The organism is Niveispirillum sp., from assembly GCF_017996735.1.
In the GTDB taxonomy this organism is placed as follows: domain Bacteria; phylum Pseudomonadota; class Alphaproteobacteria; order Azospirillales; family Azospirillaceae; genus Niveispirillum.
In genome coordinates, this window is sequence record NZ_JAGOGJ010000030.1 from 1 (window position 1) to 57671 (window position 57671).

Genomic DNA, 57671 nt, shown 5'->3' on the forward strand with positions numbered 1-57671 from the left:
TTTCGGCACTGATCAGCCGGAACCAGCGCATCCAGCCTTCATAGGTCTCCTGGAAAATGATCGGGGAGTGGGACGACGCCATCCCCGTGACAAGCGGCATGATCAATTCTCCCAGGTGACGAAGGCGACGCCGGCCGCCGCATGGTGGATGGGCATGTAATCATGGACACGGGCAGGACAGCCGGCCTGATCCAGGGCAGCAGCGGCGGCCGTCCACAGCCGGACCTCGGTCGTGCCGGCCAGCAGATTGCGCGACGGCACATCCCACACCCGGACAAGATCCGCCGACCGGCCCCGTTGCAGGCGCGCCAGCACCCATTTGTCAAAGACATCATCAACCCAGCCGGCCATGTCGCCCTGCGGATCACCGGAAAGCCCGCCGCTGACCAGTAGGCCCAGACGCTTGTCGGTCAATGTCGCTGCCCGCGCCAGCGCCTGGCCCAGCCGGTGGATGCGGACCCCGGTCATGACGGGGGCGACATGGCAATTGATGCTGATCGGGACGATGGGCAGCTCGCCCGCCAGCCGCGTGGCCGCCTCGATCAGGGCCGGCGTCGCCCCCTGGCCGGGATGGCCCACGGGTTTGAAGGCGCGGCGCGCCTCCGCGATGTCGAAACCGTCCCGGACCAGTTCTTCCGCCAGGATATCGCCGACCGTCTCCTCGCACGCGAACACGTGCCGCTGCGGCGCCTCGCCCAGCGCTGCGATGGCCGGGTCGCCCCACACCTCTCCCCCCACCTGCACATGGATCTGGGGAACATGGGAACTGTCGAACTGGCTGCCGCGATCGGCGGTGATCAGGATCAACGCGTCCAGCCCGGCCCCGGCGATGGCCTGGCGTAAAGCCGAGAACCCTTGCGAAATCCGGGCCTCGTACCCGTCGAGCACCGAAGCATCCTCGGTCCCGGAACGTTTGGGCTGGATTGCATCCTTCCGCAGAAAGCGGAAGACCGCCTCCCACTGCGCGCGCGGGCGGTAAAGAAGCGGCGAATAGCCGACGCCAGCCCCCATGATGATTGGCATCTCGTCTCCCCTGCATCTTGCATGATTTTGAAGGGGTCCGGCTGCTGGCGGACCCGCGGTCCCTACCCGGTCAAAGGTTCGATCGACCGGGCTTGACAATAAATATTCTGCTAGCATAACTTATGTCAGCGGTGCAACACGGATTCCGACATCGCGTGCGGCACCGATTGCCCAGGAAAGGACAAATAATGAATCACGACACCTTAGGGAGCGGCCTGGTCGATACCAGGGCCGGGCTGGTGGATCGCGCCATCTTCTCCGATCAGCAGATCTACGAGAAGGAGATGGAAACGGTCTTCAGGAAGTCCTGGCTTTTCGTCGGTCATGAAAGCCAGATCCCCAATAATGGCGATTACTTCCTGTCGCAGGCCGGGCGGGAACCGGTTGTGGTCACACGCGACCAGTCGGGCGAGGTCAATGTCCTTCTGAACCTCTGCACCCATCGCGGCATGCCGGTCTGCCGGTATGACAAGGGCAACGCCAAGCGCTTCACCTGCCCCTATCATGGTTGGACCTTCTCCAATAATGGTGAGCTTTCGGGCGTCCCGCTGAACACGGAAGGCTATGGTGGCAAGCTGGAACGCTCGCGCTGGGGCCTGATCCGGGCACGGGTGGCGCGCTACTACGGCTCCATCTGGGCGACGTTCGACGAGGCAGCCCCCTCTTTCGAGGCCTTCCTGGGCGATATGGGTTGGTGGCTGCGCGAATTCATGATGGGCCCGGATGGCGAGGATGACGGGTTGGAGGTGATCGACGGCATCCTGAAATGCGAGATACCCAGCAACTGGAAATTCGGCGCCGAAAACGCGGCCGGTGATCTCTACCATGATGTCAGCCATAAATCCGTACAGCGGGTCGGTCTGGCGCTGACGGGCCTGCGCGGCCGCCACACCTGGGACGCCGACAAGAACAAGTTCCGCATGCTGAACATCACCTTCCCGGCCGGCGGCCACGCCGTGCGTGGAAACCTGTATGAACACGCGATGCGCGAATATTTCTCGCAATGGGGCGCCAATCCGGAGGTTGATGAATATTTCCGCGACGCCCATTACGCCCGCCAGAAGCGGGTTGGGGAGCGGGAGCGGCTGTTGAACCGGGGCGGCGTGGTCTTCCCGAACTTCGTCTATAACGCCGCCAACCGGACATCGGTCACCACCTGGATCCCGCGCGCACCGGGCCGGACGGAGGTCTGGAAATGGGTTTTCGTGCCGAAGAACGCGCCGCAGGTAGTCAAGGATGTAATGCGCAACTACCTGCTGCGCTATACCGGCCCGGCCGGCATGGTGGAACAGGATGATTTCGAGAATTGGGGATCGGCCCAGGTGGGTGCCGAAAGCGTCCTGGCCCGGCGCCTGCCCATGAATTACCAGCTCCGCCTGGGCGGCGAGGCGAAATGGGCCTGGCCCGAACCCTGGATCGGCGCCGGCGCCCTGGTCGATGAGGGTGTTTCCGAACATGCCCAGCGCATTTTTTATGACCGCTGGTCGGAGATGATGACGGGCCAGCCCCGGCCTTTCCGCCGGGAGGCAGCCGCAGAATGACGACCGAGACGCAAGAAGCCATCGCCCTGCCCTTCCACCCCGAACTGAAGGTCCGTGTGGAGGATTTCCTGGCCTATGAAGCCGAACTGCTGGACGAGCGCCAGTTCGACCGCTGGCTGGACCTGCTGGATGACGACATCCACTACTGGATGCCGCTGGTGCGGAATTTCGAATTCAACCGGCCGCAGGACGAATATAGCCGTGCGCATCTGGATGCGGCCTGGTTCGATGAGGGCAAGCAGACCTTGTTGCAGCGCATCCGCCAGATTCAGGGCGGCGACCATTGGGCGGAAGAGCCCCTCTCACGCTCCACCCACATGACCACCAATATCCGCGTCGCCGCCGTGACGGAAACGCAAATCACCGTCAAGTGCCGCTTCCTGCTCTATGTGAACCGGCGGGAGGAAGAGGTGCGGCTGTTCGTCGGCAAGCGCACCGACATCCTGCGGCCGGTTGGCGACGGTTTCCGCATCCTGAAACGATCCATCTTCCTGGATCAGAGCAAGATGCTGTTCAAGAACCTGACGACGTTCTTTTAAGGAAGCATAGGTCAGGTCGAGCCGCAGGCGAGCCCTGGCCTATGGTCAATTTCTTTCAAGTCTCGACAGGGGAACCCCCATGACATCCACCAGTGCCGACGGATTCCGGCGGCGCCTGCGGGATCGCGCGCGTCTTGCAGGCAGCTTTATCAAGACGCCAAGCGGTCACGCGACTGAAATCCTGGGCGATCTCGGCTTTGACTTCGTCCTCATCGATGAGGAACATGGTCCCTTCGACCGCGCCGCCATCGACCTGCTGATGCTGGCAGCCCGGGCCGGCGGGATCGCCGGGCTGGTGCGGGTTTCCAGTCCCGCTTCGATCCTCGCCGCCCTCGACATGGGGGCGGCGGGCGTGGTCGTGCCGCATGTGAATTCGAGCGAACAGGCCAAGGCTGCCGTCGCCGCCGCGCGCTACGCCGGCGGCAGCCGGGGGTTCTCACCCTCGCCAAGGGCCGGGCGGTACGGGGCGCTGGGTCTGGCCGACCATGTCGCCCGGGCCGACGCGACCGCATCCGTGACCATCATGATCGAACATCCCGACGCACTCCGGAACCTGGAGGCCATCGTCGCCGTCCAGGGCGTGGATGCGCTGTTCCTGGGGCTGGGCGACCTTGCCGTCGCCATGGGAGAGAGTTCTGCCGAAGCGCCTGCCCTGCGGCGCGCGGCGGCAGAGATTTGCCGGACCGCGCAACGCCACGGTCGGGCCCTGATGGCGACGGCCCCAAATGTCGAGGCGGGGGCCTGGCTTTTTGATCTTGGTGTCAGCGCCCTGGTCATCGGTTCCGATCAGGGGTTCCTGCGCAAAGCCGCCACCCAGCAGCTCCACGCTTTTCAATCCCTGCCCCGACAGGAGGTGGCACCATGAGTTCCACAGACGGAACCTTCGGCGACAACCGCCGGCTCACACTCGGCACCCATTGCCGCCCCGCCAGCTTCGTGCAGTTCTGCGCCGGCCCCCCGCAAATCCTGGAGGCGGACGGAACTCCGACCTGGATTGCGCGGGGCGCGAATTTTGTCGTCGCGGTCAGCCGCGTGGCGGAAGATGCACAGGTCGTCCAGCCGGATATTCCCGATGAATCGATGCTGCTGCTGTCACCGGCGGTCCCGGTAACGGTCGACACGGGCGCCGTGACCCGGGGGATCGGGGAAGAGGCGCTGGCCATTCTTCCCCCCGGTACCACCCGCATCACGGCGCATGGCCCCGGCCTGATCGTGCGCATCCTTTCCGGCAACGCCACCTTCCTGCGCGACCGTGCGGCAAACGCCGCTGCCTATGCCGGGGATGTTCCGGATGTCGCCCCGCTGGAAAGCTGGCCCGCACCGCCGGACGGGTTCGGCCTGCGCGTCTACCGCTTGCGTGATCACATGGAAGATGTCGGGTTCGGCCGCATCTTCCGGTCTACCAACCTGATGGTGAATATTTTCCAGCCATCGACAGCCGCGCGGGACCCGGCACGGCTGAGCCCGCATGATCACGCCGATTTCGAACAGGGGTCGTTGACCCTGGATGGCGATTTCACTCATCACCTGCGCACGCCCTGGGGGGCAGACCGGAGCCAGTGGCGTGCGGATGAACATCTGGATTGTGCGGGCTGCTCCCTGGTCGTCATCCCGCCCCGGATGATCCACACGACAGGCTGGCACGGCGCCGATGCCCGGCTGGTCGATATCTTCGCACCACCCCGCGATGATTTCGCGCTGAAGGCGCGATGGGTACGCAACGCCAACGATTATCCGCTGCCACCCCGCCTGCTGCCGGGTGGGGCACCGGACGGGCGGATGGCGTGAAGTCCGCACCCCGGAACCGCTGGAGGAAGCGCGCGGCGATATGCTACCTTGCCCCTTGCAACAGGGTGGTGGATAGCCTGGTCCGGGGCTTTGAAGTGTATTGAACTCCAATGAAATGAACAGGATGTTCGGGGGCAGGCCCCGACGCGACAGGTTATCCGTCAGACAAAGGACTCGGGGAAATTCATGGCCGCTCAAAAGAAAGCCGAGAAGGGCGGAAATTTCCGCGAACCTCATGATTACAAGGAACTGGAAACGATACTCGACCCTTTGTTCAAGGGCGAGATCGACTACCTTATCCGCATGATCCGGATGCGGGAGATTTATGCCATCGAACTGATGCTGGAGCCGGTGGGCCTCACCTTGAGCGCCTGGTATCCGCTGACCGTCCTGCGGGTGGAGGATGGCATGTCGCAGCGCGAACTGGGCACCCGCCTGAACCTCAAGGATGCCGCCATCGGCAAGGCCATCGACGCCCTGGAGCGGGCGGGCCTGGTGATCCGGGAGAAGGACCCCGACGACCGGCGCAAGGCGCTTGTCTGCCTGACTGACGAGGGCAAGAAGATCGCCCGGTCGGTGGAAAAGATGCGCAAGAAATTCCAGTCGGCTGTCATCGACGGCTTCTCCGAACAGGAAAAGAACCTGTTCCGGGATCTGCTGGAACGGTCCTATGAAAATATCGGCAAGCTCATCGCATCGCAGAGCTGAACCGGCGGAGCTGAACCGGCAGCGGTGAAACCGGCCTGAGAAACGGGCCGGTCACCGCCGTTTCGCCGGATCAATCCTCCGGCGCAATGGTGATGGTCAGCCCTTCCAGCGCCGGCGTATAGCGCAACTGGCAGGAAAGGCGTGAGGCATCGGTGCGGTACGCACTGCTGTCCAGCAGGTCGTTCTCGTCCGGCCCGACCGGCGGCAGGCCAACGGCGGCACTACCGTCAACATAGACATGGCAGGTGGCGCAGGAACAGCAGCCGCCGCACAGGGCCTGCAGGTCATCGAACCCCTGCTCCCGCAGGATTTCCATCACACTCATGCCGGGCTCGGCGGTGACGGTCCGTTCGGTTCCATTCCGGTCGATCACAGTCAGGGTCATCATTCCTCCTCTGGATTTGGTCTTGGATACAGGTGCTCAATCGGCAAACTCCGCCACCAGCAGCTTGAGCGGCCGGGTGTCGTCCACCAGCAATTCCTCCGGTATGGCCATGCCGGCGGCCACCAGGGCGCGGCCCTGGACATAATCGGCGACCTTGTTCACGCAATCGATAGCCACGACACGCCCACGCTTCAGATAGACGATGCTGAAGGCGCGCTTCGCGGGATCACCGCGCAGCAGGGCCGTGTCATGGCCGGCCGAAAGCCCGACGGTCTGCAGCTTCAGATCATACTGGTTCGACCAGAACCAGGGCACGGCGTGATAGGGGGCGGGCGCACCGATGATCGACCTGACCGCCACCAGGGCCTGGTCATTGGCGTTCTGCACGGATTCAAGCCGGATGGGCGCACCGTCCGCGAACGGGTTGCCATGCGCGGCGCAGTCACCCACGGCATAGATGTCGGGCAGGCTGGTCCGGCTATATTCATCGACATCGACGCCGTTGCTGCCCACGGCACCCGCCGCCAGCAGCGGTTCGACGGCGGGAATGATGCCGATGCCGACGATCACCATGCCGCAATCGATCACCTGGCCATCGGCCAGTTCCACGCCGCACACCCTGCCGTCACGCCCCTTGATGCCGGCGACCACGGCACCCAGCCGCATATCGACGCCATGGGCGCGATGCTCCGCCTCATAGAAGCGCGAAAGCGGTTCTCCCGCGACCCTGGCCAGCACCCGTGGCAGGGCTTCCAGCACCGTGACCTGCTTGCCCGCCTTGACCAGCGCCGCGGCCGCCTCCAGCCCGATATAACCGCCGCCGATCACCACGGCGCACGTCACGCCGTCCAGTTCCGCCATCAGCCCGTCGGCATCGGCCCGGTTACGCACCGTATGGATGCCCGCCAGATCGTACCCAGGACAGCTCAGCCGTCTGGGCCGTCCACCCGTGGCCCAAATCAGGGTGCCATAGCCGATTGCCGCCCCGGCGGCAGTGGTCACGCGATGCGCCGTGGGATCAACGGTCGTCACGCGGGCGCCCAGGATCATCTCGATCCCCCTGTCCGCCCAATAGGTCACGGGCTTGATCAGGATGCGCTCGAACGGCTTTTCCCGCGCCAGATATTCCTTGGAAAGCGGCGGCCGTTCATAGGGCGGGTCAGGCTCTTCCGATATCACCGCCACGGTGCCGGTGAAATTATTCTGGCGAAGGGATGCGGCCGCCTGCGCCCCGCCATGCCCGCCACCGACGATTACCACGTCGTAATGCTGGTCCATGGTATCACCTAGCTCCGCAGGAAGGCGGAGCCCCAACTGTTGAGGGTCCGTTCCTCATGCACCCAGGTCTTGACGGGGCGCGACCCTACCACCTGTTCCAGTTCCGTGGAGAATTCCAGCCAGTTGCCGTCGGGATCGTTGATGAACAGGAACAGGTTGTTGCCGGGGCCATGCCGGCCCGGCCCCCAGCGCAGCTTGATATGGCGCGCGGCGAAACGGTCGGCCCAGTCCCGGATATCTGTCCAGGTCGTGACGTCATAGCAAAGATGGTCCAGACGCTTGCGGGGCGCCCGGAACACCGCCAGACTGTGATGTTCCTCTCCGCAGCGCAGGAAGGCGGACGTCAGATCCTGCCCCTCATCCCTGACATAGTCGGAGGGGGTGAAACCGACAATGTCGCAATAGAAGCGGACCATCGCCGGCGCTTCGTCACTGGCGAAGACGATATGCTGCAACCGAGCAGCCCCGGCCATGTCGATTTCCTCAGCGGGATCGGCCACACCGAACAGCAGCACATTGCCGTCCGGATCGCTGAACCGGATGGCCGCACCAGACAATGCCTGTGACCGCGCCTCCACAACACTGATACCGGCTGATGCCAACCGCCCACGCAGATCCGAAAGGGCTTGCGCATACGGCACGGCAAAGATCGTATGGTCGACGTTATTGGCCGCACCGGGACCGATCATCAGCCGGCGCGCACCCAGCCGCCCCGTCCAGTGCCCATCCAGCCATTGCCCCTCATAGCCCAGCGCATCCTGATAGAAGCCGGCCAGTGCCTGCGGGTCGGGGGATGTCAGGGCGACCGCGGCCAAGTGAGCCCGCAGCAGCGGCGCGGCCGCCCCCGGCAATGCGACCGTAACCATCTCTCGATCATCGATTTGCATATCGCTCTCCCGTGGCGGCCACCCTTCCATCGGGCGGCGCGTTTTCCTTCATGGCGCCTTCGGCACCAGGTATGCTTGACACGATAATGCTTTGCTAGCATAACTTATTAGATCATTGCAATAGGGCGCGATATCGGCACCGCGCACCGCAGAAATCCGGGAGGTTCATGTGCGTTACGTTACATTCTCCGCCGGCGGGAAAGCTCGCTGGGGATGGGTCGATGGCGACCGGGTCCGGGCGCTGGACCATCTCCACCCCACGCTGAAGGCCGCGATCGAAGCGGGGGCGCTGACGGCGGACGGGCTGCGCACCACGGACGGCGCGGCGTTCGCGCTGGCCGACATCACCTTCCTGCCGCTGATCCCGAATCCGGGAAAGATCTTGTGCATCGGCCTCAATTATGAAGATCACCGCCGCGAAACGGGGCGCGCCGTGGTCGGGAACCCCACGATCTTCACCCGCTTCGCCGACAGTCAGACCGGCCATCTTTCCGCGATATTACGCCCACGCGAATCCGCGATGCTGGATTACGAGGGGGAACTGGCCATCGTGATCGGCAAGGGCGGCCGCCGCATTCCGGGGGCCACCGCCCTTGACCATGTCGCCGGGTATAGCTGCTACAATGACGGATCGGTCCGCGACTGGCAGGCCCACACCATCCAGTTCACGCCGGGCAAGAATTTTCCGGGCACCGGCGCCTTTGGTCCCTGGCTGGTGACGCCTGACATGTTCGGCCCGCCAGGGGAACAGACGATCCAGACGCGGCTCAACGGCACCGTCATGCAGCGCGCCACCCTGGCCGACATGATCTTCCCCATCGGAAGGCTGATCGAATATTGCTCGACCTTCACCCTGCTGGCTCCCGGCGACGTCATCGTGACCGGCACGCCGGGCGGCGTGGGCGTCAAGCGCAACCCGCAGGTCTTCATGCAGCCCGGCGACCGGGTCGAGGTGGAGATCGACGGCATCGGCATCCTGACCAACAACATCGCCCAGGAAGGCGCGGAATAAGCCGGTGACTGCCGGCCCGGCGCCTGAAGGCATCAAGAAATGAAAAGGGAAGAAGCATGTTCCTCAAGAATTGCTGGTACGTCGCGGCCTGGCCGCATGAGTTGCCAATCGGTCATTTCCTGGCGCGCCGTATCCTTGACCAACCAGTGCTGCTCTACCGCACCGGCACGGGCGATCCCGCGGCCCTGCTGGATCGCTGCCCGCACCGGCTGGTGCCGCTGTCGGCCGGGCGTCGCACAGGGGATATCATCCGCTGCGGCTATCACGGCATGGCCTTCAAGCCGGACGGAACCTGCGTCCACATTCCCGGCCAGGACAGTATCCCGCCCAATGCGAATGCCACCGCCTTTCCATTGGTGGAACGGTTCGGTCTGGTCTGGATCTGGATGGGTGACAAGGCTCTGGCCGATGCCGATCTGGTGCCCGACCTGCCCTGGCTAACCCTGCCGCACTGGACAAGTTCGACCGGCTATACGCATGTAATGGGTGATTACCGGCTCCTGTCCGACAATCTTCTCGACCTCAGCCACGAGACCTATATCCACCAGGCGACGATCGGCAATGGCGAGGAGGAAAGCATCGCCGACTATCCCGTGCGCGTGACCGTGGACGGCAAGGTGATCCGGGCGCACCGGGAGATGCCGGACATCACCCCCCCACCCTTCTTCAAGCTTCTTGCCGGCGGCGGCGACGACCGGATCGACCGATGGCAGACTGCCATCTGGACGGCGCCGGCGGTCAACATGACCGATGTCGGCGTGCGGCCCGTCGGCGCCGGCCTGGACAAGACGCTGGTGTCGCGTGTCCTGCATCTTCTGACGCCGGAGACGGAGCGCTCGACCCATTATTTCTGGGCCCACAACCGGAACTTCCGGCTGGACGACGCGGAACTGACGGACAGGATCATCGCCGCCCATCAGCGGACCTTCGATGAGGACAAGGATATCGTGGAACGCCAGCAGAAGGAACTGGACGATAGCGGCCTGTCGGTGCCGAAATTCGCCCTGCGCGTCGATGACGCTCCCTTGCGCGCACGCCGGCTTCTGGCCACCCTGATCCGTCAGGAAGGCGAAGCTGGCAGCGCCGCATCCACGCTGGCCAGGGGACAGCACCTGATCCCCGATCCCGAGGCGCTGACGCCCATGGCGTTTTGATCGGGTCCGCCCCTTGAGTTTCGAGGTCGCTTATGCATTTGCCAAAGAAACCGCCCATCGATCGTGGAACCGTCACATCCACCGACGGGACCGTGCTTTCCTATCAGCGCCTGGGCGATGGCGCGCCGCTGGTCGTCTGCCATGGTTCCTTCGCGACGGCGCGGGACTGGCTGCCATTTGCCGAACGAATGGCGCAAACGCGGACCGTCTTCCTCTATGACCGGCGGGGACGGGGCGGCAGCCCCGCCGCACCCGATTTCGCCGTCGACGCGGAACTGGCCGATCTGGCCGCCATGATTGGTCTGGCGGGGCCGGGAACGGCATTGCTGGGGCACAGCTTCGGCGGCGGCTGCGCATTGGCGCTGGCGGCCCGCATCGGCTTTTCCGGCCCCCTGATCGTCTATGAACCACGCCATTCCACGCGCGGACCGGTCAGCCGCGGGCATATTCCTGATATCCGCCGCCTGCTGTCCGTCGGGGACGTGGATGGTGCAACGGAGTACGCCCTGGCCCATGTCGTGGGCCTGTCGGCAGCGGCCGTCGCCGGACTGCTCGGCGGGCCGCTATGGGCACGCTTCCGTCAGACCATCGGCGCCTTTCCCAACGAATTGCGCCTGCTTGATGATCTTGCCTGGCAGCCCGGTGACCTGAACGCCATCGCCGGCCCCTGCACCCTGCTGACCGGCGGGAACAGCCTCGTGTTGCCCGATGCCTCATCGCCGGATATCGCACTCCGCACGCTGCTGCCCGCGATACGGGCACGCGCCATTCCCGGTCAGGGGCACTTCGCCTATTCCGCCGCACCGGCGCTGCTGGCCGATATTGTCGATGCCTGCCTGACCGGATGAACGGTTCCAGCATAATTTATGCTATAATCACATTAACGGCCCGAGAGGGGTCGATGACACAAAACGGGAGGAAATTTTGCCGATCAACAGGCGCAACCTGATGGCCGGAGCCGGTTCCCTGGCCGCCGCCGTCCTGACCGGACCGACGGCCGGGGCCGCGCCCACCCCGCCGGTGGAAAAGCTGCGCAGTCTGGTGAAGGGCCCCGTGTTCACGCGGTCGGATGCAGGATACCCGGCCGCACGGCGCGGCCAGGGCACCACCCCCGTGGAAGACCGCTTCCCCGCCCTTGTCGTGCAGCCCGATGATGCAGCCGACATTGCCCATGCCCTCGAATTCGCGCAGCGGCAGGACATGGACATCTCGATACGGTCGGGCGGCCACGATCTGTTGGGCGCTTCGACCACCCGCACGGGCCTGCTGATCGATCTGTCGCGCCTGACCGGCATCGATCTGGACCCGGCCAGCCGGATCGCCCGTGTCGGCGCCGGCACGCGGGCCGGGGCGTTAACGAATGCCGGCGCACCGCATGGCCTTGTCCCCTCGCTGGGCATGAATCCCAATGTCGGTGTCGGCGGCCTGACGCTGGGTGGGGGCATGGGATGGGTCAGCGGCGTCTACGGCGCCACCGTGGATAATCTTCTGTCCGTCGATCTGGTGACGGCCGATGGACAGGTGCTTCAGGCTGATGCCAGCCGCAACGCCGATCTTTTCTGGGCGTTGCGGGGCGGAGGCGGCAATTTCGGCGTCGCCACGGCCTTCACCTACAATCTGCACGCCCTTCCGCAGGTCCTGGCCGGCGATATCGGGTTCAAGGCCGATCCCGTCCGGTTTCTCCGCTTCCTGCGCGATTTCCTGGCGCAAAGCCCAGACGCGCTGGAGGTGGGGACCCTGTTCACCCTGGGGCCGGACCCGACCACCATCGTGCGGCTCTGCTGGTCTGGGGAACCCGCCGAAGGGGAACTGGTCCTGCGGACGTTACGGGCATTTGGCCCCGCAATCCTGGACACGATCAGGCCGCAAGCCTTTGCGGCCTTCGCCGGCAGTGCGACGCACTTCGACAACATGTTCCTGCGCGGCGGCGAATTCGACGGGATTACCGATCCGGTCATCGATGCCTTCGCGGCGATCATCGCCAAAGGCGGGCCGAAAGGCTGCCTGATCGGCCTTCTGCACTATCTGCATGGGGCCCTGTGCCGCGTCCCCGCTGACAGCACCCCGTTCATCCGGGAACCTGGGCACATCCTTTACAACATCGTCGCTCCATGGCAGGGCGCCGATCCTCAGCAGGACAGGATCGACTGGGCCGTGGCGACATCGCAGGCGCTGAAGACAGTAAACAGCCGAAAAACCTATATCAACTATCTCAGTTACGAAGGCGATCAGCCTGTGCGCGATGCGTTCGGCCCGCATTTCGAACGGTTGCAGGCCGTGAAGCGGCGCTACGACCCCCGCAACATCTTTCACAACAACCGGAACATCCGGGTCTGACCGACGGCGCGGCCCCCTGCCCCCCCGCACGATGACGATGATGATGACGCAAGGAGAGACCCGATGAAGGTCCTGGAAACACCGACACCCGAGAGCGGCCCCGCACGGACAATCCTGATCAATGGTGAATTCAAACCGTCGCGATCCCAGGCGACATTCCCCAGCATCAACCCCGCGACAGCGGCAACCATCGGCGATGTCAGCGCCGGGGATGCCGATGATGTGGATGATGCCGTGCGCGCCGCGCGCCAAGCCTTCGAGGACAGGCGCTGGCTGAAAATGCCCGCCCCGCAGCGCGCCCGTATCCTGCATGCCATCGCGGACCGGATCGAAGCGGAACTGGAACAACTGGCACGCAACGAGGTGTTGGAAAATGGCATGCCGCTGCCCGTCGCCCGCGCCACCATCGGCAATGGCGCGCAGGCGTTCCGCTATTTCGCGGGCTGGGTCGGCAAGATCCATGGCCAGACGGGCGAGATGGCCCAAGGCGACCCATTCTTCGGCTACACGCTGAAGGAGCCCATGGGCGTGGCGGCGCTGATCGTTCCCTGGAACGGCCCCTTCATGATGGCCTGCCACAAGGTGGCTCCCGCTCTGGCCGCCGGTTGCACCGCCATCCTGAAGCCGGCGGAGGATACGTCCCTGAACAGTCTGCGTCTGGCGGCCATCGCGCTGGAAGTGGGGGTTCCGCCGGGCGTGCTGAATGTCGTGACGGGCCTGGGCAGTGTGGTCGGCGCGGCGCTGGCCGCTCATGATGATGTCGACAAGGTCAGCTTCACCGGATCGACCGCCGTCGGCCGCCAGATCGTGCAGGCGGCGGCCGGCAACTTCAAGCGACTGTCCCTGGAATTGGGCGGCAAGTCGCCGGTCATCGTGCTGGAGGATGCAGACCTGGACAAGGCGGTTCCCGCCGTGCTGGCCGGAATCATGACCAATTCCGGCCAGGCCTGCGTCGCGGGCTCCCGGCTTTACGCCCACCGGCGGATCTATGACCGGCTCATTCACGCCGTCTCGGATGCCGCATCAAAGATGGTGGTCGGCAACGGGCTGGACGATGGCACACAGATGGGGCCGGTGATCTCCCGCAAGCAACTCGACCGGATCCTGGGCTATATCGAGAGCGGAATTGCTCAGGGTGCGGAACTCACCACGGGCGGCAGGCGCCGGGACGGCGATGGCTTTTTTGTCGAACCGACAATCCTTTCCCATGCCCCGGCGGACGCCAACGTGATGCGGGAGGAGATTTTCGGCCCGGTCCTTTCCGCCATGCCTTTCGATGACCTGGACTGGGTGATCAAACAGGCCAATGCGACACGCTATGGGCTGGCCGGTGCGGTCTATACGCGCTCCCTGGAGGCGGCCCACACGATTGCCCGATCTGTGCGGTCAGGCAACTTCTGGATCAACTGCCACAGCGTGCAGGATTTTTGGCTGCCCTTCGGCGGCTACAAGGAATCTGGCTGGGGCCGGGAACGCGGCGCCATGGGACTGGATGCCTTCATGGAAACGAAATCCGTCGTCGCGCGTCTCTATTAGAGCGGAGATTTTTTGACTTGAATCGAGTGGTTGAGGCGTGAGTCCGTCTTACCTATCGAAGGTTGCTTCGCGGGAGCGTGAGACGGGCGGGTGCTGTGCCCGCGCCCAGCGGAGCCATCTGGCATCGGTGCTTGCCCCGCACCGGGAAGCGCTGGCGGCGCTGCTGGGTTCGAGAATGACCTGACGCTGGCGCAAATCTGCGGCTGGTTGGCGTTGCATCACGAGGTGGTGGTCAGCCCGACCTTGATGGGCGTGGCCGAAGCCATCAGCGCCAAGGGGGCCGAGCTGCGATATCTGCCGCCCTACAGTCCAGATCTCAACCCGATCGAACAGTTCTTCTCAAAACTGAAGGCAATCCTTCGACGCGTCGGCGCCAGAACGCTACCAGCCCTCTGGCGATCCATCGGTGACGCCTTGAAACACGTCGCCGTTGCCGAGACCAAAGCTTTCATACAAAATGCCGGATACCGTTTCCAGTTAGGGTAAAACCGCTCTAACGCCGAAATAGCGTGTCGTGAAATATGAGGTGTGACTGGTCAAACCGCCGCATCCGATGCCGAACAGGAGAAAAATCGCAAGGGTAAGCAGTTCTCCATGCACAAGCTGGAGGGGGATCAGGCTTGCCACTGCGGCCAAGGCGAAGGGCAACATGGCGCGCGGCGTGTCGAAGCGGTCAAGCATTCTATTCGCTCCTGTCTTCGAGCTGAACCTGTCGGCCGCGCGGAATCACGGCAGCACGGACAATGGCAGCTTGATTTCCCACTGAAATAATACGAAAATCCCATTATCATGCCGAAAACTAACAGCTCTTCGCTACGGGCATATTGTCATCGACATAGCTGTCGGACACATTTATCTTACCCTGATGATTGCGAATATTATTATAGGCATCATCCTCCTTTCTTCGATTTCTTTGTCGATGGCCGCATTGTGTTCTGGCACAGTAGCGGCGTTTTGAAATGGCCCTGCGGGGTTTACCGTTGGCGAAGCCCTCCATATGCCGCCCATAACGCCCCGGTCATCCAACCACAATCCACAACCAGATCGGTGCCGGTGATGGCAGAGGCACGGGGGGAACAGAGGAACTCCACCGCCTCCGCCACCTCCGCCGGCTCCACGCAACGGCCGAGCGCCATCTGCGCGTCCAGGTCGGCAGGGTACCGGTCACCGCTGCGCTTGCGCTCCACCACGCGCGGCACCAGCGTGATGCCGGGCGACACGGTATTGACCCGGACTCCCCGACCGCCCCATTCGCCCGCAAAGCTCTTGGACATGGTAATGATGGCCGACTTGCCGGGACCATAGATGTTCAACGGCGTGGAGCCATGGGCGGTGACCGATGACAGGTTGACGATGGCACCACGGCCAAGTGCCGCCATCCGTTCCCCGAAGGCGCGGTTGGCGAGGTAGGTGCCGCGGACATTCACCGCCATGATCCGATCGAACAGGTCGGGTGGTGTCTGCTCCACCGGCATATTGGCCTGGAAGATGCCGGAGGAGACGACAAGCGCCGTGGGGGCGCCGACCTGCCGCTCAACCTCCATCGCCAGCCGCGCCACGGCGTCCCCATCGGTGACATCCACGCCAAAGGCCCGGCCGCCGGCCCTGTCCGCCACCGCCGCCGCCGCCGCCTCATCCTTGTCGGCGACCACGACGCTCCAGCCATGGGCATGCATCACCGTGCAGCAGGCAGCGCCGATACCGTTGCCTCCGCCGATCACCACCGCGATTTTCAAGTCCTGCATGCTTACATCCTCACGGGGAATGGCGGGTTTGGCGCAGCGCAAACACGGCCACGACTTCTACGGATATCCCCTGCGCCAGCGACCCTACCCCGATAGAGGCGCGGGGATGATGGCCGGCATGGCCCAACACCTCGACCAGCAGGTCCGAGCAGCCATTCATCACCTTGGTATGGTCGGTGAAGTCGGGCGTGGCATTGACGATGCCCTGAAGGTTGACCACGGCCTCCACCGCGTCAAGGCTGCCCAGCAGCTTGCGGGCCGCCGCCAGCACCGTGAGGCCCGCCAGCCGCGCATGGGCGTTGGCCTCGGTGACGCTCAGATCGGCGCCCACCTTGCCCTTGGCCAGGTGGCCCTGCTGATCGCGCGGCCCCTGGCCCGCCAGCCACAGCAGCCCGCCATGAATGCGGCCCGGCAGATAGGTGCCGCTGGGTTCCGGCAACGGCGGCAGCACCAGCCCCAGTTCCGCCAATCTACGTTCCGCACTCATCCGCCGACTCTCCCGGCCTTCCACGCCTTGTAGCGCTCGAACGCCCCGTCGAAATCCATGCGTTCCGCCACCGGATCACCCATGGGGCCTGCCGTCAGCCCGCCATCCACGACCAGCGCATGACCGGTGATGAAACTGGACCGGTCGCTCGCCAGGAACAAGGCCGCGTCGGCGATGTCCTGCGGGATGCCCGCGCGAGGAATGGGCTGATACTTCGCCCATTCCGGTTCCATGAAGGGGGGCAGGTCGTGCGCCTCCTCCGGCTTCAACCCGAAGCGCGCACCCTGCATGGGGGTGGCCGTGCCGCCGGGATTGATGGTGTTGGAGCGCACGAAATGCTTGCCCAGCTCCGGGGCGGCGGCACGGGCGAAATGGATGATTGCGGCCTTGAGCGCACTGTAGGTCCAGGGACCGAACCCCGCCTGCAACCCCGCCGTCGACGCGATGGAGATGATGCTGCCGGAACGCTGGTCCATCATGGGCGGCGCGCAGTATTTGTAGCCCAGCACCACGCCCCGGAACAGCACAGCCACCGTCCGGTCGAACGCTGCCATGTCCAGTTCACCGATGGGACCCTTGACGCCCAGGAAGCCCGCCACGTTGACCAGCGTGTCGATGCGGCCGAACCTGTCCAGCGCGGTATGCGCCAGGGCACGCATATCCTCCTCCCGCGCTACATCGGTGGGCACGAAGAGGCAGTCCGGCCCCAGGGAAGCCGCCAGTTCCGACCCAGCCTTGGTCTGCACGTCGCCAAACACGACCCTGGCCCCGTTGCGGACGAAGGTCTCCACGGTGGCGCGTCCGATGCCGGAGGCGCCACCCGTCACGACCGCGACCTTGCCCGCGATATCCTGTGCCATGGCGAGCCCCCTATACTAGTGCCGCCAGGGTCCGCGCCTTGTCCTGCGGCTCGGTCGACAGGTCAAGAGCGCCGAACCCGTCCAGCACCTCACCCACTGCCGCCACAAAGGCGTCGATATCGGCATCGGTCACCGGCAGGGACAGGGTGAGATAGCTGCGCCGGGCCGTGTTGAAGCCGCGGTTCAGCAGTTCCAGATGCATCAACTTACGCAAGGCACCCCGGAACTGCACCTGATCGGGATGCAGGATCTCGCCATACTGGAAATGCATGTTGACCAGGGAGCCGATGCCCGTGGCCTGGAACGGCACGGGGCTGCCGGCGGACAGGGTGTTCAGCTTGTCCCGCAGCCGGTCGCCACGATCATGCAGGTCCTGCGCCGCCGCCGGCGTGAACACCTTTTCCATGCCGGCGGCACCGGCGGCCATGGCCACGATGCTGTTGTTGAAAGTGCCAGCATGCTTGATGAAGGCGGGGTGGCGCGGGTCCAGCCGCTCCATGATCTCCCGCCGTCCGCCGAACACGCCGCTGGCCAGACCGCCGCCCAGATACTTGCCCATCGTGGTCATGTCGGGGCGGATGCCGTGGAAGCCCTGAAGCCCGCCGCCGGCCATGCGCGACGTCATGGCCTCATCAAAGATCAGCAGCACGCCAAGTTCGGTGGCCGCATCGCGGAGCGCCTGCAGGAATTCCCGCGTGGCCGGCAGGGCGCCGCCGCCGCCCATCATCGGCTCTACGATCACGGCGGCCAGCTTGTCGCTGTCCTTGCGCATGGCGGCCAGGGTGGCCTCGATGTCGTTGTAGCGGCCCATGCGGAACGGGAAGGGCAGCGTCAGGGGGCTGCCATCGGTCGGGAAGGCCAGGACACCACCATGGTAACCGCCTTCGAACACCATGATGTCCGACCGGTCCGTATAGAGGCGGGCCATGGCCAGGGCGAAGATGTTGGCTTCCGTTGCGGAATTGCAGAAGCGCACCATCTCGCAAGAGGGGAACCGGTCGGCGATCAGGCGGGCCAGGTGGCTTTCATGCACATTGAGGCCGCCGAGCGCGATGCCGCTATCAATGGCGTCATGCATGGCCTTGGCGATCACCGGATCGGAATGGCCGTAGATGCCGGCCGAGAACTCATTCAGCAGGTCGTGATAGGTGATGCCGTCGGCATCCGTCAGCCGCGCCCCCTGCCCCGACAGGAAGGTCAGCGGGAACGGGTCGTAGTAGAGCACCGTGCGCGTATTGCCGCCGGGCAGCACCTCACAGGAGCGCTGCCAGATCTCCCGGCTTTTCGGATGCAGCCGGTTGAAGGTGGCTTCCGCATCGGCGATGGCCCTCTGGAACGAAACCGAATTTGCCATGAGGCTTTCCTCCAAGAACGCATTATTGATGGCGCGGCGAGCCGCAATCTTTCAGGCCGGCACGAAAACGGGCAGCGCGTCGTCACCGGTTGTCGGGATGAAACGCACGCGCACCGCCTGGCCGATGGCGACAGCCTGGGGATCAGGGGCCAGGATGTTGGTCATCATGGTCGGCCCTTCCGCCAGGGTGACCAGCGCCACGATATAGGCGCCGTCGCGTGTCGGCACCGCCGTGTAGGAATAGATGGTCCCCTCCCCCGATGCCTCTAGCCAGGAGGTGGCGGACAGGCAGAAGGGGCACAGCGCGCGGGGATAGAAGAACGCCTCCCCGCACGCGTTGCAGCGTTTGATCAGCAGCCTGCCGTCGCGTGCCGCGTCCCAGAAGGGAGCCGTCTCGGGATTGCGGGCCGGGGCCGCCGGCTTGAAATCGACATCCATGTCAGACCGCCTCCAGAACCAGCGTGGCGGAGCTGTGCCTTGTGGTCAGCATAGCCCCCGTCGCCTGGACCAGCGCCAGGTCGCAGTTCGCCACCTGCACGGCCGGATGCGCTTCTCCGCGAAGCTGGCGCACCGCTTCGAATATCTTCGTGGCGCCGCCGCGATTGTTGGGGTGGTTGTTGCAGAGCCCACCGCCGTCGGTGTTGAAGGGCAGCTTGCCGATGCCGGAGATCAGGTTGCCGTCCGCCACGAAGGCCCCACCCCGGCCCTTGGCGCAAAAGCCCAGATCTTCAAGTTGCAACAGCACCGTGATGGTGAAGCTGTCATAGATGGAGGCGTATTTGATGTCCGCCGGCGTCACCCCGGCTTCCGCGAAGGCGATGGGTCCGGACCGGGCCGCAGCCGTGGTCGTCAGGTCCACGCGCCCGCCCTTCAGTGTCTTCACCGCCTCCCCCGCGCCACGCAGCCTTACGCCGGGCCGCTTCAGGGAACGGGCGATCTCTGGCCTGGCCACGATGATGGCCCCCGCCCCGTCGCTGACTACGCAGCAATCCAGCAAATGCAGCGGGTCGGCCACCATGCGGGAATTCACCACATCCGCCACCGTCACCACCTCGCGCAGCATGGCATGGGGGTTGTGCTGCGCATGATGGCTGGCGGCGACCTTGATCCAGGCCAGTTGCTCCGGCGTCGTGCCGAATTCATGCATGTGCCGGCGCGCGGCCAGCGCATATTGCGCCGGCACCGTGACCCGGTAGGGCAGTTCGAACGAGCTTTCCGGCGTCGAACTCATGGTCGGCAACGGCGTACCCTGACCCGACCGGGGCATGCCGGCAAAGGTGATCAGGGCCACATCGCACTTGCCGGCCCTGATGGCCTGCGCGGCGTGGGAGACATGCATCAGGTAGGATGCACCACCGGTATCGGTGGACTCCGCATGGCGGACATCCAGGCCCAGATAGTCGATCATCGACATCGGCCCCAGGCCCGGCGCCACGCTGTCGGTGAAATAGGCGTCCACATCGGCCTTGGTCAGGCCGGCATCATCCAGCGCCGCCCGCGCCACCTCCGCATGAAGCTGTGCCAGCGTTTTGCCTTCGATCTTGCGATCAGGATATTCGTGGATGCCCACGATGTGGGCGGCACCCCTCAGGCTCATGATGCCACCGGTCCCCGGCGCAAGGGCACGCCCGTCTGCGCCTGCAATTCGTCAAAAGTGACCCCCGGCGCCATTTCACGCACGGTCATGCCCGTCCGATCCACGTCAATGATGGCCAGGCTGGAATAGACCCGCGTCACCGCCCCCACGGCCGTCAGCGGATAGGTGCATTTCTCCACCAGTTTTGGCTCGCCGCTCTTCGTGGTGTGGTCGGTGATGACCCACACCCGCTTGGCGCCCGCCGCCAGATCCATGGCGCCGCCCACGCCGGGCGGCACGGACAGGTCGTTGGTTGCCCAGTTGGCGAGGTCACCCGTGCCTGAGACCTGATAGGCACCCAGCACGCACAGGTCCAGATGGCCACCCCGGATCAGGGCAAAACTGTCGGCATGGTGAATCAGCGACCCGCCCGGCCGGATGGTGACATTCTGCTTGCCGGCATTGACCAGCCAGGGATCGACCTTGTCCGGCTCCGGCCGTGGCCCCATGCCGATCAGGCCGTTCTCCGAATGGAACATGACCTGCCGACCTTCGGGAATGAAATCCGATACCAGCAGCGGGATGCCGATACCCAGATTGACGTACCAGCCGTCCCCGATATCGTGGGCCACGCGGCGGGCCAGATCGGTGCGGCTGAATGGTAGAAGCTCGGCCATGTCAGTTCCCCCCGGCGCTGAGGCGTGGTTCGGCCACATGCACGATACGATCGATATAGATGCCGGGCGTCACGATCATTTCCGGGTCAAGCTCCCCGATCCCGGCCAGATGGCAGGTCTCCACGATCGACAGGCGGGCCGCCGTCGCCATGATCGGGTTGAAATTGCGCCCCGTGCCCCGGTAGGTGAGGTTGCCCAGCGGATCGGCCCGCCAGGCCTGCAACAGCGCCACATCGGCATGGAGCGGCAATTCCAGGACCTGCGGCACACCGTTCAGCACCCGCACCTCCTTGCCTTCCGCCAGCATGGTGCCGGCAGCCGTGGGGGTGTAGAAGCCGCCGATACCCGCACCCGCCGCACGGATGCGCTCTGCCAACGTGCCCTGTGGCACCAGTTCCAGCTCGATACGGCCCCGGCTGTACAGTTCCCCGAACACCTTGTTCCCTTCCGCACGCGGGAAGGAGCAGATGATCTTGCGCACCCGGCCCAGTTCCAGCAGCAGGGAGGCGCCGACCCCGGCGACCATGCCGGCATTGTTCATGATCAGGGTAAGGTCGCCCACACCCCTTTCGATCAGGCCGTTGATCAGCGCGTCGGGTTGGCCGACCAGCCCGAAACCCGCGATCATGACACTGGCGCCGTCATCAATGCCCGAAAGGGCTTCCGCGACGCTGTTGACGATCTTGTTGGTCAAGGTCTCGCATTCCCGTCCATCGTTCACGGCCCCGGCACTATCGGCGCCGGGGCCATCCGTTTGCAATCACCGCTTCACGCTCCCTCAGGCGCCGGGCTGGCGGTCGCCGGCCTCCATCGGCACGAGTTGAAAACTCATGCCGATGGCCTCAGAACCGCGCGCGTACCCCCGCCTTGAAATTCCGCCCGATTGGATCAAACAGCAGCGGGTTGCCGAACAGGCGCAGGGTCGAAGGCGGGTCCTTGTCGAAGACATTGTTGACCACGCCGAACAGTTCCAGTTGTGTCTCCCCCGCGTTGAAGCGAACCCGGCCCGAAAGGTCCAGATAGAAGCGCCCGGCGACATGGTTGATGTTGGCACTGTTGGGCAGGTTGACGTCATACCCGTCCTGCTTCGGCCCGATCTTGGTCAAGTCCAGAATGCCGCGCGGGATATAGCGCCCCTGGGCGGTGATGCCATACCCGTCGTTCTCGTAGGTGACCACCGCGTTGGCCCGCCAGCGCGGTACACCCAGCAGGTTGGAAACGGCGCCGGGATTGCCGGTCCAGTTGGCATATTCCTGACGCGTGCCGGTGGCGCTGATCGTTGTAAGGTGATCAACATAGTTGGCGTTCACGCTGAAATTGACGCGGTCGCCGCCATCCAGGCGCCAGACATAATCCGCACTCGCCTCCCAACCGGCGGCGCTCAGCACGGAGAGGTTCTGATAGGCCGAATTTACCGTCGTGATGCGGCCCGTGACCGGGTCGCGCGCCACGAAGCCGCAGAGCGAGGTTGTGCCCGAAGAACAGAGATTGATGGTGCTCTGCGCACTGAGTACATCAATCGCATCGCGCACCCTGATCTTGTAATAGTCGACCGAGAGGGAGAAACCGTCCAGAAAAGCCGGCTGGATGACCCCGCCCGCTGTGAACGTCGATGCCTTTTCCAGTTCCAGGCTTGGATTGCCGCTCTGCACCAGAGTCATCGGGTAGGTGGAGCGCAGATCCGGATCGGTCAGGGGCGAGGACGTGGCCACGGAGACCGGGCTGAGTTCGGCCGGGGTAGGGGCACGGATGTCGCGCGACTTGGTGACACGGAACATGAACTGGTCGTCGGGCCGGTAGACCGCCCCCACCTTCCAGGTCGTGGCTGACCCTGTCTTGCTGTAATGCGTCTGGCGGACAGCGCCATCCACTTCCAGCGACTTGCCCAAGGGGCTGTCACTGAGCAGGGGCACGTTGGTTTCCAGATAGCCTTCGACCACATTCTGCCCGCCCTTGGGCAACAGAGTGGCGTAGTTCTGGAAAAAGGCGCCGGCCTGTGACAGCGCGTCGGCATTGCCCTTGTACCGGTTGACCCGGAAGTCGCCACCCAGCGCCACCGACACCGGCCCGGCGGGCAATTCAAACACCGTGCCACGGGCATTGGCAGCCACTTCGTGCTGCCAGTAGCGCCGCGTCTGCCAGGCATCGGGATAGGCCCAGGCCGATACGGCCGGATCGGTGGGGTTGATGCCGAAATAACTGACGGGCACACAGCCATTGCCGGGATTGGTCAAGGTGGAACGGCAGACGATCTGCCCGTTCGGCGCGACCACGGCATCCACCGACTGGTTCCAGCGGGTGACGACACGATTGTTCTTGATCTCCAGATCGCTCGTGGTCAGGCCATACTGATAGTCGGCGTCCCAGGTCCAGTCATCGAACAGATCGCCATCCAGGCCGAAGAGGAAACGATAGGTCTTGTTGTCGCTCTCCGCGATGTTCTGCGGGCCATATTCCTCGACATAGCGGTTGACGGGGATACTGGTGACGCCCGCCCGGATCATCGCGTCGCGGGTGGCGGTCGGCAGATAGGCATTGTCGATGCTGATGGTCTTGCCGAATTCCGCCGGGGCCGCCCCTTGGGCCGGACCGCCCCAGACCTCAGAATAGGAGAGCTCCAGCTTGGCATTGACGGTGTCGCTGACCTGATAGTCGGTATGGCTGAAGGCCGAGAGATGCTTGTTCGGCGTCATCAGCGGCACATTGTCGACGAAATAGGCCCGTTCCACCGCCGCGTCACCACCGGTCATCAGCGTGCCGCCGACGATGGCGCCGAACTGGAACGGCCGTGGATTGCCGGCGGCATCGAACTGCGTTCCGGCCAGCGGGCCCGACGCAATCATGCCCGCCGGCGTGATGACGAACTTGGCGTTGGGCGTGACGATGGTGGCCGGCTGCCCGTTCTTGCCGGGGCCAGTACCGAAATTGGGATTGCTGACGTAATTCTCGTACCGGCGCCCCCAGTCGCGGCTGTTGATATCGCCGATACCGCCTTCCCAGGCATGTTCAACGCCGAACACGGTATGACCGCGCCCCTCGGCGATATCGCCGCCCCAGGCGGCGGCGGCATAGGTGGACTTGGCGTCACCCTGCTCGCTGATCCCACCACTGAGTTCGGCCTTGGCCCCGGTGAATTTGCTGTCAAGAATGACATTGACCACGCCGGCCACGGCATCAGCGCCATAGGCCGCCGAGGCACCGCCCGTCACCACCTCGCTGCGCGCCACCAGCAGCGACGGGATAGCGTTCAGATCGACCGTACCCAGGTCGCTGCTGGGTACGAAGCGGCGCCCGTCGACCAGGGTCAGCGTGCGGGTCGGTCCCAGACCGCGCAGATCGGCCGTTCGCGCGCCGATACTGGCCTGGACCCGGAACAGGTTGGCGGCAGGCGTCGTTGCCGCCCGGAAGGACGGAAGCTGGTTCAACGCGTCACCGACATTGGCAATGCCCAGATCGGACATGCGCTCGCTGCCCACCGCGGTCACCGGGGTCGGCGCGTTGTAGCCACTGCGGGCCAGGCGCGAGCCGGTGACGATGATCTCCTCCAGCACCTCGCCCTGGTTTGTGGGCGGCGTGGTGGCCGGCGCGGCATCCTGTGCGACGGCTTGGGCCGTTGGAAGCAGACCTGCCAGTGCAAGCGCTACCGCCGAACAGCCCATCAACATTATCCGGCTGCATCTGGTCATTGTTTCCTCCCTTGAAACACACCTGGGTGTGATTCTCTGACACCCTGTTTTCGCGTCGCCGATGACTTATGTAACCGGCGTGTGAGTATCAACTCTAGTTTTTATTACCCACATCTTGATGCCGTTACCGTATAGTGGATGTGATAACGGCATGCTGCGCGGCGTTTTCCAGTCATGCCGCTGGCACGGTCAGCCGGGTCAGCCGGCCGATGGTTTCCAGCCTCTCCACGGCATCGACCGCCGCGATCATCTCTCCCACCCGTTCGGCGCCCAGTACCGGATCGGCCAGGAGATGAACCTTCGCGTTCATTTCCGCGTTGGTCATGGGGTTGGCGATGGACCCTTTGGGATGATCGACCTGACTTTCCAGGCGGGCACCGCCATCGGTTTCCACTGTCAGGTGGCACGAAACGCCGCGCGGCAGCGTCTCGTCCGGCACGATCTCCAGAAGGTCGGACAGGCGCCGGATATCCGGATCACCCAGCTTCTCGTTCTGGTATTGCGGGAACAGGGCCGCCCCTTCGATCAGGGCCACCGCCACCGAATAGGGCAGGCTGACCTGCGCCTCGTGGTAGGTTTGGGGCCGTGTGTTCAGGTGGTAATGCGCCCAGGCCGGATGGCGGCGCATCACCATGCGGCGCACGGAAGACACGGGTTCCGCCAGTTGCGCCCGTACGGCCAGCGCGCAATCGATCGCGTTATGGATGGGGCGGGCGCAGGAATAGGCCTTGTACTCGATATGGACGGGCCATTCGCTGCCCAGGCCACGGGTCAGGGCCGCGATGTCATGTTTGTCGCTGAAGGCCCGGCAGAAACCACGTTCCCCCTCGAAGATGGTGGCCGTTCCGGTAAAGCCCAGCTTCGCCATCTGCGCCGCCGTCACGCCGTTGCGGGCGGCGGGGCCGGGATTGAAGCGCTTCTGCATCGACGGCCCGTACATCTCCATCAGGCCCGACGCCTGCGCCCCTGCCAGGCCAAGCGCCGACACCATCTGGTCGCGGTCCAGGCCCATCAGCCGGCCGGCGGCAACGGTGGCGCCGAACACGCCGCAGGTGGGCGTCGTGTGATAGCCCCGATCACGCAGGGAAAAATTGGTGGCGTCGCTGGCACGGGCCATCATGTCACACCCGGCGGCCACAGCGGCGATGAAGGCTTCCCCGCTCGCCCCTTCCCGCTCGGCCGCGGCCAGTGCGGCGGAGACGACAGGCGGGCTGAAATGGAACAGGGCCAGGATATCAACATCGTCCAGTTCGATGGAATGCGAGGCGATGGCATTGGCCAGGGCCGCGTGTACCGCCGGCACCCGCCCGCCATGGCCGATGATGGTCGCTTCCTGCCTGCCACCGACCTCCAGGGCGAAACCGGCTGCCGCCTTGCCGCTGCCCGTGCGGCTGCCGCCCAGGGCCACACCCAGATAGTCACGGACCAGGGTTTTGCAGTCGGCGATCACGCCGGCCGGAATATCGGCCGGCTTCAGCGTGACGTAATGATGGGCCAGAATCTCGGCCGCTGTCTCTGTCATGGGAACCCCTGAACTCAATGGGAAGAATGGGGGAAGGTGCCGGGAGGGAACGGTTGCGGCGCCACGTCCAGGCGCACCGCGATCCCTTCCAGTTCGGGTGAGGGTGCCGGATACAGGCGCATCACCAGGGGATCATGGCCCGGAACGATGTGATCATTGCCGGGTGCCACGGCACACAACTTATCGAACCCTTCCAGCATCCGGCCGACATGGAAGGCCGTCGGAAAGGGATGCAGGCGGAGCAGGTTCTCGTAGAAATGCGAGACGTCGGAGGCCAGCACGACCCAGCCGCGCCGCGTGTGGACCCGCACGAATTGCAGGCCGGCGCTGTGGCCCCCCGCCTCGTGCAACTGGATGCCGGGTGCCACCTCGCCATCGCCCCTATGGAACTGCACCCGCTGAGCGAAGTTCAGCCGTACCACCGCGCAGACATCCTCCACCTCGAACGAATGCGACAGTCGCGAGTAACGCATATAGGGCCCGGTCGCGAACTGCATCTCCGCTTCCTGCAAATGGAAACGCGCGGCCGGCAGCAGCCCGAAATTGCCGGCATGGTCGTAATGGAGATGGGTGATCACCACGTCACCCACCCGCGCCGGATCGACACCCAGGTTCTTCAGCGTATCGATGGGACAGCGCAGCCACGTGCGGCTTCGCTGCGCGGCCACCTCGGCATTGAAGCCGATATCAATCACCACGACCCGGTCACCACACACGGCCACCCAGACGAAATAATCCATGGGCATGGCGCCCTCGTGCGGGTCGCCGCCCATGAAATGGTTCCGGCGCTGCGCATCACGGGTGGCGTAGCGGATGGCGTAGAGGTCCCAGACGGGCAGGTCTTCCATGGCTCAGCCCTCCCCGGCGGCGCTGACATAGCGCCGTTCGGCATCGTCCAGCATGTCCTTGCGCGTCACCCGGGCCCGTTCCCCCATGGTGATCATCTTGTCCAGGATGGCCTTGCTGTCGCCATGCTGCTTCAGATGCGCCAGACTGCCCTGGACGGCCTTGACGGAACTGTGCAGCACCAGATTGGCGTAGAGCACCAGCTTGAAGCCGATCTCCTTCAAATCCGCTGCCGGCAGCATGGGTGTCTTTCCGCCTTCCACAATATTGGCGATCTTCGGTCCCGGCAGGCGGCGGCACAGTTCCACCATCTGCGCGCGGTCACGCGGCGCCTCGACGAACAGCATATCGGCCCCAGCGGCGGCGAAGGCTTCTGCCCGGCGCATCGCCTCCTCGAACCCGCCGACGGCGATGGCGTCTGTACGGGCGATGATCAGCATGTCGTCGCTGCCCCTGGCCTCGACCGCGGCGCGGATTTTCAGCACTGCCTCCTCGAACCCGATCAGCGACTTGCCCTCGAAATGCCCGCATTTCTTGGGGATCACCTGATCCTCCACCTGGATGGCAGCGGCCCCGGCCTGAATGAATTCCCGCACCGTGCGCATCAGGTTCACGGCATTGCCGAAGCCGGTGTCGACATCGGCAATGACCGGCACCTCCACGGCGGACGTCATCTTGCGCACCTGGTCCAGGATCTCATTCATGGTGACCAGGCCATGATCGGCCAGCGCCAGTTGCGAGTTGGAAATGCCAGCCCCCGTGGCATAGACCACCGGAAAACCCGCCAGTTCGACCAGCCGGGCCGTCAGACCATCATAGGCGCCGGGCGCGATCAGCAGATCGTCGGCGGCCAGCAGGCGGCGCAATGCGGTTGCCGTCTTCATGTTTCCTACCTCATTACGTAGCCGGGACGAAGGCGCGACCTTCCAGGATGCGCCGGGCCGTGCGGCCCAAGGTGGCGCGGTGTACCTGCCAGCCATTCTCAAGGCGACCAACGATCGTTTCGGTTTCGATCATACCGGCCGGATGCCCGATCCGCACGGTCGGGCCATTGGCCCTGCGGGCGTATTGATGCACGATGGTGCCGTCCAGCCGCGCGGCCACACCGGTGCAGACCGTGCTGGTCCCGGCGTAGGTCTTGTGCATCTGCTGCATGAACATCAGACGGGAGACCAGATCGACCTCTCCCGCCCCGACCACACGTCCCGTCAGATCGTCGGTATAATCCGCCGGGGCGGAAATGATGCCCAGCAGCGGCGTGGCCGGGCTGAGTACCGCCGAACGCGATGGATCGGGGATCATGCCCATGCGGTGGGCGGCCACCCCCCGGATCCGTTCCAGCAGCGCGCGTAGTTGCGGCTGCCTGTCGATCTCCGCCGCTGATTCCGTGCCGGCCAGACCCAGGGAAGCGGCGCGCACGAAGACATGGGCGTTGCCGATATCCACCAGCGATGCCTCAATCTCCCCGAAGCCCGGTATATCCAGCCGGTCGACCGGATTGCCCGTGGGCAGCAGGGCGCCTGTGGCGGCCCCGGCCGTGTCGGCGAAATCGATCAGGATACGTGCACCCGTGCCCGGCACACCCGGCACGACATACCCCCCAACCTCCACCACCCGCCCGGCGGCCACCGGCACCTCGATGGTCAGCATGCGGCGCAGGTTGGTGTTGAAGGCCCGCACGATCGTGACCGGCTCCGTGGCCCGCACCATACCTTCCTGGATGGCGAAGGCCCCGACGGCGGCGGAGATATTGCCGCACAGGCTGTGCCAGTCGATCTCCGGCCGTTCGATCTCCACCTGCCCGAACGTGTAGGTCAGGTGGGCACCGGTGGCGCGGGGCTCATCCTCCGGCGGCGGGCCGATGATGGCCAGCTTGCTGGTCAGCGGATCGGCCCCGGCGATGCCGTCGATTTGCCGCCGGTCCGGCGACCCGAATATCTTCAGGATCACCCGCGTCCGTTCCGCCGCATCGACCGGCAGGTCGGCTTCGCGCAGGAAGACCGCCCGGCTGGTTCCACCGCGCATGACGACGCAGCGAATGCCCTCTGGTGACGTACAGGAAACCATCTTCTCCCCAGCCACGCTTGTTCTTGCCGTTTGTTGCCAAAGGGTATGAACAGCGGCAGAGGCCCCGTACAATCACATGTCGTTGTGGAGTATGAACCAAACAGCATAGTCGGATACGCATCCCGATGCTGATTTGTGCGCCAAATCCGCTATCGATAGCCCCACGACATTTATTGGGGAGGACGGGAATGACCCGCAGCATCATCGGCTTCATCGGGCTTGGCGTGATGGGGGAACCCATGTGCCGCCATCTGGCCGACAAGAGCGGCGCCGCCGTGCTGGGTTTCGATCTGTCGGATGAACCGCTGGCCCGGCTGGCGGCACATGGCGTGGAACGCGCAGCCTCGGTCGCCGACCTGTTCGCGCGCGCCGATATCATTTTGGTATCCCTGCCCAGCGGGCGGCATCTGGAAGGGCTGTGCGATGGCCCCGACGGTGCCCTGGCCCAGTCCCGCGCCGGCCAGATCTTCATCGACCTGGGGACCAGCCCACTGGACCTGACGCGAAGGCTGGCTGCGGATTTCGCCGCACGGGGCGTGCGCTATGCCGACGCGCCCGTCGCCCGCACTCGTGCGGCGGCGGAGGCCGGGACCCTGGCCCTGACCGTGGGCGGTCCGGCAGACCTGTTCGCCGCCATCGAACCGCTGTTGCGCTGCTTTGCGTCGGAAGTGACGCATTGCGGCCCGGTGGGGGCCGGCCAGATCGTGAAAATCCTGAACAATATGGTGGTGGTGGGCACCGTGGTCGCCCTATCTGAGGCGGCGTCCATCGCCAAGGCGGCGGGTATTGAAACCAAGGCCCTGTTCGAGACCTTCGCCAAGGCCTCGGCCGACAGTTTCGCGCTGCGCAATCACGGGCTGAAATCGGTCGCCGCAGGGGAATTCCCCGAACGGGTCTTCTCCACCGATTATATGCTGAAGGACATGGGCTATGCGCTGCGCATGGCCGCCGATGGCGGGATAGAGGCCCGTGGCGCTGACTACGGTCGCGAACTGCTGGAACGGGCGTCGGCGGCCGGCCATGGCGGCGCCTACTGGCCCGTGATCTCCACCCTTCTGCGCCCAGATGGCAGTGATCCGGCTTAATGGCGGGGGGGGCGCCCAGCGGCACCCCGTCCCTTCAGTTTGCCAGCAGCGCGTCCCGCGTCCGTACCACCAGATCGCGGGCAGCTTGGGCGAAGATCGTCGTATCGGCACTGACCATGACATAGGCATAGCCGCGCTCCCGCCGCTCCACGACCTGGGCCGGGGTCTGCACCGCCGTGCCCACGGGGATGCCGCGCGCGCGCGCCGCCGCCAGCACCTTCTCCTCGGCGGCCTTGAGCGTCGGGTGGGTGGCGGGCAGTCCGGAACTCATGCACAGGTCGCCAAAGCCGATGAAGGCGGCGTTGAGTGCGGGAGCCTTGTCCAGGATGGCTTCAATATTCTCCAGCGCCGTCAGATCCTCAAGCTGCACCCCGCGCAGAATGTGGTTGCGGCCATGGTCCAGATATTCATCGACACTATCCAGCCCCCAGCGTGCGGCGCGCGACGTATAGCCCATGCCGCGGGTGCCCAGCGGCGGAAAGGCCATGGCCGCCGTCACCTCCGCCGCGATTTCCGGCGTTTCGACGCGCGGCGTCAGGATGCCGTCAACGCCCGCATCCAGCAGGCGCTGCGTGGCGCTGCTGCTGCGGTCGGGCGCGCGGACCAGGGCGGCCATGCCGGTGGATTGCGCCTGGGCGATGGCGGCGCCGGCTGTCTGGAAGCTGTGCGGGGCGTGTTCCATGTCGATGACGACGAAGTCGAAACCGACATGGCCCAGCAGTTCCACGGTCTCCAGCGACGGTATCTTCGCCCAGGTGCCGATCAGGAACGCATCCTTCGCCCGCAGGCGTTCCATGATGCTGCTGCGCTTGGCCAATTGTCTCTCCCTTGGTTTCATGGACTGGTAGTGGCTTGAATGGGGATCGGCGGACCCGCCAATCACGATTGGGCATGGAGGATGCCGGAATGGAATGATCGCCGCTGTTATTGGAGTGCCATTGTTCAGCATGGCATGACAACCTGTCGATGCCGTACCGATTGCCCGACCACTCAAGCCGTTTTATGGGTGCAGGGCTTATCCGAAGCCGGGCAGGCCCGGCCTGTCCCCACAAAATCTCAACCGGGAGCATCCCCATGAACGCCCAGGAACGTATCGCCCTTTCGCAAATCCTGCATCAGAACGCCATCGATTACTGGTACGACGTCGATCACAATTGGGGCCGCAACGTCGCCCGTTTCTTCGTGGATGATGCCGTTTTCGACGGGATGCAGGGCATTGAGGCCATCAAGAAATTCTATGCCTGGCGTGAGGGACGCGGTGCGCGCGTGGCGCGGCACCTGATTGCGAATTTCCACGCGGAAATCCTGTCCCCGACCGAGGTCAAGACCACCTATATCCTGACCATCTATGCCCATGACGGCGTCGCCCCCATGCCGATGGTGGAACCGATGGTGATCTCCGATCAGGTCGATCATTGCGTTTTGTGCCCGGACGGGGTCTGGCGCTACAAGTCACGCGACCTGCGTGGCCTTTTCAAGTCAGAGTACCCGGCCACCAAGCCGCCGGCGGACCTGCTGGCCAAGGCGTGAAACGCAATGCGATGGGGCGGCTCCTGAGGTCCGCCCCATCGCCGCAACGGCCACCCTCACGCCACGGGCATCGGATAATCATCCGCGTTCAGCACCCAGCCCTTCTCCGAGAAATCGACACGCGGCGGGCTGAAAATATCGATCAACTGGCAGGGGGCCGGGGGTAGCGACTGTGACGTGTGGATGGCCGGCGGCGGGATCACCGTCATGGACGGCGCCCGGCAGAACAGTTCGGCATCCTTGCGCCAGATCGCCTTGTTCGCCGTCCAGGGCCAACGGATATAGTGGATATAATCGCCCAGCAGCGACAGCGAACATTGCTCGAAATCATCATGATGGTGGGGCGACATCTTGTTGGGGTCGCGCGGCTCCAGGGCTGGCGGCATGACGTTCACCATCATGTTGGTGGAGCGGTAGATGCGGCCGAACCGGCCCGGCACGTCGGGCGGGTCCATGGGATAGACCCGCAGTTTGAAGCCGCCCACCGGATCTGGCCAGGCCCGGAACGGCGGGATATTTGGATGCGCCGCCGCGTAGGATTCACGATTGTGGCATAGCGCCACAAGTTCGGGGGACTGGGTGCTGAACAGCCGGATGATCACCCCCCCCGCCTTCACGCGCACAGCGCTGCGGCCCGGCGGGATGATGGCGAGCTTGTGGGCCACGTCAATGGCGCTGCCGGCGTCCGTATCGATATCGATCCGCACATCCTCGCGCGGCAGGAACAACATATATTCGTCCGGCTGGCTACTGCGCTCCAGCATGGCGCCCGTGTCTGCCTCCGTATAGGCGACGATGAAGTTCTGGCCCCTGCCATACCATGTCCGGTAGCCCGCTCCGGTGTCCGATGGTGGCACCTCATGAAACTCAATCATATCGGCATCGGCGTAATCGGTCACGGGCACCTTGGCACGAGGCGCCGATGCCAGGGTCGAACGAAGATCGGAACTGTCATACATGGTCCGTTTCCTTGATCCGGGGCGGGCCGAGACCCGCGATTGACGATAGCGGGTTTCGCCTAACCATCCATCCTGCGTCCCGCCGTTTCCCGCGTGAAGAATACCCACAGGCAGGTGACGCCGATGGCCAGGACGCCCAACAGCAGGAAGATAAGGTTGGCCGAACCACCGGCCGACAGGATGAAACCGATCACGATGGGGTTGATCATCGATCCGGCACGGGCGAAGGAACTGGAGAAGCTCATGGCCACGGCACGCACGCGGGTCGGATAGATCTCCGCCGTATAGGGCCACAGCGTTGTGATGGCGGCACTGATCCCCATCTGCCCGGACACGATCAGTGCCACCAGCAGTGGGCGCGGCAGTTCGGGCGAAGCCGCGATTGCCAGGAAGACCAGCGTCGACAGGCTGGTGCCCGTGATGGCCACGCGCCGCCGCCCGAACCGGTCCAGCAACACGCCGACCAGCGGCAGCGTCACGACATAAAGCACGCTGGCGATGCCCGCCACCTGCAGGCTGAGTTGCAAGGGGAAATTGAAGCGTGAGACATAGAGCGTCGGCATCCAGGTCGACAGGCTCCAACTGACGAAAGAAGTCATCAGCCACAAGAACATGCCCAGAATGGTCCGCCGGCGCAGGTCGCCCCGGAACAGGTCCAGGATGCTGCCCTTCTGTTCAGCGCCATCGGGAACGGCATAGGCGCGATCCTCCACCGGCGGCACATCGATCCGGCCGAGGGCGGCGTTCACCGCCCCGATGCCCCTCCGTCGCGCCAGCCATAGCGGCGATTCCGGCAACAGCGCCACAACGACGGACACCAGCAGCAGCGGGAAGACACCGATGGCCACGACCACCCGCCAGCCCAAATGCGGCACGATCATCCAACTCAGCATCGATGCCCACATCCATCCCGACAGCATGAACATCTCGAAGATCGAGAAGAAACGGGCGCGGGAAGAGGTGGGGGCCAGTTCGTTGATATAGGCGATGGCCACGGGCGTCACCCCGCCCAGCAGCAGCCCCTGGCAGAAACGCAGCGCCATGAAGGCATGGTATCCCGGTGCCACGGCGCAGCCCGCCGCGAACAGGGCGATGAAGGACACGCACCAGACCACCACGCGCAGCCGGCCGAACCTCTCCGCCACCGGCCCCATGGCCAGGGCACCGATCAACTGCCCGGCATAACCGGCGGAAACCAGGGTGCCGATGGCGACAGGCGTCAACTGCCATTCGGCCGATAGAAGCGGCATGATGAAGGACAGGATCGCGATGTCCCAGAAATCGAACAGCAGCGTGACGCCCAGCAGCACCGGCGGCCTCCACCGCGACCGCCAGCCGCGCGCCCCGTCGATGGACCGGATGATGGCGCCTTCGAGCGTTTGCCCCGGCTGTTCCGTAGCAGCGTGTTGCACTTGGCGTTTCCTTTTCAGTCGGGAACGGCAGACATCTCCGCCGCCTTACCCCAGATAAAGCCGCAGGCCCGTGCGGGAGATCGCCAGCCGGTCTGCGGGATCAGGCACAGTCAGGCGAAAATCGGCCAGGACCGACGGATAATCGACGGCACCCTCATGCCCAACGAAGGGCGCATCGCTGCCCCAGAGCAGGCGGGACGTACCAACCTTCCGCAGCAGCAGGGCAGCGGCATCCACGCCAAGCTGCGGCGATGCCAGCCGGAAAACGGCGGAGACCTTGATCCAGATCCCGCCGGACTGCGCCGCGCGCAAGATGGCATGGAAGGCGGAACCGGGCTCCAGATCACCCGGCAGGATATCGGCGAAATGGTCGATCACCAGATCATTGCCCTGTGCCACCAGCGGCGGCAGCAAGGGCGCGATTCTGGCCGCCGGGGCCGCAACATGCACATGCATACCCAGGTCCCGCAGCCGCCGGAACAGGACCTGCCAATCATGCCGCATCAGGTCCGGCAAGGGCCGGTCACGCCCCAGCATCAGCCGGATGCCCACAACCCCGTCATCGCGCAGCGCCCGCAGCGTGTAGAAATCGATGGAGGGTGACACGATGGCCGTGCCCCGCAGCCGCCGGTGCGTCCGCAGGCAAGCGCACATATAATCGTTATACTCGCCATAAAGGCTGATCCCGGCGATCACCCCGAAAGGAATGTCGTGGGCATCGAGCAGGGCCAGATAGCGTTCCACAGGGAAATCATAGGCAGGTCGTGTCCAGGCCGTCTCGGTCAGCGGAAAATCGGCCTGGAAGATATGCGCATGACAGTCGATCAGCGGCGCATCGGCTGCCGCCCTGGTCGCTTCCATCCTGTCCTCCCAATCTTATTGGCGGCTATTCTATCCGCGCGGACCGCCGGGGATAACACCCGATCCCGGAAATAAGTTGTCAAGCCTGGCTGAACATTGTTGACTGACCGGATAAAAACATCATCGGCACCAGGGGAGGAAACGGTTCATGCGGGGACCGGATTTCATGGAACTACGCGCGTTCGAGCTGGTGGCCCGCTATCGCAGCTTCTCACGCGCCGCCGATCAGTTGGACATGTCACGGTCGGCCTTGAGCCTGCTCGTCAAGAATCTTGAACAACGGGTGGGCGTGCAATTGCTGAACCGCACGACCCGCAGCGTCGCCCCGACGGAAGCCGGACAGGTGCTGCTGCAACGGCTGGGCCCGGCCCTGCTGGAACTGGTCAGTGTCGTGGATGATATCGGGGAATTCCGTGACAAGCCGGCAGGCATCGTGCGAGTGCTGTGCTGTCCCTTGGGCGCGTCGCTGTGCCTGGAGCCACATCTTGCGAAACTGTCGACCGCATATCCTGATATCAAGCTGGAAATATGCATCGGCAACAATACAGCCGATCTGGTGGCCGAAGGGTTCGATGCGGCGGTGCGGATGGACGGCACCATCGAAAAGGACCTGACGGCCTTGAAGCTGAGCCATGGTCACAGCCTGATCGCCGTGGCCGCCCCCACCTACCTGAACGCGCGGGCCCGCCCGGCGGAAGCCCGGGACCTGGAACGGCACAAATGCATCTCCGTGCGGCGGGAGGGACAGAAATATCCCGGAATCTGGCGCCTGACGGATGCCGATGGCGGCGAACAGCCGGTATCGCCTGGCGGCGGACTGCTGGTCAATGACGACCGGCTGGCCATCTCCGCCGCCGTCAACGGGCTGGGGATTGCCCTGGTGGTAGACGAACTGGCGGCCCCGTCCATCCGGCGCGGCGAGTTGGAACCCGTGCTGCCGGCGCTGCGCACGTCCCTTGCCGGCTTCTATCTCTGTTACCCCAAGCCCCAGCATATCAGCCGGGCCTTCCGCGGCTTCCTCAGTTTCCTGAAACAGGCGCGGCATGCGCGGCTGAAGTCCGGCGGAGCGGCACTGTAGAGTCTGGCTCGACAAGCCATTCGTCCATCGCGGCTTAATGGCGTCCGACAATTGCGATAGGCCTATGGGGTCCCTCAAAGGGAAAAGAATGGTTTGAAGAAGGAAGTTCTCCCATGGCGAGGTCACGTCACCTCCTGCATCCGGAGCTTCTGGACCTGCTGAAGACCAAGCCGACCAACGATCTGTCCCAGGCCGGTCTGGAACAGATCCGCTCCGCCTCCCGGAAGCTGGTGGAAGCCGAAAAGGCCTTCCGGCAACTCTATCCGGTGGAAAGCGACGTCAGCGTCAGTGAACAATTCACGGCAGGTTCCGAGCCCGATGCGCATCCCGTGCGGATGCTGGTCTACACACCGCCACCGGCTGCCGGAGCCGGACGGCTTCCCTGCTACCTCTCGATCCATGGCGGCGGCTATGTCCTGGGCAACCCGGACCAGCATGACCACCAGCACCGGGCCTTGTCGCGCGAACAGAGCTGCGTCGTGGTGGCGCCCGCCTACCGGCTGGCGCCGGAACATCCCTATCCGGCGGGGCTGAATGATTGTCTGGCGGCACTGCGCTGGGTCCTGGACCATGCGGACGCATTGGGCATCGACCCGGCGCGGATCGTGGTCGGCGGTGAGAGTGCCGGCGGCGGACTAGCCGCCGCCATCGCCCTGGCCATCCGCGAGGCCGGAGATATCAGGCTGGCGGGACAGGTACTGGTCTATCCCATGCTGGATGACCGGACGGGCGCCACGGCTGATGGCGGCGCCTTTACCGGCGAGTATCTTTGGACCCGCAATTCCAACCGCTTCGCCTGGCGCTGCTATCTGGGCGCAGAGCCGGGGGGTGACCCGGTGGGCCATGCCGCCCCCGCGCGGGCGGGCGACCTGTCTGCGCTGCCGCCCTGCCATATCTTCGTGGGCTCGCTGGACCTGTTCCGGGACGAGAGCATCGCCTATGCCAACCGCCTGATGGAAGCCGGCGTGCCGGCCAGCCTGCATGTCTATGCCGGCGCCTGCCATGCCTTCGACCTCGCCCCCCTGGCCAGCCTGACACGGCGCTTCCAGGCGGAATTCAACGAGGCGCTTGCCGACCTGTTCGGCCGGCCCGACGAACGGAAGAACGCTCCATGACGACCGCTTCCAGCGATAGCGCAAAAGCCACCCGCAAGCCCCCGGACTTCATCCGCAAGGCGGTCGAGCTTGCCGACCTGAATGCCCTGCGCATCGCCCTGCTACAGGCCACGGGTGACGAGGCCTTCGCCCGCATGGGGGTGGAGCGCACGCCCCTGAATGGCGGCAGTTCCTGGGTGACCACGATCGCCCCCACCGACCGGCCGGCCATGATCGAGCGGGCGCTGCATCATCTGTCGCGCCCGCTGCCCAAGCCTCCGCCCCCCACGGAGGAAGAGGTGCGGCGGCTGCTGTCGCTGTATGCCGGGCGGCCCGTTACCGACGGGGAATTCCGCCTGGGCCTGGAACAACTCGACTTTACCGATGCGATCCACCAGCGGCGGGGCAGCGTTTCCGGCCTGCCCGAAGGATTCCATGTCCTGATCATCGGTGCCGGCTTCGGTGGCGTGGTGGCGGCCATCCACCTCGCTAATCTGGGCATTCCCTATACATTGGTGGATCGGCAGTCCGGGATCGGCGGCACCTGGGCGGCCAACCGATATCCCGACGTGCGCGTCGATATCCCCAGCCATTATTACCAGTATTCGTTCGAGAAACATTATCCCTGGCGCCACCGCTTCGCCCAGGGGGCCGAGGTCCGCGACTATATCGAGAATGTAGCCGCAAAATACGGCGTGACCGACCGGTTCCAGCCGGGCGTGGAGGTCACCGGGGCTCGCTGGAATGAAGGCGAAAAACGCTGGATCGTGGATTACGTGAAGGATGGCGCGGCACGCACCATCAGCGTGAACGCCGTCATCAGCGCCGCCGGCCTGTTCAACCGCCCGCATCTGCCTGCCATACCCGGACTGGAGGGGTTCAAGGGAGCGGCGTTCCACACCACGCAATGGCCCGAAGACCTGGACCTTTCCGGCAAGCGGGTGGCGGTCATCGGCACCGGCTCAACCGGCGCGCAGCTTGTGCCCAAGATTGCGCGTACAGCGGCCAAGGTCACCATCTTCCAGCGCTCCCCCAACTGGGTGGCGCCCGCCGCCGGCTATCATGACCTGATACCGGCGGAAACGCACTGGCTGCTGGAAACCGTGCCTTGTTATTGGAACTGGTTCTCCTTCGTCAGCCATTGGCATTCGACGCAGCATCTGCCGGGCCTGCAGGTGCACGACCCGGCCTGGCAAGCCTCCGGCGGCCAGATCAGCGAACGCAACGACCGGCTGCGCGCATTTCTTGTCGACTATATCCGCGAGAAGCTGATGGGCGATGAGGCGCTGATCGCCAAATGCATCCCGGACTATGCCCCCTGGACGCGCCGCATGGTGGTCGACAACGGATGGTACGATGCGCTGCGGCGCGACAATGTCGAACTTGTCACCGCCGGCATCGACCGCGTCGAACCGGATGGCGTGATCGACCGCGACGGCACCCGCCACACGGCCGATATCATCGTGCTGAGCACCGGTTTTGCGACCGAGAATTATCTCTGGCCCATCGATTATGTCGGCCGCAACGGCACCACCCTGGCGCAGGCCTGGGGCAAGGATGGCGCCCGCGCCTATCTGGGCATGACCATGCCCGACTTCCCGAACCTGTTCATCCTGTACGGCCCCAACGGCCAGCCACGCTCGGGCGCCATCACCAAATGGCTGGAGCTTTGGGCGCGCTACGCCGTGGACGGCATCGCCTCCATGATGGAAAGCGGGGCCGGCAGCATCGAGGTGTCGAAGGAGAAGTTCGACGCCTACAACGCGGCCATGGACGCAGAGACAAAATCCCTGATCTGGGAAAGTGCCGGCCAGAGTTCCTACTATGTCAACCGGTTCGGCCGATCGAGCGTCAACATGCCCTGGACGGCCGAATATTATTATCTCCTGTCGGGCCGTTTCGATCCGGCCGACTACCGGTTCGACTGAGGGAGCGGCGCATGGTGACGCAACACGACATCCTGGGTTGCTGGCAGCTTCACGCCGCGATGGAGCAACGCGGCGGCTGCACCGGCCCCAACCCCAATTACGGAAGCAGACCCAACGGCTTCCTCTATTATCTGCCGGACGGGCGCGTGGCGGTGACCATCGCCAATGATGGCCGCAAGCCGCTGTCAGGGACCAACCGGCGGATGGCACCGGCAGAAGAACTGGCCGAGGCCGCCCGCACCTTCGATGCCTATGCCGGGCGTTTCACCCTGCTGGCCCCCGACCGGATCGTCCATCATGTCGAGGTCAGCTCCTGCCAGAACGAGGTGGGCACCGATCTGGTCCGGCAATTATCGTTGAACGGTGACCTGCTGCGGCTTGAACCGCCGCCCTTCCATGAGAATGACCAGACCATCATCCGCTGGCTGGTCTGGCGGCGGCTCTCATCCTATTGACAGTGGGTGCCCCGGTCCCGGCGAAACGGGATCGGGGCACCCTTTCTACAAGTCCTCCAGCCGCGTCCGCGCCGTTTCCCGCGACGCGACTAGCCACAGGAACAGGGCCCCCAGCGCGCAGACGCCGAATCCGGCGAAGACCACTTCCACCGATTTGGACGTCGCCAGCACCACACCCACAAACAACGGCGTACACATGGAGGCGACACGGGCGAAGGAACTGATGAAGCCGACCGCCATAGCCCGCATGGGCGTGGGGAAATTCTCCGCCGTATAGGGCCAGGTGGTCACCAGCGCCACGCCGATGCCGAATTGCCCGGCAATGACCAGCACGATCAGCAGCACGGTGCCCGTCTGTGGCAGGGAGGCCAGGGACAGCAGACCGGCGGCACTGACAGCGGCCCCCGCCATGGCCATCGGCCGCCGCCCGATCCGGTCGATCAGCAGGGCCGGCAACACCGGCACGAACAGCGACACGACGCTGGCGATGGCCACATAGCGCAGCGCTTCTTCCACCGGAAAGTCGAACACGGTGACATAAAGCGACGGCACCCAGGTGGTCAGCCCGAAACTGGTGAAGGAACTGAGGAACCAGATCGTCACCAGCACCAGCGTGCGCAGCCGGTATTTCGCACCGAACAAGGCGGAAACGGGGATGGCAGGCGCTTCCTCCCGCACGGACCGGGCGGAATCCACCCCGACCGGAAGACCATCGGCCCGTCCCCCCGCCCCCAGCCGGGCCAACGCCTTGCGCACATCGCTCTCCCGTCCGGCCCGCGCCAGCCAACGCGGGGATTCCGGCAATGTCGCCAGCATCACGGGCAACAGCAGCAGTGGCAATGCCCCCAGCCCGAACATCCAGCGCCAGCCCAGATGCGGAACGATGAACGTGCTGGCGATGGCCGCGGCGGTATAACCGCTGAGACACAGGAACTGGAAGGTCCCGAAATAGCGCCCGCGCGTGGCCGTGGGCGCCAGTTCGTTAATGTAGGTGACAGCCACCGGCAGGGCGCCGCCGATGGCCAGCCCCTGCAGGAAGCGCGCCGGCAGCAGCGTTTCGTAATTGGGACAGATGGCACAGATCACGCCCAGAAGGCACATGGCGGTCACCGCCCAGGCGATGACAGGCAGGCGCCCGAACCGTTCCGCCAGCCCGCCCATGGTCAACGCACCGATCAACTGCCCGGCATAGCCGGCGGAGATCAGCGTGCCCATGGCAACGGGATCCAGACGCCATTCCTTGACCAGCACCGGCAGCACATAGGCAATGGCGGCACTGTCCCAGGAATCAAACAGCATGACAAAGCCCAGCAGCAGCGGCGGCCACCAGCGCAGGCGGAAGGTACGAAGCTCGTCCAGCACCGTGCCCACGGCAGCTTCGAGCGCATTGGCCGGTGCGACCGGCGATGCGGAGCCACCCCCGCTCATGCGCCGAAAATCCGGGCCGTCGTGCCGGACAGAAAGGCCTGCCGTTCTTCGGCGCTCAACAAGGCGGCCGCCTCCTTGGCTTCCGCCACCTTATGATCATAGGGCCGCCGGCTCTGGCCGACATCGGACCCCCACATCATCCGGCCGGCCCCGAACCGGTCGGCCAGACGGCGAACATAGGTGGCGGCATCGCCCCCCTTCTCCGCCAACCGGTCCAGGTTGATCTCGGTGAATTTCAACAGCACGTTCTCCAGCGTCTCGAACCGGCCGATCGTGTCGGCGATGCCGAAATCAGGGCCGTCCGGCATCATCACCTCCACGCCTAGCGCCCGCTCGCGCCCCACCTCGAAATTGGAGGCGTTGTAGGGAGTCCCCGTATGGTCGATGATAATGGGAAGCGATGGATAGGTGCGTGCCAGGAATTCCAGGGCCGGCAGCGCCCAGGCCAGATGGCGGCGGAAGATGATGATGGTGACCGAAACGCCCAGATCCGCCGCCGTCTGCCAGGATTTCAGGGCGTTGCGCGAATTCATCCAGGCCGTGTCGTAATCCTCGATATAGGTCTGCGCGAAGCGCACGCCGCGCACACCCTGGTTGCGGACCATGTCGGTCATGATCTCGGGTGTGGCCGGGTCCTGCGCATCCAGCATCACCACCGACACGAACCGGTCGGGATGGCGTTTGGCGCTGTCGATGATATAGCGGTTATCATAGCCATAGACATGGCCGCGCTGCACCAGACAAGCCTTGCCCACGCCCAGCCGGTCCATCTCCCCCACCAGCCATTCAGCGGTGACGGCATAGTCGATGCGGCCGGGCATGGCGGCACCCCGCAGCGGCGACGGTGGATAGGTTCCCCAATCGTCGGAAATCAGGTGGGCGTGACTGTCGAACAGGATATCGGTCATCGTTTCCTCGAAGGGCAGGCGCTTCATTCTTCCACCGGAACCTTGCAAAGCCGGCGTTCCACGACAGTCTAGCCACTGCCGTAACCGACACCCATGCTATTAATTGGCCCACCATAACCAGATGGTATACTGGGCCGAATGCTCCACCCTCCCCGCACGGGGATTGCAGAGTATAATCAGGATGTATGCAATTCTGTTCACCTCTGCCGATCCGGCATCCTGAACCGGGAGATGCGCTTGAAGCTTCAGCAATTGCGATATGTCCTGGAGATCGTGCGGCAGGGTAACCACCTGTCGGCCGCTGCCGCTGCGCTCAACACCTCCCAACCGGGGGTCAGCCGGCAGATCCAGCTTCTGGAAATCGAGCTGGGGTTTGAGATCTTCGTGCGCACGCGCAACCGCATCGTCGGTCTGACGGAGCCGGGGGAGATCGTCGTTTCCATCGCCCAGCGCATCGCCACCGACATTGCCGCGCTGAAGACCCTGAAAAACGATATGCATTCGGGCAACCGCGGCGCCTTCACCATCTGCAGCACCCACAGCCAGGCCCGCTATATCCTGCCTCGGGTGGTGGAACAGTTTGCCAGCCGCTATCCCGAGGTACGGCTGCAATTGAAGCAGGGCGATCCGGAGGAGATTTGCGCCTTGGTTGAGGCGGGCGAGGCTGATCTGGCCGTCTGCACCGAAACCAAGCGTCCTTTCCCCAATCTAGTGAAGTTGGACTGTTTCGAACTGAAGCGCTGCATCGTGGCCAAGCGTGGGCATCCAATCCTGTCGGTACCCGAACTGACCTTGGCGGAAATCGCCAAGTATCCGCTCATCACCTATGATGAACGATATAGCGGGCGTTGGAAGATGATGAAGGCCTTCGCCGATGCCGGTTTGGAGCCTAAGATCGCCATGAGTGGCATCGACGCGGATGTGTGCAAAACCTATGTCGCCCTGGGCCTTGGCATCGCCATCCTAGGCACCATCGTCTTCGACCCCAACCGTGATGACGGCATCGAAGCCCGTGACGCGGATGACCTGCTGCCGTCCAGCACGATCCAGATCGCCCTTCGACCGAACACTTATCTGCGTCCCTACCTGCTGGATTTCATCCAGTCGGTCGCGCCCGAACTGACCCCGTCGGTCGTGCGGCGAACCATTCGGGAGTTCCAGGGGCCGGCCATTTGAAAATGTCGACATCGCCTCCGCGCGCCGAAACACTTAAACCGCAGCTCTCACCGGATGAGCATGCTCATTTCACTCTCAGCTGTTAACTGTATGTTACCTGCGAGGTCGGTGACAGGTTGGCCCTGAAATGACAAGATCCGCTGATTCTTGTTGAGAATCAGTGATTTAAGCGATGAATGCGGGGGCTCGCCTTGACCGACGGTATGACAACTTATTCGTGAATATCTGAAAAGGCAATTCCCCATTGGAAGGGGCGCTTTTGCCCACTCTACGACCGAGATGGGGGGCCGGAAGCGGACGGGCGGGCGTTCGCGTTTCAGCTCAAGCTGTGCGCGTACCACGGCAGCCCCTGCATGATGGACGCGGATCGACCGGTTCAGCCGACAGCTTCACCTGCTCACCCCGACCAGACAGTTCGAAGGCCGAAGGCTCCGGCGATTGAAGTCGTTCGCGATTGGCTCAAGAACGGTGGCCTCCGGCTGGTCCGTCAAACCATCGACCGGCAGCATAAGCGATCGTTACGGCTGCGCCACGTTCCACCTAGCATGGGGCATCACGAAACTGCGTCAGATATCGAACCTCACCCCCTGGGCCAGCGGCAGGGTGCGGCCGTAATTCACCGTATTGGTCGCGCGCCGCATATAGGCCTTCCAGGCGTCGGACCCGGACTCGCGCCCGCCACCCGTCTCCTTCTCGCCACCGAAGGCCCCGCCGATCTCCGCACCCGAAGGGCCGATATTGACATTGGCGATGCCGCAATCCGACCCGCGGACGGACAGGAAGGTTTCCGCCTCCCTTATATCGTTGGTGAAGATCGCGGAGGACAGGCCCTGGGGCACGGCATTGTGCTGTGCCAGAACCGCGTTGAAATCGCTGTAGCGCATCACATAGAGGATCGGCGCGAAGGTCTCCTTCTCCACCGGCCCGCACTGTCCGGCGATCTCGACCAGGGCCGGGCGGACATAATAGGTGTCTGGGCCGAAGCCCGCCTCCACACGATCACCACCGCACAGGATACCGCCAGCGGCCAAAGCCTCGGCCAGGGCCGCCTGCTGCGCCTGGAAAGCCTGCCGGTCGATCAGTGGGCCGACAAGATTGCCCTCCAGCAGCGGGCTGCCCACCGGCACGCTCGCATAGGCCTGCTTCAGGCGCGGTACGAAGCTGTCATAGAGGCTGTCATGGACGAACAGGCGGCGCAGGCTGGTGCAGCGCTGGCCGGCCGTGCCCATCGCCGCGAAGGCGATACCGCGCAGCGCCAGGTCCAGATCGGCCGTCGGCGCCACGATCGCGGCATTGTTGCCACCCAGTTCCAGGATGGCGCGGGCGAAGCGCGCAGCCAGTCGGGGACCGACGACACGCCCCATCGCCGTCGACCCGGTGGCCGACACCAGCGGCACATGGTGATGATCGACCAGCACCTCCCCCACTGCGCGCCCGCCGATCAGCAGACCGGACAGGCCTTCAGGAACCTCCCCGCCATCGGCGCGAAACCGGTCCACGGCGCGGGCGAACAAGGCATCGACAGCCAGTGCCGTCAGTGGCGTCTTCTCCGACGGCTTCCACACCACCGCATTGCCCGCCACCAGCGCCAGGGCGGCGTTCCAGGCCCAGACGGCCACGGGGAAATTGAAGGCGGAGATGATGCCGGTGACGCCCAGCGGATGCCAGGTCTCCATCATCCGGTGTTCCGCCCGTTCCGTGGCGATGGTCAACCCATGCAGCTGGCGCGACAGACCCACGGCGAAGTCGCAGATATCGATCATCTCCTGCACCTCGCCCAGCCCTTCGGAGATGATCTTACCGGCCTCGATGGAGACAAGGCGGCCCAGCGCCTGCTTGTGGGCGCGCAGTTCCTCTCCCAGCAGGCGCAGCAATTCCCCCCGCCGGGGGGCCGGCACCAGCCGCCATTGCAGGAAGGCCTGATGGGCAGCATCGATGACCGCAGCCGCTTCCGCCGCATCGGCGTCGCGCACCCGCGCCAGGATTTCCCCGCTGACCGGTGAGCGGGCGGCCAGGGTGCCGCCCTGATGGCGATGCTTGTCCACGCCGAACCGGTCCAGCATGGACAGGGTCTCGGCAACCAGGGAAGTCGAGGTGGGTGACATGATGCGGTTCCTCATGGATGAAGGGAGTTCGGCAGATGAGCCAGCAACGCCTCCGCCGGATGGCGGGGCCGGAAGTCCGCCATCCGGCGGGTCTGGCAACGACAGGAAAAGCCGGTGGCAAGCACGCGGTCGGCCGGGATGCCGGCCAGTTTCGGCCGCCAGCTCATCTCGAACAGCCGGGACGACAGTTCGGCATGTTCCCGCTCATGCCCGAACAGGCCGGCCATGCCGCAGCAGCCCGTCGCCTGGACCTCCAGAGTCAGGCCGAAGGCGGCGAAGATGCCCTGCCAGTGTCGGGGGGCGCGGGGTGTTGATGTCCGTTCCGTGCAATGCGTGAACAGGCGGAAGGGGGCGTCCGCCCACGCCCCTTTCGGCACCCGGATACGCCCGGCGGCGATCTCCCCCGCCAGGAAATCCTCCAGCGCCAGGATGCGCCTTCCGTCGGCGCGGGGTGGTGCGTCCTGGCGGTATTCATGATCCTGCATCAGCAGGGCTACCGGTTCGATCCCGATGACCGGCAGGCCGGTTTCCAGCAACCGGCCCTGGAAATCGCGCGCCGCCTGCGCCACACCCGCGAACCGGTCCAGAATGCCCAGCACATGCAGGGCCTTGCCGTTGGGTCGCGCGGCGATCTGATGGACCCTGAAACCGAGCGCTGACAGCAGGTCGCGCACCGCATGCACCGTGGCCCCATCGAAACTGCCGGTAAACGTATCCTCCAGCAGCAGCACGGTTCGCGCCTTTTCAGCCTGAGAGAACCCGGACCAAATGGCAAGGTCGGCGGAGGACGGGGAACGCCCGCCCTTTGCCGGATCGATCCGGGGCAGGTCGATCAGGCCGAACCGGCGACGCAACGGACCTGACGCCCATCGCAACAGCAGGTTGGCCACGCCGGGCAAGCGGCAGGCGACCGGCAGGAACATTTCCAGGCGCGCCACCAGATGGTCGCGCAATGGCCGGCGGCGGCGCTGGTGGAAGGCGTGCAGGAAGCGGGACCGCATGGATGGGATATCGACCTTGACCGGGCATTGCCCCGCGCAGGCCTTACAGGACAGGCAGGTCGCCAAGGCGGCATGCACCTCCCCTTCGAACGCTTCCAGGGTGTCGGGTGCGGTGGGTCGGCTTTTCAGCCGCGCCCATTCCCGCAACAGGGCGGCACGGCCCTTCGGCGATTGCCGCCGGTCGCGCGTCACCTTGTAGGACGGGCACATCGCATCGTCGGCATCCCAGTTGAAACAGGCGCCATTGCTGTTGCAGGCGATGGCCTTTTCAAAGGGCTGGGCCAGGGAAGGCCCGATCTGCCGGTCGAAACCGCCCCGGAACGGAACGCCGTCGATCCGGTCGACCGGCTTGGCCGCATCGGGCGAGGTCAGCTTGCCTGGGTTCAGCAGGTTCAGCGGATCGGCGGCCCGCTTGATGCGGCAAATCTCCGCATAGAGTACCGGCCCGAAGAACAAGGGCGAATATTCGCCCCGGAAGCCCCGCCCATGTTCGCCCCACAGCAGGCCGCCATGTTTGGCGGCCAGTGCCGCCACCGCGTCGGAGATGGGGCGGATCAGGGCGGCATCGGCGGGGTCGCGCATATCCAGCGCCGGGCGGACATGCAGGCACCCGACATCGGCGTGCCCGAACATGCCGTAACCCAGCCCATGGCCATCCAGGATGGCGCGGAAGCCGGTGATGAAATCGACCAGCCGTTCCGGCGGCACCGCCGCATCCTCGACAAACGGTGTACCCTGACGCAACCCATCCAGCCGGCCCAGCAGGCCGACCGCCTTTTCCCGCAAGGACCAGAGCTGGGCGATGGTGGCGGGATCGCGCACGATGGCCCAATCCAGCACCGTCCCCGCGCCCGCATCCAGCAGCGCCGACAGCCGGCCCAGCGCCCGGTCCAGCTGCGCCGGTCCATCGGCCACGAACTCCACGATATTCAGCCCGCCGACCGGCGATGTCGCAGGACCACCCAGAACACCGTCGATATCGGTCCAGACCGGATCCTGGCGCGCCAGGCGCAGGATCTTGTCGTCCAGGATCTCGATGGCCGCTGGCTCCGTCGCCAACAACCGTTCAATATCGGCCAGCGCACCATCGAAGGCCCCGTAACGGATGCCGACAAGCGCCCGGCAGGCGGGAATGGGCCGGACGCGCAGGATCAGGCGCGTGGTGACGGCCAGCGTCCCCTCCGACCCCGCCAGCAGATAATGCAGCCGGAACATCCCGTCCCCGCCCACGACATTCTGAAGATTGTAACCGGTCAGGCCCCGGTTCATGCGGGGAAACACCTCCGCGATCAGGTCGCGGTGGCGGCTGACGACGCGATGCACCTCGCGATAAAGCCTCCCCGCCAGATCATCCTGTCGCAGGACCAGCCGCAGTGCGGCGCGGTCAAGGGCCCGTACGCAATGGCTGGAGCCGTCGGCCAGCACGACCTCCATCTCCTCGATATAGTCCGAGGTCTTGCCATAGATCCGGGAGCCCTTTCCCGACGCATCGGTGGCCACCATGCCGCCCAGCGTGGCGCGCGACGCGGTGGACACGGTGGGCGGAAAGAACAGGCCGTGAGGCCGCAGGAAGGCGTTCAACTGGTTCAGCACCACGCCCGGCTGCACGGTGACGGTCAGCCGTTCCAGGTCCAATCCCTCGATCCGGTTCATGTGGTGCGAGGTGTCGATGACCACGCCTGCGGTCAGCGACTGCCCGTTCGTGCCGGTCCCGCCGCCCCGGGGCGCCAGGGGTATGGGGCCGTCGGGCGCGGACGCGGCCAGTCTGACGATCAGGGCGATATCCTCCCCGTCGCATGGGAACAGCACGGCGGCGGGCGGGCGCTGATAGATGCTGTTGTCGGTGGCGAACACCGTGCGGGTCGCATCATCATCGGCGATATCGCCACGATACCCGCCATCCCGCAGCGCCGCCAGGAACCGGGCGATCGATTCCACCCTCACGCCTCCGCCCTGAACGGCAGGTCCGGGTCCAGGCCCAGCCGTGCCAGCGCCTTGCGGATCGACAAAGCCTGCGCCTCGGCATAAAGCGCCATCTCATCCTGGATGGACGCCCCCAGCGCATGTTCCAGCGACGCGCGGTTGGACCGCTCGTCATAATGACGCTGCTCCCCTGCTCCCAGATTGGACTGGAAGATACCGGCGGCACTGACCGGCAGAAAATCCTCATAAGTGATGGGCTCATAGCCCAGATATCCTTGGGTCACGAGGTGATCCACCGATGGGGCCGACACTCTATCGGCAACCGCCTCCAGTCCGGCCGGAGTGGGGAAATAGCAGAAGAAGGCCAGTTCCCGATCGCGCAGCATCCGCCAATCGTCGGGGAAGGACCGGAACCGCACCTTCAGGGCGGCGTCATGATCGCCTGTCTGCGCATCCCGCCGCGCCGCCATCAGCAACTCGTCATAGAGCGCACGGCCCTTGGGCGTCAGGGCCGCCCCGCGCTGTTCGATCTCCCCGAACCGGGCCGTGTGGGTGCCCTGCACATCGCCCTTGCCGGTGCCGAAACTGACCGGTTCCGACAGGGCCTGGAAGCTGGTCTGGCGCAGCAGGATGGGACAGGCGCGGCGCGGCGGCCCCTCGATCAGCGCCTTCGCCGCCATGCCCCGAGCGGCCATGCCCGCCTGCACCGCGTCGATATCCAGGGTGCGCGGGGTCAGGTGGTTGATATGCGGACCCCGGAAGCTGACGACATCGGCGACCAGCCGGTGTGCGTCCAATAGCGCCTTGTAGGTAGACAGGCAGACATTGGCCTGACTGTGCCAGCGGAAGGTCTCCAGCGCCTCGCGCACGAACTCGACCGCCTGATCCCGGGTCAGGCCACCCAGCGCCTCCGACGTCGCCACCAACTCCAGGGCGCGCGGCGTGAATATCCGCCGTCCCGACAGGATGGAAGCCGCCTCCACCCGCAACCCCTCATCCTCGATCAGTTCCAGGCGCAGCAACGAGGTGAAGACACGGAAGGGATTGCGGCGCAGGGCGTCGGCATCCACCGGCCGGAAGGCGGTGGAATGCACCGGCACCCCCGCCATGGACAGATCATAATAGCCGACGGGAACCATGCCCATGACCGCGAACAACCGGCGCATGTCGAACAGTTCGGCGATGCTGCCCACGCGGATGGCGCCATGGCGCTCGACATCCAGCCGAGCCAGCTCGCCATCCCGCTCCAGCCGGGCCTTCAGGGCCGGTTCGGATGCCAGCGCGTCGCCATTCACCGCCGCCACAAGGTCCAGCAGGGTGCCATATTGCGGCACCTCAGCCCGGTACATGTCCGACAGGGCGCTGGAAAACAGGCTGCGGATTTCGTCGGGCGGAACAAACGCTGTCCTCGTCATCTACGGCTCCCAAGGCGGCGGAATGAACGGGTGGGAGCTTCGTCCGGCAAGGGCCGGCAATCAAATCAGGGATTATCAAGATCCCATTCCGCAACGGAATGATCTGCAGACATGGCGCTGGCCAGGAGCCAACCTCATTCCCCGCCGGAATAATGTTTGGAACAAGTGTCGCTATGCAGGATGATGCCCATCCGCCATCGCTGTACCCGGCACCACACAATTTCCGGACTTGGGTAACGACAGATGCTGGGCAATGACCGCTCCCACGGGCTTTGGGAAAAGACCGCCCCACCACCCGGCCCCTGCACGCCCCTGACCGGGGTTGAGCGGACGGATGTGGCGATCATCGGCGGCGGCTATACCGGCCTGTCGGCAGCCCTGCACCTGGCAGAGGCCGGGGTCGCAGTCACCGTGCTGGAGGCGGTGGAGCCCGGCTTCGGCGGGGCGGGCCGCAATGTCGGGCTGGTCAATGCCGGCATGTGGGTGATGCCCGACCATCTGTCCGAAGTGCTGGGACCGGAACGGGGGCAGCGGCTGCTGGACCTGCTGGGCGACGGGCCGCGGCAGGTCTTCGCCCTGGTGGAGCGGCTGGGCATCGATTGCGAGGTGGAGAAGAACGGCACGCTGCATTGCGCAGTCGGGCTCGACGGGTTGGCGGAGATCCGGCAGCGCCAAGCGCAATGGGCGCGGCACGGCGCCCCCGTCCGGCTGCTGGATGCGGCGGAAACCCGCGCCCGCACGGGATCGGCGGCCTATGTCGGCGCCCTGCTGGATGCCCGTGCCGGCACCATCCAGCCGCTGGCCTATGCCCGTGGCTTGGCCCGATCCGCCCTGACCGCCGGTGCCCGGATCTTCACGGGCAGTCCGGTCAGGGACGCCCAGGCCCAGGGCGGGCAATGGCTTCTGTCCACCGATCGCGGCACCCTGGTGGCCGACCGGGTGATCGTGGCCACGGATGCCTATGCCAACGGCCCGTGGTCGCAGGTGCGCACCGAACAGGTGCATCTGCCCTATTTCAATGTTGCCACCCCGCCCTTACCCCCCGGCATCCGCGAGACCATCCTGCCCGGCCGCGAAGGGGCCTGGGACACGCGCGAGGTACTGAGTTCGTTCCGCATGGACCGGGCGGGGCGGATGGTGTTCGGCAGTGTCGGCGCGCTCAGCGGCACAGGCGCCGCCATCCATCGGGCCTGGGCCTACCGTGCCCTGCGCCGGATGTTCCCCCGATCGGCCCCGGCACGTTCGGGGCGGAATGGTATGGGGGGATCGGCCTGACCGACGACCACCCGCCGCGCTTCCCCCGTTTCGCCGACAATGTGATCAGCTTCAGCGGCTATAATGGCCGGGGCATCGCGCCCGGCACCGTGTTTGGCAAGCTGGCGGCGGCACTGATTCTGGGTACCGTGCAGGAGGGGGAATTGCCGTTGCCCCTGTCGCGGGTCACAAGGCCGCGCCTGGGGTGGGCCCGTGAAGCCGTCTATGAGGCCGGCGCCCAACTCGTGCATGCCGCCTCCGCCCGCTGGTGACGGGGTTCAGGCCGGCTCCCGCCCCGCCGCACTCTCCTTGACGATCCAGTCCCGGAACGCCACCAGGGGCGGATGGGCCGCTCGATCCGTCCGCCAGGCAAGATAATAGCTGCCTTCACTGCGCATCGGCAGGTCCAGGGCCGGAACCAGCTGGCCGGATCGCAATTCCTCCCGGATCAGCAGTTCGGGCAGCAGGGCCACGCCCAGCCCCGCCACCGCGGCCTGGGCGGTGGTGGCGAACTGGTCGAACAGCATGCCATGCACACCATGGGCATCGCCCCCGTGGGCCAGCAGCCATTGTTCCCAGGCATCGGGCCGGCTGGTCAGGTGAAGCAGCGGTGCGGCGCGGATATCGCCCGCCACTTTGAAAGCGAACTGATCCCTCAGGGTGGGGGCGCAGGCGGGAATGACCATCTCCGGCAGCAGCAGGGCCAAGTCCGCTCCCGGCCATTCGGCAGCACCAAAATGGATGGCGGCATCGATGGCCTCCAGCCTGAACTCGAACCGGTCGGGCCGGGTCACCAGATTGATGGTGATGCCCGGATGTGCGGCCAGGAACAGGGGCAATCGCGGCGCCAGCCAGCGGGTGCCGAAGGTCGGCAAGATCGCCAGGTTCAGCGTCCCGCCCGACGGGTTGGCCCGCAGGTTCAGTGAGGCGGTGCTGATCTGGCGCAAGGCTTCCCGGATTTCCCGGGCATAGCCGTCGCCCGCCACGGTCAGGCGGATGGTCTGGCGCTCGCGATGGAACAGCTCAACCTCAAGCTGTTCCTCCAGCGCCTTGATCTGCCGGCTGACGGCACTCTGGGTCAGGCACAGCTCGCGGGCGGCTGCCGTGATGCTGCCCGTCCGCGCCGCCGCCTCGAACGCGGACAGAAGCGGCAGGGACGGTAGGAAACGGCGGGGCGTCTGCACCAGGGATCCTTCGGATGGCGGCGACGGCTGATAGATACGGATGTCAGGCGCCATTCTCAACCATCGGCCCTTCCGCCATCCAGCGCCGATGCACGACCCCGCCGTCCCCGGGTGATGGGCCCTGCCGCATCGGCCCCCGGCACCGGCTCAAAGCCCGGCAATGGCGGCATCGACCCATCGCAGGAAGCTGTCCGCATAGCTGCGATAGACCGCGATCTCATAGCAAAGCCCATCATCCGTCAGATTGCGGATAATCACATCGACATGCCCGATCACGGTAACGGCGACGGAACCGGCAGGAAACACCCCACCATCCATATCGATGGCGGCACCGCGCTGCAAAAGGGTGCGGGCGTCAGGACCCGCGATCCGGAACAGGCGATAGGCCCCGGTCTGGTCGGACAGGCTGGCCAGGCCGGCCAGCCGCCGTTCAAGATCTGCGCTCCAGCCATTCCCCACACCCTGACCGAACGCCAGCCAGGTCCCCGGCCCGGTGCCGACGATGGTGACGCCATCCCCCGTCCCCCAGGTCGGGCCGACCGGCATCCGGATCGCCAGTACCTCCCCGATGGCGACAGCACCGATGCCACGGCGCGCCAGGATCGCCGCGATGGCCAAACCCTGCTGTTCCGTCACCCCAACCTTATCAACCACGGACACGCACTCCCTCGGGATCAAGGAAAACCGGATCGCAGATCTCCGCCTCCACGATGATCGCGCGCACCAGGTCGTGGGCGACGATACGTTCGCCGTGACGGCCTCGCCCGCCCGACAGCAGGGCCAGCGCGATGGAATGGCCGAGCGTGGGAGAATGGGCGACGGAGGTGACATGCCCCTCATCATTTGCCGCCACCGGCGCCCGGCCGGGCCGGACCAGATGTGCCCCCGCCGTGAAAAGTTGGCGCCGGTCGAGAGGGATCAGCCCGACCAAGACGGGGCGGCCGGGATCGACCAGGGCGGGACGGCCGGCCAGGACCCGGCCGATGAAATCCTTCTTCGTCGACACCATCCGGCCCATGCCCAGATCCGCGGCGGTGGTCTGGCCGTTCAGTTCCGGCCCTGCAACATGCCCCTTCTCGATCCGCATCACGCCCAGCGCTTCGGTCCCATAGGGGGTGATGCCAAGATCGGCCCCCAACTGGAACAGCCGCCGGATCAGCCGGTCACCGGCCATGGCCGGCACGCACAGCTCATAGGCCAGCTCCCCGGAGAAGGACAAGCGGAACAGCCGCGCCGGCATCCCCTCCCAGCTCAGTTCCATGGCCGCCATGGGTGGGAACGCCGCGTTGGATAGATCAAGGTCCGGCAGCAGTGCAGCAACCAGGCTCCGCGAGGCGGGGCCGGCGATGGAGAAGCCGGCCCAACGCTCGGTCACCGACACCGCCTGCACATCCAGTTCGGGCCACAGGACCTGGCGGGCAAAATCGATATGCTGCATGACCCGGCCGGCATTCGCCGTGGTCGTGGTCAGATAGTAGCGGTCGGGCGCGAAACGGGTGGTCGTGCCATCATCGAAGATGAAGCCATCCTCGCGCAGCATGATGCCATAGCGGGCCCGTCCCACCCCCAGGGTGGAGAATGTCCCGGTATAGAGCCGGTCCAGCAGAGCCGCCGCATCCGGCCCATGAATGTCGATCTTGCCAAGGGTGGAAACGTCGCAGACGCCGACACCGGACCGGGTCAGCCTTACCTCCCGGTCGACAGCCTCGCGCCATGGCTCGTCCGGATAATGCGGGAACCATTGCGCACGCTTCCACAGGCCGGCATCGGTGAAGACCGCCCCCCGCTCCGCCGCCCAGCGATGACTGGGGGTCAGCCGTTCCGGCCGAAAGTCCCGGCCGCGATGATGGCCGGCCAGGGCGCCGATGGCGACCGGCTGCCAGGGGGGCCGCGACAGGATCGTGCCGGTTTGCGACAGCGACCTGCCCGTCGCACGGGCCAGAAGCGCATGGCCATTGACGCCGCTGGTCTTGCCCTGGTCCGTCGCCATTCCCAGCGTCGTATAGCGCTTCAGATGCTCGACGGAGGTAAAACCTTCCTGGACGGCCAGATCGATATCCTTGTCGGTGACGTCGTTCTGGTAATCGACAAAGGCCTTACCCCGCCGTTCTCCGACATGCCACAGCGCCCGGCCGGACGCGGGATCGTCGCTGGTCGGGAAGCTCTGTTCGGCAATGGCCGGACGGCCCAGCGCCCGGGCGATCTGCGTGCCGCAGGACCAGCCGTCGCGGATCGCATCGCCCAGCGCGAATTTGCCGTTGGCGGCCCCGGCGGCACGCAATCCCGGCGGAGTTCGGTCCAGCAGGAACGTCTCCTGCTCCGTTGACCAGATCGGGCGCGTGCCCAGGTTCGACCCCAGCCCGATGGCCGGGTTCCAGCCGCCGGCCATGGCCAGCAGGTCGGCCCCGATGCGATGGCGCTTGCCCCCGGCGATAAGATCGACCGACCGCAGCGGCGCCCCCTGCGCATCGGCGATCCGGGCCCCCAGGTGGACCGGCAACCCGCCGGGCAGCAGCGCCCGGATCGCCGCCGGCACCTCGTCGCGAGCATCGGCCAGGGCGACCAGCTCCGCCCCGGCGGCAATCAGGTCCGCCGCCGTGCGCCACCCGCTGTCGCCCGTGGTGAAGATCACCGCGCGTTTGCCGGGAACGGCCGCGAAACGGTTGATATAGCTCGACACGGCCGACGCCAGCATCACCCCCGGCCGGTCATTGCCGCCGAAGACCAGCGGCCGTTCGATGGCGCCCGACGCCAGCACGGTCTCCCGCGCCACGATCTTCCACAACCGCTGTCGCGGCCGGGCCGATGGCGCTGGAGCCAGCGGGTCGCCCACCCGCTCCACCGCCACGTATTCGCGACCATCATAGGCGCCGACAATGGTCGTGCGCCCGAGCATCCGCACGTTCGGCATGGAGGCAAGCTCTTCGACTACCTGCGCCGCCCAGGTATCGCCGGCCTGATCGGCAATGACATGCCGCTCCGACAGCAGGCGGCCACCCCAGCGGAAATCCTCGCAGGCCAGGATCACACGCAGGCCGGCTCGGCCTGCCGCAAGCGCACTGGCCAGGCCCGCCGGCCCACCACCGATGACCAGCAGGTCGCAGAAGCCATGCTCGCGGTCATAATGGTCGGGATCGGGGAGCGTCGACAGATGCCCGAGCCCGGCTGCCCGGCGGATCAGCGGCTCATAGACCCGCTCCCAGAAGGAGGCGGGCCACATGAAAGTCTTGTAGTAGAAGCCGGCGACCAGCAGCGGGGAGACCATCTGGTTCAGCGCCAGCAAATCGAACCGCAGGTTGGGCCAACGGTTCTGGCTGCCGGCCTGCAACCCGTCGAACAGTTCGACAAGCGTGGCGCGGGTATTGGGTTCCCGATGGGCACCAGCCCCCAGCGTCACCAGCGCATTGGGCTCCTCCGGCCCGGCGGACAACACCCCCCGGGGGCGGTGATATTTGAAGGACCGGCCCACAAGCCTGACGCCATTGGCGATCAGCGCAGAGGCCAGGGTATCGCCGGCAAACCCCTGATAGGCACGGCCGTCGAAGGTGAAGTTGTGGGGGCTCGACCGGTCGATCTGCCCGCCTGTCGCCAGCCGGCTCATCGCGCCTCCTCCGTCGCGAGGGTCGCCGCAAAGACCGCCGAAAAGATCTCGTGCGTGACGGTATCCCGCCGTACGGTGAGCCATTGGCGGCAGCCATGCAGGTGGTACCAATGTTCATCGATGGGCCCGGCGATATTGTCGCGCAGATAGGCATAATCGATGAAGGCGGCTTCATCGGGCACCGTGGGGCGGGTCGGTGCGGCATCACCGCGATAGGTGAATTCGCCGGTGTCGCGTGAGCCGCAAAAAGGGCAATGGATACGCATCGTTCAGCAGCGCCTCAATGGAGATTCGGTTGGGCGCCTTCGCCCTTTTCGTTGATCAGCGCCCCGGTGGCGAACCGGTCGAGGCGATAGGCACAAGCCACCTCATGTGACGCGCCGGTCGCCAGCAGATGGGCGAAGCACCAGCCGCTGGCCGGCGTCGCCTTGAACCCGCCATAGCACCAGCCGGCATTGAGGTAGAGGCCGGGCACGGGGGTCGCGTCGATGATCGGCGAGCCATCCATGGACATGTCCATGATCCCGCCCCAGCTGCGCAGGACGCGCGCCCGGCCCAGCGCCGGCATCATCGCCATGCCGCTCTCGCAGACATCCTCCACGGTCGGCATGTGCCCGCGCTGGGCGTAGCTGTTATAGCCGTCAAGATTGCCGCCGAAGACCAGACCGCCCTTGTCGGACTGGCTGATATAGAAATGGCCGGCGCCAAAGGTGATGACGCCGGGAATGACGGGCTTCAGCCCCTCGGAGACGAAGGCTTGCAGCACATGGCTTTCGATCGGCAGCCGCAGGCCGGCCATGGCCGCCACGCGCGAGCTGTTGCCCGCGACGGCCAGGCCGATCCGCCCGGCGCCAATCCGCCCCCGGGTGGTTTCCAGCGCGGTGGCGGCACCGGCCGCGTCACGCTCGATCCCGATCACTTCGCAGCCCTGGATGACGTCGACACCCAGGGCCGACGCCGCGCGGGCATAGCCCCAGGCGACGGCGTCATGCCGGACGGTGCCGCCGCGCGGTTGCAGCAGGCCGCCGGCAATGGGAAAGCGCGCATCGTCGAAATCCAGGAACGGCGCCATCCGCCGGACCTGATCACGGTCCAGCAGTTCGGCATCGACGCCATGGAAACGCATGGCATTGCCACGACGGGCGGCGGCATCCCGCTGGGCGTCATTGTGATAGAGGTTGAGCACGCCGCGCTGGCTGACCATCGCGTTGTAGTTCAGATCCTGCTCCAGCCCTTCCCAGAGCTTCAGCGACCATTCATAGAATGGGATATTGCCGTCCAGGAGATAGTTGGACCGGATGATCGTGGTGTTTCGGCCGACATTGCCGCCGCCGATCCAACCCTTTTCCAGCACCGCGACGCGGCTGATGCCATGGTTCCGGGCCAGATAATAGGCCGTGGCCAGCCCATGGCCACCACCCCCGACAACGATGACATCATAATGGGGCTTGACGGGTCGGGTGGCCCACGCCGGTTTCCAGCCGCGATGTTTGCGCAAGGACTGCGCAATCAAACTCGCCCAGGAATAGCGCATTTTTGTTCACCACCCGCTCCGTTGCTTTACCCCCATCTTGATGGTATTTCAGCGGCGATGATGCACAGCCGCGACAAAGTCGGGTCCACAAGCGACACGTCCCGTTCCGCACCGCGCCCGGTGCGTGTGGGCTTCCTCCTGATCGAGGGGTTCGCCCTGATGTCCTATGCATCGGTAATCGAACCTTTCCGCGCCGCCAATCGCCTGTCGGGGCGTGATCTTTATGAATGGCGACATTATTCGGTGGATGGGGAGCCGGTGCGGCCCTCCACCGGGGTGATGATGCAAGTCGACGGCATGATCGACGGCAATCTCGATACCGACATGCTGCTGGTGTTCGCGGGCGGCAATCCCGCCCTGTTCGATAATCGCGGGACCTTCGCCGCCCTTCGCCGTCTGGCCACGCGCGGCATCGTCATCGGCGGCGTGTCCGGCGGGGCATTCCTGCTTGCCCGTGCCGAACTGCTGGAAGGGCATCGCTGCACCATCCATTGGGAACATGAGCCGGCCTTCATCGAGACCTTTCCCGAGCTTGATTTCGTGCGCGGCCTGTTCGTCATCGACCGGCGGCGCATCACCTGTGCGGGCGGGACTGCCGGGCTGGATCTGGTGACGGAGCTGATCGCCCAGACGCATGGCCCGGACCTCTCCCAGCTAGTCAGCGACTGGTATCTGCGGACCCAGAAACGCCCGGCGGAGGGTGCGCAGCGGGCAGCCGTGACCCAGCGCTAC

The 57671-nt window shown here is 65.2% G+C and carries 52 protein-coding genes and 1 pseudogene (1 of these 53 running past the window's edge); 21 read left to right on the forward strand and 32 right to left on the reverse strand.

Annotation, left to right across the window (positions count from 1 at the left end):
• Positions 1–102: 102 nt before the first annotated feature.
• Positions 103–1023, reverse strand: a complete 921-nt coding sequence (locus tag KBA48_RS11845; protein ID WP_292906480.1) for a hypothetical protein — start codon at positions 1021–1023, stop codon at positions 103–105.
• Positions 1024–1211: 188 nt separating this feature from the next.
• On the opposite strand from KBA48_RS11845, the gene KBA48_RS11850 reads away from it, so the two are divergent.
• The 5 genes from KBA48_RS11850 to KBA48_RS11870 all read left to right on the forward strand — a co-directional run bounded on the left by KBA48_RS11850 (position 1212) and on the right by KBA48_RS11870 (position 5599).
• On the forward strand, positions 1212–2564 hold the full coding sequence (locus KBA48_RS11850; RefSeq protein WP_292906482.1) for an aromatic ring-hydroxylating dioxygenase subunit alpha: 1353 nt from the start codon (positions 1212–1214) through the stop codon (positions 2562–2564).
• Complete coding sequence (locus KBA48_RS11855; protein WP_292906484.1) at positions 2561–3103, forward strand: 3-phenylpropionate/cinnamic acid dioxygenase subunit beta; 543 nt, start codon at positions 2561–2563, stop codon at positions 3101–3103. The genes KBA48_RS11850 and KBA48_RS11855 overlap by 4 nt, the downstream gene beginning before the upstream one ends.
• 79 nt (positions 3104–3182) lie before the next feature.
• The gene (locus KBA48_RS11860; RefSeq protein ID WP_292906486.1) at positions 3183–3968 is read left to right on the forward strand and encodes an aldolase/citrate lyase family protein; all 786 of its coding nucleotides are present in this window, start codon (positions 3183–3185) and stop codon (positions 3966–3968) included.
• Positions 3965–4891: a hypothetical protein gene (locus KBA48_RS11865; protein ID WP_292906488.1), complete on the forward strand. Its 927-nt coding sequence runs from the start codon at positions 3965–3967 to the stop codon at positions 4889–4891. Before KBA48_RS11860 ends, KBA48_RS11865 begins: the two co-directional genes overlap by 4 nt.
• A gap of 186 nt (positions 4892–5077) precedes the next feature.
• Entirely contained in the window at positions 5078–5599 is a 522-nt protein-coding gene (locus tag KBA48_RS11870; protein WP_292906490.1) for a MarR family winged helix-turn-helix transcriptional regulator, read from the forward strand.
• A gap of 70 nt (positions 5600–5669) precedes the next feature.
• Here KBA48_RS11870 and KBA48_RS11875 read toward each other — a convergent pair whose 3' ends face one another.
• From KBA48_RS11875 to KBA48_RS11885, 3 genes are read right to left on the reverse strand one after another with little or no spacing between them, the layout of a single operon-like run.
• A complete protein-coding gene (locus tag KBA48_RS11875) occupies positions 5670–5987 on the reverse strand; it encodes a 2Fe-2S iron-sulfur cluster-binding protein (protein ID WP_292906492.1) in 318 nt (105 codons plus the stop codon).
• Between the two features lie 33 nt (positions 5988–6020).
• Positions 6021–7262 (reverse strand): NAD(P)/FAD-dependent oxidoreductase, encoded by a 1242-nt coding sequence (locus KBA48_RS11880; RefSeq protein WP_292906494.1) that lies wholly within the window; start codon positions 7260–7262, stop codon positions 6021–6023.
• A gap of 8 nt (positions 7263–7270) precedes the next feature.
• Entirely contained in the window at positions 7271–8149 is an 879-nt protein-coding gene (locus KBA48_RS11885) for a VOC family protein (protein WP_292906496.1), read from the reverse strand.
• A gap of 169 nt (positions 8150–8318) precedes the next feature.
• On the opposite strand from KBA48_RS11885, the gene KBA48_RS11890 reads away from it, so the two are divergent.
• The 6 genes and pseudogenes from KBA48_RS11890 to KBA48_RS11915 all read left to right on the forward strand — a co-directional run.
• Positions 8319–9161: a fumarylacetoacetate hydrolase family protein gene (locus KBA48_RS11890; protein ID WP_292906498.1), complete on the forward strand. Its 843-nt coding sequence runs from the start codon at positions 8319–8321 to the stop codon at positions 9159–9161.
• A gap of 56 nt (positions 9162–9217) precedes the next feature.
• A complete protein-coding gene (locus tag KBA48_RS11895; protein ID WP_292906500.1) occupies positions 9218–10315 on the forward strand; it encodes an aromatic ring-hydroxylating dioxygenase subunit alpha in 1098 nt (365 codons plus the stop codon).
• A gap of 32 nt (positions 10316–10347) precedes the next feature.
• Positions 10348–11163: an alpha/beta hydrolase gene (locus KBA48_RS11900; RefSeq protein ID WP_292906502.1), complete on the forward strand. Its 816-nt coding sequence runs from the start codon at positions 10348–10350 to the stop codon at positions 11161–11163.
• 76 nt (positions 11164–11239) lie between these two features.
• Positions 11240–12652 (forward strand): FAD-binding oxidoreductase, encoded by a 1413-nt coding sequence (locus KBA48_RS11905; RefSeq protein ID WP_292906504.1) that lies wholly within the window; start codon positions 11240–11242, stop codon positions 12650–12652.
• Between the two features lie 63 nt (positions 12653–12715).
• Entirely contained in the window at positions 12716–14188 is a 1473-nt protein-coding gene (locus tag KBA48_RS11910; protein WP_292906506.1) for an aldehyde dehydrogenase, read from the forward strand.
• 249 nt (positions 14189–14437) lie between these two features.
• Positions 14438–14593 (forward strand): annotated as a pseudogene (locus KBA48_RS11915) (transposase); the annotation flags it as partial.
• 72 nt (positions 14594–14665) lie between these two features.
• On the opposite strand, the gene KBA48_RS11920 reads toward KBA48_RS11915, so the two are convergent.
• The 14 genes from KBA48_RS11920 to KBA48_RS11985 all read right to left on the reverse strand — a co-directional run bounded on the left by KBA48_RS11920 (position 14666) and on the right by KBA48_RS11985 (position 29008).
• The gene (locus tag KBA48_RS11920) at positions 14666–14869 is read right to left on the reverse strand and encodes a hypothetical protein (protein ID WP_292906508.1); all 204 of its coding nucleotides are present in this window, start codon (positions 14867–14869) and stop codon (positions 14666–14668) included.
• 293 nt (positions 14870–15162) lie between these two features.
• On the reverse strand, positions 15163–15933 hold the full coding sequence (locus KBA48_RS11925; RefSeq protein ID WP_292906510.1) for an SDR family oxidoreductase: 771 nt from the start codon (positions 15931–15933) through the stop codon (positions 15163–15165).
• A gap of 10 nt (positions 15934–15943) precedes the next feature.
• On the reverse strand, positions 15944–16420 hold the full coding sequence (locus KBA48_RS11930) for a RidA family protein (protein ID WP_292906512.1): 477 nt from the start codon (positions 16418–16420) through the stop codon (positions 15944–15946).
• Positions 16417–17280: an SDR family NAD(P)-dependent oxidoreductase gene (locus KBA48_RS11935; RefSeq protein ID WP_292906514.1), complete on the reverse strand. Its 864-nt coding sequence runs from the start codon at positions 17278–17280 to the stop codon at positions 16417–16419. The genes KBA48_RS11930 and KBA48_RS11935 overlap by 4 nt, the downstream gene beginning before the upstream one ends.
• A gap of 10 nt (positions 17281–17290) precedes the next feature.
• Positions 17291–18634 (reverse strand): aminotransferase class III-fold pyridoxal phosphate-dependent enzyme, encoded by a 1344-nt coding sequence (locus KBA48_RS11940; RefSeq protein WP_292906516.1) that lies wholly within the window; start codon positions 18632–18634, stop codon positions 17291–17293.
• Positions 18635–18685: 51 nt separating this feature from the next.
• Positions 18686–19072 carry a Zn-ribbon domain-containing OB-fold protein gene (locus KBA48_RS11945; protein ID WP_292906518.1) on the reverse strand — a complete coding sequence of 129 codons (387 nt, stop codon included), beginning with the start codon at positions 19070–19072 and terminating at the stop codon, positions 18686–18688.
• Position 19073: 1 nt separating this feature from the next.
• Positions 19074–20231 (reverse strand): thiolase domain-containing protein, encoded by a 1158-nt coding sequence (locus KBA48_RS11950; protein ID WP_292906520.1) that lies wholly within the window; start codon positions 20229–20231, stop codon positions 19074–19076.
• Complete coding sequence (locus KBA48_RS11955) at positions 20228–20887, reverse strand: 3-oxoacid CoA-transferase subunit B (protein ID WP_292906522.1); 660 nt, start codon at positions 20885–20887, stop codon at positions 20228–20230. The genes KBA48_RS11950 and KBA48_RS11955 overlap by 4 nt, the downstream gene beginning before the upstream one ends.
• A gap of 1 nt (position 20888) precedes the next feature.
• Complete coding sequence (locus tag KBA48_RS11960) at positions 20889–21581, reverse strand: CoA transferase subunit A (RefSeq protein WP_292906604.1); 693 nt, start codon at positions 21579–21581, stop codon at positions 20889–20891.
• Positions 21582–21729: 148 nt separating this feature from the next.
• Entirely contained in the window at positions 21730–24573 is a 2844-nt protein-coding gene (locus tag KBA48_RS11965; protein ID WP_292906524.1) for a TonB-dependent receptor, read from the reverse strand.
• Positions 24574–24745: 172 nt separating this feature from the next.
• Complete coding sequence (locus KBA48_RS11970) at positions 24746–26095, reverse strand: MmgE/PrpD family protein (RefSeq protein ID WP_292906526.1); 1350 nt, start codon at positions 26093–26095, stop codon at positions 24746–24748.
• Positions 26096–26109: 14 nt separating this feature from the next.
• Positions 26110–26943 (reverse strand): N-acyl homoserine lactonase family protein, encoded by an 834-nt coding sequence (locus KBA48_RS11975; protein WP_292906528.1) that lies wholly within the window; start codon positions 26941–26943, stop codon positions 26110–26112.
• A gap of 3 nt (positions 26944–26946) precedes the next feature.
• A complete protein-coding gene (locus KBA48_RS11980) occupies positions 26947–27825 on the reverse strand; it encodes an oxaloacetate decarboxylase (RefSeq protein WP_292906530.1) in 879 nt (292 codons plus the stop codon).
• A 13-nt stretch (positions 27826–27838) separates the two neighbouring features.
• Positions 27839–29008 (reverse strand): 2-methylaconitate cis-trans isomerase PrpF family protein, encoded by a 1170-nt coding sequence (locus KBA48_RS11985; protein WP_292906532.1) that lies wholly within the window; start codon positions 29006–29008, stop codon positions 27839–27841.
• Positions 29009–29196: 188 nt separating this feature from the next.
• Here KBA48_RS11985 and KBA48_RS11990 point away from each other — a divergent pair, with 188 nt between their 5' ends.
• Entirely contained in the window at positions 29197–30093 is an 897-nt protein-coding gene (locus KBA48_RS11990; RefSeq protein ID WP_292906534.1) for an NAD(P)-dependent oxidoreductase, read from the forward strand.
• Between the two features lie 34 nt (positions 30094–30127).
• Here KBA48_RS11990 and KBA48_RS11995 read toward each other — a convergent pair whose 3' ends face one another.
• Positions 30128–30910 carry an aldolase/citrate lyase family protein gene (locus KBA48_RS11995; RefSeq protein ID WP_292906536.1) on the reverse strand — a complete coding sequence of 261 codons (783 nt, stop codon included), beginning with the start codon at positions 30908–30910 and terminating at the stop codon, positions 30128–30130.
• Positions 30911–31167: 257 nt separating this feature from the next.
• Here KBA48_RS11995 and KBA48_RS12000 point away from each other — a divergent pair, with 257 nt between their 5' ends.
• Positions 31168–31623: a nuclear transport factor 2 family protein gene (locus KBA48_RS12000; RefSeq protein ID WP_292906538.1), complete on the forward strand. Its 456-nt coding sequence runs from the start codon at positions 31168–31170 to the stop codon at positions 31621–31623.
• 56 nt (positions 31624–31679) lie between these two features.
• Here the strand turns inward: KBA48_RS12000 and KBA48_RS12005 are convergent, their stop codons facing one another.
• From KBA48_RS12005 to KBA48_RS12015, 3 genes are read right to left on the reverse strand one after another with little or no spacing between them, the layout of a single operon-like run.
• Complete coding sequence (locus KBA48_RS12005) at positions 31680–32582, reverse strand: hypothetical protein (RefSeq protein ID WP_292906540.1); 903 nt, start codon at positions 32580–32582, stop codon at positions 31680–31682.
• Between the two features lie 59 nt (positions 32583–32641).
• Complete coding sequence (locus tag KBA48_RS12010; RefSeq protein WP_292906542.1) at positions 32642–33994, reverse strand: MFS transporter; 1353 nt, start codon at positions 33992–33994, stop codon at positions 32642–32644.
• A 45-nt stretch (positions 33995–34039) separates the two neighbouring features.
• The gene (locus KBA48_RS12015) at positions 34040–34855 is read right to left on the reverse strand and encodes an amidohydrolase (protein ID WP_292906544.1); all 816 of its coding nucleotides are present in this window, start codon (positions 34853–34855) and stop codon (positions 34040–34042) included.
• Between the two features lie 148 nt (positions 34856–35003).
• On the opposite strand from KBA48_RS12015, the gene KBA48_RS12020 reads away from it, so the two are divergent.
• From KBA48_RS12020 to KBA48_RS12035, 4 genes are all read left to right on the forward strand, one after another.
• Entirely contained in the window at positions 35004–35933 is a 930-nt protein-coding gene (locus KBA48_RS12020; protein ID WP_292906568.1) for a LysR family transcriptional regulator, read from the forward strand.
• A 113-nt stretch (positions 35934–36046) separates the two neighbouring features.
• The gene (locus KBA48_RS12025) at positions 36047–37048 is read left to right on the forward strand and encodes an alpha/beta hydrolase (RefSeq protein WP_292906570.1); all 1002 of its coding nucleotides are present in this window, start codon (positions 36047–36049) and stop codon (positions 37046–37048) included.
• The gene (locus KBA48_RS12030) at positions 37045–38955 is read left to right on the forward strand and encodes an NAD(P)/FAD-dependent oxidoreductase (protein WP_292906572.1); all 1911 of its coding nucleotides are present in this window, start codon (positions 37045–37047) and stop codon (positions 38953–38955) included. Before KBA48_RS12025 ends, KBA48_RS12030 begins: the two co-directional genes overlap by 4 nt.
• Positions 38956–38966: 11 nt before the next feature.
• Complete coding sequence (locus KBA48_RS12035) at positions 38967–39410, forward strand: lipocalin-like domain-containing protein (protein WP_292906574.1); 444 nt, start codon at positions 38967–38969, stop codon at positions 39408–39410.
• 45 nt (positions 39411–39455) lie between these two features.
• Here the strand turns inward: KBA48_RS12035 and KBA48_RS12040 are convergent, their stop codons facing one another.
• Together KBA48_RS12040 and KBA48_RS12045 are read right to left on the reverse strand one after the other, a co-directional pair.
• Positions 39456–40838, reverse strand: a complete 1383-nt coding sequence (locus KBA48_RS12040) for an MFS transporter (RefSeq protein ID WP_292906576.1) — start codon at positions 40836–40838, stop codon at positions 39456–39458.
• Positions 40835–41773, reverse strand: a complete 939-nt coding sequence (locus tag KBA48_RS12045) for an amidohydrolase (protein ID WP_292906578.1) — start codon at positions 41771–41773, stop codon at positions 40835–40837. Before KBA48_RS12045 ends, KBA48_RS12040 begins: the two co-directional genes overlap by 4 nt.
• Before the next feature lie 204 nt (positions 41774–41977).
• Between KBA48_RS12045 and KBA48_RS12050 the strand changes: the two genes are divergently transcribed.
• A complete protein-coding gene (locus KBA48_RS12050) occupies positions 41978–42922 on the forward strand; it encodes a LysR substrate-binding domain-containing protein (RefSeq protein WP_292906580.1) in 945 nt (314 codons plus the stop codon).
• 566 nt (positions 42923–43488) lie between these two features.
• Here KBA48_RS12050 and KBA48_RS12055 read toward each other — a convergent pair.
• From KBA48_RS12055 to KBA48_RS12065, 3 genes are read right to left on the reverse strand one after another with little or no spacing between them, the layout of a single operon-like run.
• Positions 43489–44985, reverse strand: coding sequence for an aldehyde dehydrogenase family protein (locus KBA48_RS12055; protein ID WP_292906606.1), 1497 nt, complete (start codon positions 44983–44985; stop codon positions 43489–43491).
• 53 nt (positions 44986–45038) lie between these two features.
• Positions 45039–47966: an FAD-binding and (Fe-S)-binding domain-containing protein gene (locus tag KBA48_RS12060; protein ID WP_292906582.1), complete on the reverse strand. Its 2928-nt coding sequence runs from the start codon at positions 47964–47966 to the stop codon at positions 45039–45041.
• Between the two features lie 2 nt (positions 47967–47968).
• On the reverse strand, positions 47969–49366 hold the full coding sequence (locus KBA48_RS12065) for a VOC family protein (RefSeq protein WP_292906584.1): 1398 nt from the start codon (positions 49364–49366) through the stop codon (positions 47969–47971).
• A 243-nt stretch (positions 49367–49609) separates the two neighbouring features.
• Between KBA48_RS12065 and KBA48_RS12070 the strand changes: the two genes are divergently transcribed.
• Positions 49610–50641, forward strand: coding sequence for an FAD-binding oxidoreductase (locus KBA48_RS12070; RefSeq protein WP_292906586.1), 1032 nt, complete (start codon positions 49610–49612; stop codon positions 50639–50641).
• Between the two features lie 41 nt (positions 50642–50682).
• Positions 50683–50892 carry a hypothetical protein gene (locus KBA48_RS12075; RefSeq protein WP_292906588.1) on the forward strand — a complete coding sequence of 70 codons (210 nt, stop codon included), beginning with the start codon at positions 50683–50685 and terminating at the stop codon, positions 50890–50892.
• Positions 50893–50898: 6 nt separating this feature from the next.
• Here the strand turns inward: KBA48_RS12075 and KBA48_RS12080 are convergent, their stop codons facing one another.
• From KBA48_RS12080 to KBA48_RS12100, 5 genes are all read right to left on the reverse strand, one after another.
• Positions 50899–51804, reverse strand: a complete 906-nt coding sequence (locus KBA48_RS12080; protein ID WP_292906590.1) for a LysR substrate-binding domain-containing protein — start codon at positions 51802–51804, stop codon at positions 50899–50901.
• A 147-nt stretch (positions 51805–51951) separates the two neighbouring features.
• The gene (locus tag KBA48_RS12085) at positions 51952–52458 is read right to left on the reverse strand and encodes a sarcosine oxidase subunit gamma (RefSeq protein ID WP_292906592.1); all 507 of its coding nucleotides are present in this window, start codon (positions 52456–52458) and stop codon (positions 51952–51954) included.
• Positions 52451–55405 (reverse strand): sarcosine oxidase subunit alpha family protein, encoded by a 2955-nt coding sequence (locus KBA48_RS12090; RefSeq protein ID WP_292906594.1) that lies wholly within the window; start codon positions 55403–55405, stop codon positions 52451–52453. The genes KBA48_RS12085 and KBA48_RS12090 overlap by 8 nt, the downstream gene beginning before the upstream one ends.
• Entirely contained in the window at positions 55402–55671 is a 270-nt protein-coding gene (locus tag KBA48_RS12095; RefSeq protein ID WP_292906596.1) for a sarcosine oxidase subunit delta, read from the reverse strand. Before KBA48_RS12095 ends, KBA48_RS12090 begins: the two co-directional genes overlap by 4 nt.
• A 14-nt stretch (positions 55672–55685) precedes the next feature.
• Positions 55686–56939, reverse strand: coding sequence for a sarcosine oxidase subunit beta family protein (locus KBA48_RS12100; RefSeq protein ID WP_292906598.1), 1254 nt, complete (start codon positions 56937–56939; stop codon positions 55686–55688).
• 57 nt (positions 56940–56996) lie between these two features.
• On the opposite strand from KBA48_RS12100, the gene KBA48_RS12105 reads away from it, so the two are divergent.
• Positions 56997–57671, forward strand: the 5' portion of a protein-coding gene (locus KBA48_RS12105; RefSeq protein WP_292906600.1) for a GlxA family transcriptional regulator. 333 nt of this gene lie beyond the right edge of the window; only the first 675 of its 1008 coding nucleotides appear in the window; it begins with the start codon at positions 56997–56999; the stop codon falls past the right edge of the window.

Bases quoted from the DNA above. Each gene is read 5' to 3' on its own strand.
- KBA48_RS12040 (WP_292906576.1), bottom strand. From the start codon at position 40,838: ATGAGCGGGGGTGGCTCCGCATCGCCGGTCGCACCGGCCAATGCGCTC.
- KBA48_RS11975 (WP_292906528.1), bottom strand. From the start codon at position 26,943: ATGGAAGACCTGCCCGTCTGGGACCTCTACGCCATCCGCTACGCCACC.
- KBA48_RS11845 (WP_292906480.1), bottom strand. From the start codon at position 1,023: ATGCCAATCATCATGGGGGCTGGCGTCGGCTATTCGCCGCTTCTTTAC.
- KBA48_RS12055 (WP_292906606.1), bottom strand. From the start codon at position 44,985: ATGCTGGACCGGTTCGGCGTGGACAAGCATCGCCATCAGGGCGGCACC.
- KBA48_RS11875 (WP_292906492.1), bottom strand. From the start codon at position 5,987: ATGATGACCCTGACTGTGATCGACCGGAATGGAACCGAACGGACCGTC.
- KBA48_RS11965 (WP_292906524.1), bottom strand. From the start codon at position 24,573: ATGACCAGATGCAGCCGGATAATGTTGATGGGCTGTTCGGCGGTAGCG.
- KBA48_RS12045 (WP_292906578.1), bottom strand. From the start codon at position 41,773: ATGAAGCGCCTGCCCTTCGAGGAAACGATGACCGATATCCTGTTCGAC.
- KBA48_RS12015 (WP_292906544.1), bottom strand. From the start codon at position 34,855: ATGGAAGCGACCAGGGCGGCAGCCGATGCGCCGCTGATCGACTGTCAT.
- KBA48_RS11955 (WP_292906522.1), bottom strand. From the start codon at position 20,887: ATGGCCGAGCTTCTACCATTCAGCCGCACCGATCTGGCCCGCCGCGTG.
- KBA48_RS11945 (WP_292906518.1), bottom strand. From the start codon at position 19,072: ATGGATGTCGATTTCAAGCCGGCGGCCCCGGCCCGCAATCCCGAGACG.
- KBA48_RS11900 (WP_292906502.1), top strand. From the start codon at position 10,348: ATGCATTTGCCAAAGAAACCGCCCATCGATCGTGGAACCGTCACATCC.
- KBA48_RS11970 (WP_292906526.1), bottom strand. From the start codon at position 26,095: ATGACAGAGACAGCGGCCGAGATTCTGGCCCATCATTACGTCACGCTG.
- KBA48_RS12000 (WP_292906538.1), top strand. From the start codon at position 31,168: ATGAACGCCCAGGAACGTATCGCCCTTTCGCAAATCCTGCATCAGAAC.
- KBA48_RS11990 (WP_292906534.1), top strand. From the start codon at position 29,197: ATGACCCGCAGCATCATCGGCTTCATCGGGCTTGGCGTGATGGGGGAA.
- KBA48_RS12035 (WP_292906574.1), top strand. From the start codon at position 38,967: ATGGTGACGCAACACGACATCCTGGGTTGCTGGCAGCTTCACGCCGCG.
- KBA48_RS11930 (WP_292906512.1), bottom strand. From the start codon at position 16,420: ATGAGTGCGGAACGTAGATTGGCGGAACTGGGGCTGGTGCTGCCGCCG.
- KBA48_RS11920 (WP_292906508.1), bottom strand. From the start codon at position 14,869: ATGCTTGACCGCTTCGACACGCCGCGCGCCATGTTGCCCTTCGCCTTG.
- KBA48_RS11880 (WP_292906494.1), bottom strand. From the start codon at position 7,262: ATGGACCAGCATTACGACGTGGTAATCGTCGGTGGCGGGCATGGCGGG.
- KBA48_RS12005 (WP_292906540.1), bottom strand. From the start codon at position 32,582: ATGTATGACAGTTCCGATCTTCGTTCGACCCTGGCATCGGCGCCTCGT.
- KBA48_RS11865 (WP_292906488.1), top strand. From the start codon at position 3,965: ATGAGTTCCACAGACGGAACCTTCGGCGACAACCGCCGGCTCACACTC.
- KBA48_RS11925 (WP_292906510.1), bottom strand. From the start codon at position 15,933: ATGCAGGACTTGAAAATCGCGGTGGTGATCGGCGGAGGCAACGGTATC.
- KBA48_RS12020 (WP_292906568.1), top strand. From the start codon at position 35,004: ATGCGGGGACCGGATTTCATGGAACTACGCGCGTTCGAGCTGGTGGCC.
- KBA48_RS11940 (WP_292906516.1), bottom strand. From the start codon at position 18,634: ATGGCAAATTCGGTTTCGTTCCAGAGGGCCATCGCCGATGCGGAAGCC.
- KBA48_RS11885 (WP_292906496.1), bottom strand. From the start codon at position 8,149: ATGCAAATCGATGATCGAGAGATGGTTACGGTCGCATTGCCGGGGGCG.
- KBA48_RS11850 (WP_292906482.1), top strand. From the start codon at position 1,212: ATGAATCACGACACCTTAGGGAGCGGCCTGGTCGATACCAGGGCCGGG.
- KBA48_RS12030 (WP_292906572.1), top strand. From the start codon at position 37,045: ATGACGACCGCTTCCAGCGATAGCGCAAAAGCCACCCGCAAGCCCCCG.
- KBA48_RS11935 (WP_292906514.1), bottom strand. From the start codon at position 17,280: ATGGCACAGGATATCGCGGGCAAGGTCGCGGTCGTGACGGGTGGCGCC.
- KBA48_RS11895 (WP_292906500.1), top strand. From the start codon at position 9,218: ATGTTCCTCAAGAATTGCTGGTACGTCGCGGCCTGGCCGCATGAGTTG.
- KBA48_RS11985 (WP_292906532.1), bottom strand. From the start codon at position 29,008: ATGGTTTCCTGTACGTCACCAGAGGGCATTCGCTGCGTCGTCATGCGC.
- KBA48_RS12070 (WP_292906586.1), top strand. From the start codon at position 49,610: ATGCTGGGCAATGACCGCTCCCACGGGCTTTGGGAAAAGACCGCCCCA.
- KBA48_RS11910 (WP_292906506.1), top strand. From the start codon at position 12,716: ATGAAGGTCCTGGAAACACCGACACCCGAGAGCGGCCCCGCACGGACA.
- KBA48_RS12090 (WP_292906594.1), bottom strand. From the start codon at position 55,405: ATGAGCCGGCTGGCGACAGGCGGGCAGATCGACCGGTCGAGCCCCCAC.
- KBA48_RS11980 (WP_292906530.1), bottom strand. From the start codon at position 27,825: ATGAAGACGGCAACCGCATTGCGCCGCCTGCTGGCCGCCGACGATCTG.
- KBA48_RS11855 (WP_292906484.1), top strand. From the start codon at position 2,561: ATGACGACCGAGACGCAAGAAGCCATCGCCCTGCCCTTCCACCCCGAA.
- KBA48_RS11950 (WP_292906520.1), bottom strand. From the start codon at position 20,231: ATGAGCCTGAGGGGTGCCGCCCACATCGTGGGCATCCACGAATATCCT.
- KBA48_RS11870 (WP_292906490.1), top strand. From the start codon at position 5,078: ATGGCCGCTCAAAAGAAAGCCGAGAAGGGCGGAAATTTCCGCGAACCT.
- KBA48_RS12025 (WP_292906570.1), top strand. From the start codon at position 36,047: ATGGCGAGGTCACGTCACCTCCTGCATCCGGAGCTTCTGGACCTGCTG.
- KBA48_RS11860 (WP_292906486.1), top strand. From the start codon at position 3,183: ATGACATCCACCAGTGCCGACGGATTCCGGCGGCGCCTGCGGGATCGC.
- KBA48_RS12065 (WP_292906584.1), bottom strand. From the start codon at position 49,366: ATGACGAGGACAGCGTTTGTTCCGCCCGACGAAATCCGCAGCCTGTTT.
- KBA48_RS12095 (WP_292906596.1), bottom strand. From the start codon at position 55,671: ATGCGTATCCATTGCCCTTTTTGCGGCTCACGCGACACCGGCGAATTC.
- KBA48_RS12050 (WP_292906580.1), top strand. From the start codon at position 41,978: ATGCGCTTGAAGCTTCAGCAATTGCGATATGTCCTGGAGATCGTGCGG.
- KBA48_RS12100 (WP_292906598.1), bottom strand. From the start codon at position 56,939: ATGCGCTATTCCTGGGCGAGTTTGATTGCGCAGTCCTTGCGCAAACAT.